Source organism: Rhodanobacter sp. OK091 (genome assembly GCF_900142825.1).
Taxonomy (GTDB): Bacteria; Pseudomonadota; Gammaproteobacteria; order Xanthomonadales; family Rhodanobacteraceae; genus Rhodanobacter.
In genome coordinates, this window is record NZ_FRCH01000001.1 from 678,538 (window position 1) to 733,945 (window position 55,408).

At 65.8% G+C, this 55,408-nt stretch carries 59 protein-coding genes (2 of these 59 running past the window's edge); 7 read left to right on the forward strand and 52 right to left on the reverse strand.

Features of this window, described 5'->3' with window-relative positions:
- The 5 genes from BUA26_RS03345 to BUA26_RS03365 all read right to left on the reverse strand — a co-directional run.
- Positions 1-411 carry the beginning of a methyl-accepting chemotaxis protein gene (locus BUA26_RS03345; RefSeq protein ID WP_072757851.1) on the reverse strand. It extends 1,332 nt beyond the left edge of the window, so the window shows 411 of its 1,743 coding nt (coding positions 1-411); its start codon is at positions 409-411; its stop codon lies off the left edge, out of view.
- Between the two features lie 13 nt (positions 412-424).
- Complete coding sequence (locus BUA26_RS03350) at positions 425-931, reverse strand: chemotaxis protein CheW (RefSeq protein ID WP_072757853.1); 507 nt, start codon at positions 929-931, stop codon at positions 425-427.
- Positions 932-1,069: 138 nt separating this feature from the next.
- Complete coding sequence (locus BUA26_RS03355) at positions 1,070-3,058, reverse strand: chemotaxis protein CheA (RefSeq protein ID WP_072757855.1); 1,989 nt, start codon at positions 3,056-3,058, stop codon at positions 1,070-1,072.
- A gap of 8 nt (positions 3,059-3,066) precedes the next feature.
- Positions 3,067-3,429 (reverse strand): response regulator, encoded by a 363-nt coding sequence (locus BUA26_RS03360; RefSeq protein ID WP_072757857.1) that lies wholly within the window; start codon positions 3,427-3,429, stop codon positions 3,067-3,069.
- Positions 3,430-3,442: 13 nt separating this feature from the next.
- Entirely contained in the window at positions 3,443-3,808 is a 366-nt protein-coding gene (locus tag BUA26_RS03365; protein WP_072757858.1) for an STAS domain-containing protein, read from the reverse strand.
- Positions 3,809-4,051: 243 nt separating this feature from the next.
- On the opposite strand from BUA26_RS03365, the gene BUA26_RS03370 reads away from it, so the two are divergent.
- Together BUA26_RS03370 and BUA26_RS03375 are read left to right on the forward strand one after the other, a co-directional pair.
- Positions 4,052-5,194 carry a flagellar hook-length control protein FliK gene (locus tag BUA26_RS03370; protein WP_072757860.1) on the forward strand — a complete coding sequence of 381 codons (1,143 nt, stop codon included), beginning with the start codon at positions 4,052-4,054 and terminating at the stop codon, positions 5,192-5,194.
- Entirely contained in the window at positions 5,191-5,445 is a 255-nt protein-coding gene (locus BUA26_RS03375) for a flagellar biosynthesis protein (RefSeq protein ID WP_072757862.1), read from the forward strand. The genes BUA26_RS03370 and BUA26_RS03375 overlap by 4 nt, the downstream gene beginning before the upstream one ends.
- Positions 5,446-5,453: 8 nt before the next feature.
- On the opposite strand, the gene BUA26_RS03380 is transcribed toward BUA26_RS03375, so the two are convergent.
- From BUA26_RS03380 to BUA26_RS03595, 44 genes are all read right to left on the reverse strand, one after another.
- Positions 5,454-5,807 carry a DUF2802 domain-containing protein gene (locus tag BUA26_RS03380; RefSeq protein ID WP_072759987.1) on the reverse strand — a complete coding sequence of 118 codons (354 nt, stop codon included), beginning with the start codon at positions 5,805-5,807 and terminating at the stop codon, positions 5,454-5,456.
- Positions 5,797-6,276, reverse strand: coding sequence for a chemotaxis protein CheW (locus BUA26_RS03385; RefSeq protein WP_072757864.1), 480 nt, complete (start codon positions 6,274-6,276; stop codon positions 5,797-5,799). The genes BUA26_RS03380 and BUA26_RS03385 overlap by 11 nt, the downstream gene beginning before the upstream one ends.
- Before the next feature lie 37 nt (positions 6,277-6,313).
- Positions 6,314-7,381 (reverse strand): flagellar motor protein MotD, encoded by a 1,068-nt coding sequence (gene motD, locus BUA26_RS03390; RefSeq protein WP_072757866.1) that lies wholly within the window; start codon positions 7,379-7,381, stop codon positions 6,314-6,316.
- A complete protein-coding gene (locus tag BUA26_RS03395) occupies positions 7,378-8,118 on the reverse strand; it encodes a flagellar motor protein (RefSeq protein WP_072757868.1) in 741 nt (246 codons plus the stop codon). Before BUA26_RS03395 ends, motD begins: the two co-directional genes overlap by 4 nt.
- A gap of 5 nt (positions 8,119-8,123) precedes the next feature.
- The gene (locus tag BUA26_RS03400) at positions 8,124-10,001 is read right to left on the reverse strand and encodes a chemotaxis protein CheA (RefSeq protein ID WP_072757870.1); all 1,878 of its coding nucleotides are present in this window, start codon (positions 9,999-10,001) and stop codon (positions 8,124-8,126) included.
- A 13-nt stretch (positions 10,002-10,014) separates the two neighbouring features.
- The gene (locus BUA26_RS03405) at positions 10,015-10,656 is read right to left on the reverse strand and encodes a protein phosphatase CheZ (protein WP_072757872.1); all 642 of its coding nucleotides are present in this window, start codon (positions 10,654-10,656) and stop codon (positions 10,015-10,017) included.
- Positions 10,653-11,060: a chemotaxis response regulator CheY gene (locus tag BUA26_RS03410; RefSeq protein WP_072757874.1), complete on the reverse strand. Its 408-nt coding sequence runs from the start codon at positions 11,058-11,060 to the stop codon at positions 10,653-10,655. The genes BUA26_RS03405 and BUA26_RS03410 overlap by 4 nt, the downstream gene beginning before the upstream one ends.
- 84 nt (positions 11,061-11,144) lie before the next feature.
- Positions 11,145-11,873 (reverse strand): RNA polymerase sigma factor FliA, encoded by a 729-nt coding sequence (locus BUA26_RS03415; protein WP_072757876.1) that lies wholly within the window; start codon positions 11,871-11,873, stop codon positions 11,145-11,147.
- Entirely contained in the window at positions 11,870-12,811 is a 942-nt protein-coding gene (locus BUA26_RS03420; RefSeq protein WP_083572854.1) for a MinD/ParA family ATP-binding protein, read from the reverse strand. Before BUA26_RS03420 ends, BUA26_RS03415 begins: the two co-directional genes overlap by 4 nt.
- A gap of 14 nt (positions 12,812-12,825) precedes the next feature.
- Positions 12,826-14,088 carry a flagellar biosynthesis GTPase FlhF gene (gene flhF, locus BUA26_RS03425; protein ID WP_072757878.1) on the reverse strand — a complete coding sequence of 421 codons (1,263 nt, stop codon included), beginning with the start codon at positions 14,086-14,088 and terminating at the stop codon, positions 12,826-12,828.
- A 45-nt stretch (positions 14,089-14,133) separates the two neighbouring features.
- Positions 14,134-16,227, reverse strand: coding sequence for a flagellar biosynthesis protein FlhA (flhA, locus tag BUA26_RS03430; RefSeq protein ID WP_072757880.1), 2,094 nt, complete (start codon positions 16,225-16,227; stop codon positions 14,134-14,136).
- Between the two features lie 12 nt (positions 16,228-16,239).
- Positions 16,240-17,379: a flagellar biosynthesis protein FlhB gene (flhB, locus tag BUA26_RS03435; protein WP_072757882.1), complete on the reverse strand. Its 1,140-nt coding sequence runs from the start codon at positions 17,377-17,379 to the stop codon at positions 16,240-16,242.
- Positions 17,380-17,384: 5 nt separating this feature from the next.
- Positions 17,385-18,155 carry a flagellar biosynthetic protein FliR gene (gene fliR / locus BUA26_RS03440; protein WP_072757884.1) on the reverse strand — a complete coding sequence of 257 codons (771 nt, stop codon included), beginning with the start codon at positions 18,153-18,155 and terminating at the stop codon, positions 17,385-17,387.
- Positions 18,152-18,421, reverse strand: coding sequence for a flagellar biosynthesis protein FliQ (gene fliQ / locus BUA26_RS03445; RefSeq protein WP_072757886.1), 270 nt, complete (start codon positions 18,419-18,421; stop codon positions 18,152-18,154). The genes fliR and fliQ overlap by 4 nt, the downstream gene beginning before the upstream one ends.
- Positions 18,422-19,319: 898 nt before the next feature.
- Positions 19,320-20,066 carry a flagellar type III secretion system pore protein FliP gene (gene fliP, locus BUA26_RS03450; protein WP_072757888.1) on the reverse strand — a complete coding sequence of 249 codons (747 nt, stop codon included), beginning with the start codon at positions 20,064-20,066 and terminating at the stop codon, positions 19,320-19,322.
- Positions 20,063-20,455 (reverse strand): FliO/MopB family protein, encoded by a 393-nt coding sequence (locus BUA26_RS03455; RefSeq protein ID WP_072757890.1) that lies wholly within the window; start codon positions 20,453-20,455, stop codon positions 20,063-20,065. The genes fliP and BUA26_RS03455 overlap by 4 nt, the downstream gene beginning before the upstream one ends.
- The gene (fliN, locus tag BUA26_RS03460; protein WP_072757892.1) at positions 20,455-20,802 is read right to left on the reverse strand and encodes a flagellar motor switch protein FliN; all 348 of its coding nucleotides are present in this window, start codon (positions 20,800-20,802) and stop codon (positions 20,455-20,457) included. The genes BUA26_RS03455 and fliN overlap by 1 nt, the downstream gene beginning before the upstream one ends.
- Positions 20,799-21,815, reverse strand: coding sequence for a flagellar motor switch protein FliM (gene fliM / locus BUA26_RS03465; RefSeq protein WP_072757894.1), 1,017 nt, complete (start codon positions 21,813-21,815; stop codon positions 20,799-20,801). The genes fliN and fliM overlap by 4 nt, the downstream gene beginning before the upstream one ends.
- A 16-nt stretch (positions 21,816-21,831) precedes the next feature.
- The gene (locus tag BUA26_RS03470) at positions 21,832-22,329 is read right to left on the reverse strand and encodes a flagellar basal body-associated FliL family protein (protein WP_072757896.1); all 498 of its coding nucleotides are present in this window, start codon (positions 22,327-22,329) and stop codon (positions 21,832-21,834) included.
- 317 nt (positions 22,330-22,646) lie between these two features.
- Positions 22,647-23,783 carry a flagellar hook-length control protein FliK gene (locus BUA26_RS03475; protein ID WP_083572855.1) on the reverse strand — a complete coding sequence of 379 codons (1,137 nt, stop codon included), beginning with the start codon at positions 23,781-23,783 and terminating at the stop codon, positions 22,647-22,649.
- A gap of 56 nt (positions 23,784-23,839) precedes the next feature.
- The gene (fliJ, locus tag BUA26_RS03480) at positions 23,840-24,265 is read right to left on the reverse strand and encodes a flagellar export protein FliJ (protein ID WP_072757900.1); all 426 of its coding nucleotides are present in this window, start codon (positions 24,263-24,265) and stop codon (positions 23,840-23,842) included.
- A complete protein-coding gene (fliI, locus tag BUA26_RS03485; RefSeq protein ID WP_072759990.1) occupies positions 24,262-25,629 on the reverse strand; it encodes a flagellar protein export ATPase FliI in 1,368 nt (455 codons plus the stop codon). The genes fliJ and fliI overlap by 4 nt, the downstream gene beginning before the upstream one ends.
- Positions 25,630-25,666: 37 nt before the next feature.
- Complete coding sequence (locus tag BUA26_RS03490; RefSeq protein ID WP_072757902.1) at positions 25,667-26,290, reverse strand: FliH/SctL family protein; 624 nt, start codon at positions 26,288-26,290, stop codon at positions 25,667-25,669.
- Complete coding sequence (fliG, locus tag BUA26_RS03495; RefSeq protein WP_072757904.1) at positions 26,290-27,306, reverse strand: flagellar motor switch protein FliG; 1,017 nt, start codon at positions 27,304-27,306, stop codon at positions 26,290-26,292. The genes BUA26_RS03490 and fliG overlap by 1 nt, the downstream gene beginning before the upstream one ends.
- On the reverse strand, positions 27,296-29,005 hold the full coding sequence (gene fliF / locus BUA26_RS03500; RefSeq protein ID WP_072757906.1) for a flagellar basal-body MS-ring/collar protein FliF: 1,710 nt from the start codon (positions 29,003-29,005) through the stop codon (positions 27,296-27,298). Before fliF ends, fliG begins: the two co-directional genes overlap by 11 nt.
- Before the next feature lie 46 nt (positions 29,006-29,051).
- Positions 29,052-29,378, reverse strand: a complete 327-nt coding sequence (fliE, locus tag BUA26_RS03505) for a flagellar hook-basal body complex protein FliE (protein ID WP_072757908.1) — start codon at positions 29,376-29,378, stop codon at positions 29,052-29,054.
- A 186-nt stretch (positions 29,379-29,564) separates the two neighbouring features.
- The gene (locus BUA26_RS03510; protein WP_072757910.1) at positions 29,565-30,989 is read right to left on the reverse strand and encodes a sigma-54 dependent transcriptional regulator; all 1,425 of its coding nucleotides are present in this window, start codon (positions 30,987-30,989) and stop codon (positions 29,565-29,567) included.
- A gap of 360 nt (positions 30,990-31,349) precedes the next feature.
- Complete coding sequence (locus BUA26_RS03515; RefSeq protein ID WP_072757912.1) at positions 31,350-31,910, reverse strand: PilZ domain-containing protein; 561 nt, start codon at positions 31,908-31,910, stop codon at positions 31,350-31,352.
- Between the two features lie 159 nt (positions 31,911-32,069).
- Entirely contained in the window at positions 32,070-32,372 is a 303-nt protein-coding gene (gene fliT / locus BUA26_RS03520) for a flagellar protein FliT (RefSeq protein WP_255368141.1), read from the reverse strand.
- A complete protein-coding gene (gene fliS, locus BUA26_RS03525) occupies positions 32,369-32,776 on the reverse strand; it encodes a flagellar export chaperone FliS (RefSeq protein ID WP_072757913.1) in 408 nt (135 codons plus the stop codon). Before fliS ends, fliT begins: the two co-directional genes overlap by 4 nt.
- A 32-nt stretch (positions 32,777-32,808) precedes the next feature.
- The gene (fliD, locus tag BUA26_RS03530) at positions 32,809-34,206 is read right to left on the reverse strand and encodes a flagellar filament capping protein FliD (protein ID WP_072757914.1); all 1,398 of its coding nucleotides are present in this window, start codon (positions 34,204-34,206) and stop codon (positions 32,809-32,811) included.
- 63 nt (positions 34,207-34,269) lie between these two features.
- Positions 34,270-35,697: a flagellin N-terminal helical domain-containing protein gene (locus tag BUA26_RS20810; RefSeq protein WP_072757916.1), complete on the reverse strand. Its 1,428-nt coding sequence runs from the start codon at positions 35,695-35,697 to the stop codon at positions 34,270-34,272.
- A gap of 125 nt (positions 35,698-35,822) precedes the next feature.
- Positions 35,823-37,025, reverse strand: a complete 1,203-nt coding sequence (flgL, locus tag BUA26_RS03540) for a flagellar hook-associated protein FlgL (RefSeq protein ID WP_072757918.1) — start codon at positions 37,023-37,025, stop codon at positions 35,823-35,825.
- 3 nt (positions 37,026-37,028) lie between these two features.
- Positions 37,029-38,903 carry a flagellar hook-associated protein FlgK gene (flgK, locus tag BUA26_RS03545; protein ID WP_072757920.1) on the reverse strand — a complete coding sequence of 625 codons (1,875 nt, stop codon included), beginning with the start codon at positions 38,901-38,903 and terminating at the stop codon, positions 37,029-37,031.
- 156 nt (positions 38,904-39,059) lie between these two features.
- Positions 39,060-40,145: a flagellar assembly peptidoglycan hydrolase FlgJ gene (gene flgJ / locus BUA26_RS03550; protein WP_072757922.1), complete on the reverse strand. Its 1,086-nt coding sequence runs from the start codon at positions 40,143-40,145 to the stop codon at positions 39,060-39,062.
- 15 nt (positions 40,146-40,160) lie between these two features.
- On the reverse strand, positions 40,161-41,453 hold the full coding sequence (locus BUA26_RS03555) for a flagellar basal body P-ring protein FlgI (RefSeq protein ID WP_255368142.1): 1,293 nt from the start codon (positions 41,451-41,453) through the stop codon (positions 40,161-40,163).
- The gene (flgH, locus tag BUA26_RS03560) at positions 41,453-42,133 is read right to left on the reverse strand and encodes a flagellar basal body L-ring protein FlgH (RefSeq protein WP_072759995.1); all 681 of its coding nucleotides are present in this window, start codon (positions 42,131-42,133) and stop codon (positions 41,453-41,455) included. Before flgH ends, BUA26_RS03555 begins: the two co-directional genes overlap by 1 nt.
- Before the next feature lie 14 nt (positions 42,134-42,147).
- The gene (gene flgG / locus BUA26_RS03565; protein ID WP_072757924.1) at positions 42,148-42,933 is read right to left on the reverse strand and encodes a flagellar basal-body rod protein FlgG; all 786 of its coding nucleotides are present in this window, start codon (positions 42,931-42,933) and stop codon (positions 42,148-42,150) included.
- A 92-nt stretch (positions 42,934-43,025) separates the two neighbouring features.
- The gene (flgF, locus tag BUA26_RS03570) at positions 43,026-43,766 is read right to left on the reverse strand and encodes a flagellar basal-body rod protein FlgF (protein ID WP_072757926.1); all 741 of its coding nucleotides are present in this window, start codon (positions 43,764-43,766) and stop codon (positions 43,026-43,028) included.
- A gap of 50 nt (positions 43,767-43,816) precedes the next feature.
- Positions 43,817-45,040, reverse strand: coding sequence for a flagellar hook protein FlgE (gene flgE, locus BUA26_RS03575; protein WP_072757927.1), 1,224 nt, complete (start codon positions 45,038-45,040; stop codon positions 43,817-43,819).
- A 37-nt stretch (positions 45,041-45,077) separates the two neighbouring features.
- Positions 45,078-45,728, reverse strand: a complete 651-nt coding sequence (locus BUA26_RS03580; RefSeq protein ID WP_072757929.1) for a flagellar hook assembly protein FlgD — start codon at positions 45,726-45,728, stop codon at positions 45,078-45,080.
- Between the two features lie 25 nt (positions 45,729-45,753).
- Entirely contained in the window at positions 45,754-46,173 is a 420-nt protein-coding gene (gene flgC / locus BUA26_RS03585; protein WP_072757931.1) for a flagellar basal body rod protein FlgC, read from the reverse strand.
- Complete coding sequence (gene flgB, locus BUA26_RS03590; RefSeq protein ID WP_072759997.1) at positions 46,173-46,577, reverse strand: flagellar basal body rod protein FlgB; 405 nt, start codon at positions 46,575-46,577, stop codon at positions 46,173-46,175. The genes flgC and flgB overlap by 1 nt, the downstream gene beginning before the upstream one ends.
- 167 nt (positions 46,578-46,744) lie before the next feature.
- Positions 46,745-47,695, reverse strand: coding sequence for a chemotaxis protein (locus BUA26_RS03595; protein WP_072757933.1), 951 nt, complete (start codon positions 47,693-47,695; stop codon positions 46,745-46,747).
- Positions 47,696-47,877: 182 nt separating this feature from the next.
- On the opposite strand from BUA26_RS03595, the gene BUA26_RS03600 reads away from it, so the two are divergent.
- The 5 genes from BUA26_RS03600 to BUA26_RS03620 all read left to right on the forward strand — a co-directional run bounded on the left by BUA26_RS03600 (position 47,878) and on the right by BUA26_RS03620 (position 52,182).
- Positions 47,878-49,182 (forward strand): methyl-accepting chemotaxis protein, encoded by a 1,305-nt coding sequence (locus BUA26_RS03600; protein ID WP_072757936.1) that lies wholly within the window; start codon positions 47,878-47,880, stop codon positions 49,180-49,182.
- The gene (flgA, locus tag BUA26_RS03605; RefSeq protein WP_083572856.1) at positions 49,179-49,889 is read left to right on the forward strand and encodes a flagellar basal body P-ring formation chaperone FlgA; all 711 of its coding nucleotides are present in this window, start codon (positions 49,179-49,181) and stop codon (positions 49,887-49,889) included. The genes BUA26_RS03600 and flgA overlap by 4 nt, the downstream gene beginning before the upstream one ends.
- Before the next feature lie 110 nt (positions 49,890-49,999).
- Complete coding sequence (gene flgM / locus BUA26_RS03610) at positions 50,000-50,323, forward strand: flagellar biosynthesis anti-sigma factor FlgM (RefSeq protein ID WP_072757938.1); 324 nt, start codon at positions 50,000-50,002, stop codon at positions 50,321-50,323.
- On the forward strand, positions 50,320-50,766 hold the full coding sequence (locus tag BUA26_RS03615; protein ID WP_072757940.1) for a flagella synthesis protein FlgN: 447 nt from the start codon (positions 50,320-50,322) through the stop codon (positions 50,764-50,766). The genes flgM and BUA26_RS03615 overlap by 4 nt, the downstream gene beginning before the upstream one ends.
- A 198-nt stretch (positions 50,767-50,964) precedes the next feature.
- The gene (locus BUA26_RS03620; RefSeq protein WP_143154160.1) at positions 50,965-52,182 is read left to right on the forward strand and encodes an EAL and HDOD domain-containing protein; all 1,218 of its coding nucleotides are present in this window, start codon (positions 50,965-50,967) and stop codon (positions 52,180-52,182) included.
- Positions 52,183-52,190: 8 nt separating this feature from the next.
- Here the strand turns inward: BUA26_RS03620 and BUA26_RS03625 are convergent, their stop codons facing one another.
- From BUA26_RS03625 to ggt, 3 genes are all read right to left on the reverse strand, one after another.
- Positions 52,191-53,222, reverse strand: a complete 1,032-nt coding sequence (locus BUA26_RS03625; protein ID WP_072757944.1) for a TMEM43 family protein — start codon at positions 53,220-53,222, stop codon at positions 52,191-52,193.
- Positions 53,222-54,094, reverse strand: coding sequence for an MBL fold metallo-hydrolase (locus BUA26_RS03630; protein WP_072757946.1), 873 nt, complete (start codon positions 54,092-54,094; stop codon positions 53,222-53,224). The genes BUA26_RS03625 and BUA26_RS03630 overlap by 1 nt, the downstream gene beginning before the upstream one ends.
- Before the next feature lie 112 nt (positions 54,095-54,206).
- Positions 54,207-55,408 carry the 3' portion of a gamma-glutamyltransferase gene (gene ggt / locus BUA26_RS03635; protein WP_072757948.1) on the reverse strand. It continues 523 nt past the right edge of the window, so only the last 1,202 of its 1,725 coding nucleotides appear in the window; the start codon falls outside the window, past its right edge; it ends in the stop codon at positions 54,207-54,209.

The window sequence follows — 55,408 nt, forward strand, 5'->3', positions numbered from 1 at the left end:
GGCCACGTCGCCGCGGGCGCTCTCGAACGCGCCCCATTGCTTCTTGACCGCCGGGGACATCACGGTCCCCCCCAGCTTTTTCAGCAGCGCCGCATCACCCGCCTGGGTCTTGGCGACTTCGTCGAGCTTCTGTTTGACGATCGCCTTGTCGTCCTTGTGGAAGGCCGCCTCGCTCAGCGAAATGAAGCTGTCCAGCGAGCCGCGCGCGACCTGGTTGATGTTGGTCAGCGGAATCAGTTCTTCCTGGTAGATCTGGCGCGCACTCTCGTTTGCCCTGGCCATGCCGCCAAGCCCGATCCAGGCGCCTACCAGCAACATGGCGCACAGCAGTCCAAGCACGCCGATAAGGCGAGCCTTGACGGTCAATGTGGTCAGGCGGGACAGGCGCGCCGTCAAATTCTTCATCTTCATCTCGATTCCCGGGTCAGGCGGCAACTTCAACTTCCTGGATGGCCGGCAGCGCCGCCTCCAGCGTTTCCACGTCCTCCGGACGCATCAGCTTTTCCACGTCCAGCAGCATCACCATGCGTTCGGCATAAGTGGCAAGCCCCTTCAGGTAACGCGTGTCCACCACCGCGCCCATGTCCGGCACCGGCTTGATCGCCGACGGTTCGATGTCGACCACGTCGGAAACAGCGTCCACCACGATGCCGAACAGGCGCTCGGTGATCGCCACGATGATCACTACGGTGTCGTCGCCGTAGCTTTCGCGCTGCAGGCCGAAGCGCAGGCGCAGATCCATGATCGGCACGATCGCGCCGCGCAGGTTCAGCACGCCCAGCACGTAATCCGGCGTCTGCGGAATGCGGGTGACGCGCGACCAGCTGCGGATCTCGCGTACGGCCAGGATGTCCACGCCGTACTCTTCGTCGGCCAGGCTGAAGGTGAGTTGCTGCAGCGGCGGTGCCGCGGACCGTCTGTCTTCGTGCATGGGGTCTTCGTACATGGGGCGTAACCTCGTGGCGGACGTCTGCGCGTCCTGCTTCCTTGACTGTGTCGGCGCAAGCGCCGGGAACTTGAGTGCAGTGCACGTTCGATCAAGACTTATCGAGCGTTCGATCGATCGTGATCAGGCCGCCCTGCTGCGCTGTCCCAGCCGCACCACGCCGCCCACGTCGACGATCAGCGCTACCGAGCCGTCGCTGAGGATGGTCGCGCCGGAAATGCCCTGCACGCGCCGGTAATGCGCCTCCAGCGATTTGACGACCGCCTGTTGCTGGCCGAGCAGGTCGTCGACCAGCAAGCCCACGCGCCGGCCGTCCTCCTCGATCACCACCACGATGCCGCGTTCGACCTCGGTGACCGCATCGGTGCAGGCGAAGGCGCGATGCAACCGCATGATCGGCAGGTATTCGTCGCGGAAGTGGAACACCTCACCGCCACCGGCGATCCGGCGCACCGCGTCGGCACGCAGCCGCAGCGATTCGACGATCGAGGTCAGCGGCACGATGTAGCGCTCGCTGCCTACCGCCGTGACCAGGCCATCGATGATCGCCAAGGTCAGCGGCAACGTGATCGTGAACGTGCTGCCCTTGCCGGATACGCTGCGTACGCCCACGCTGCCGCCCAGATCGCGCACGTTGCGGCGCACGACGTCCATGCCGACGCCACGCCCGGAAAGGTCGGTGGCCTGGGCCGCGGTGGAAAAGCCCGGCTGGAAGATCAGCTCGGCCACCTCGGCATCGTTGAGCTCCTGGCCCGCGGCGATCAGGCCGCGCTGCTGCGCCTTGGCCACGATCGCGGCATGGTTGAGCCCGGCGCCGTCGTCGCTGATCTGCACCACGATGTTGCCGCTCTCGTGGTACGCATTGAGTTTGAGCGTGCCGGTTTCGGACTTGCCGGCGGCCTTGCGTTGCGCGGGCGACTCCAGGCCGTGGTCGATCGCGTTGCGAACCAGGTGCACCAGCGGATCGCCGATTTTCTCCAGTACGGTCTTGTCCAGCTCGGTGTGTTCGCCTTGCAGCTCCAGCCTGACCCGCTTGTCGAGCTTGCGCTCCAGGTCATGCACCAGACGCGGAAAGCGATTGAACACGGAGCCGATCGGTAGCATGCGGATGCGCATGACGCTGTCCTGCAGCTCGCGCGTGGCGCGCTCGAGCTGGACCAGCCCGTCGCGCAAGCGGGGCAGCTGCGACAATTCGAATTTCTCGCCGATGTCGCTGAGCATCGACTGGGTGATCACCAGCTCGCCCATCATGTTGATCAGCGCGTCGACCTTGTCGATGCCCACGCGGATCGAGCTGCCCTCGCTGGAAGCGGCGGCTGTTTCGCGTACCGGCCGCGGCCCGGCCACCGGCTTCGGTACTGCCGTATCCGGTGCCGGCATCGCGACGGCCGCGACGGCCTCGACCAGCGGCGCGATGGTCAGCTCGCAATCGCCGTCCAGCCAGTCGAACACCGCATCGATGTCGCCGCGGGCGACGGCGCCATGCAGACGCAATTCCCAACCCAGATGGCACTGGCTGGGATCGAGCTCGCTCAGCTGCGCCGGCGCGCTGTCGGTGACGAATGCACGCACGACCTCCAAGCGGCCCAGCTGCTGCAGTTCGCGGAACAAACGCAGCGGATCGTTGCCGGTCTGCAGCAGATGCGGCAACGCGGTGAACGCGATGTTCCACCCGCTCACCGGTGCAGTCGCCGCCGCGGCTGCGGCCGGTTCGGCCACCTCGCCGCTGACCAGCCGCACCAGCTCGACGCGCAGTGCCTCGCTCTCGGCATCGGCTACCGGCTGGCCTTGGCTGGATCGCTCCAGCATCGCACGCATGCAGTCGACCGAGCGCAGCAACAGTTCGATCAGCCCGGAGTCCACCGCACGGCGCTCGCTGCGCACCTCTTCCAGCAGCGACTCGGCGACATGGGTGAACGCGGCCACGTCGACGAATCCGAATGTCGCGGCGCCACCTTTGATGGAGTGCGCGGCGCGAAAGATGGTGTGCACCAGCTCGTGGTCGGTCGAGCCCGAATCCAGCGCCAGCAGCGCCGCCTCCATGGCATCGAGGCCTTCCCGACTTTCCTCGAAGAAGGTCTTGTGGAATTGAGTCAGGTCGACCGCACTCATGGCATTCCTTAACCCAGTACGCGCTTGACGGTGGCCAGCAGCTGCTCCGGATCGAACGGCTTGACCAGCCAGCCGGTGGCACCGGCCGCCTTGCCTTCCATCTTTTTCTCGGTGTGCGACTCGGTGGTCAGCATCAGGATAGGCACGCCCTTGTAGCCGTCCATCGCACGCAGCTCGCGCACCATCGCGATGCCGTCCATCACCGGCATGTTGACGTCGGCCAGCACCAGCTCGAATGAACTGCCGCGCGCAACGTCCAATGCCAGCTGTCCGTTTTCCGCCTCGGTCACTTCATGGCCGGCGCCGCGCAAGGTGAAGGCCACCATGCCGCGCATCGAAGCCGAATCGTCTACCGCAAGAATCTTTGCCATGCTGCCACCTCGTTCAGGCCAGCGCTTCCGCTGGCAGGTTCAATAACTGCGCCAACCCGAGCAGGCCGGCTGCTTCGTTCAGAGCATCACTCGTGCCATGCCAGCGCAACGTGCCGCCTTGCGCGTCCAACTCGCGCCGGAACAGCACCAGCAACTGCAGCGCGGCGGTGTCGACGCGCTCTACCTGGGTGCCATCGAGCACGATGGCGCCGGCCTTCAGCACGCCCAACAATTCCGCCTTCAGAGCCGCTTGCGCGGCCATGCGGCAATCTGCCGGAAGCAGCACCGGTGCCGCTGCAGCGGTATCCGCCGACGATGCGGAAGACACTTCCGCGTCAGCTTCGCCGGTACCTTGTTGCCTCGCCCGTTTGCCGGCCATGCCTCGACTCCGCTCGCACTGTATGCACTGACGTAATGGCTATCGGCCAATCGGCGGATCGCTTTAGCGGCCGCTGGATCGACATGTCGATCGAGCATGTTGGTCGAGGAGTGCCGGGCATTTGGCGCCGGCGCTACGGCGCGGTGACGGTTTCTCGCTGCAAGAGCCTAAAGTTCGCGTGGGCCCGGCCGATGACCTCAGGGACGACCCCCTACCAGCGCCGCGTCCGGCGCAGGAATCGACTTGAATATCCAACCGATCAGCCTTGCTGCGCTCACCTGGGCCGGTGCCGCCTCCGGCACCACCGCCCAGAGCTGGCGTATTGGCACTGTGCTGTCGGCGCGGCCGCTGGGGGTGAACCCGCAGGGGCTGCTGATATTGCAGATCGGCGCCCTGACCGTCGAGGCTGACGTGCCCAACGCCCAGTTGCCGGCGCAGTTCCAGGTACGCGTGTTGACCCTGGGCGCGCAACCGCAACTGGAAGTGCTTTCCCATCCCGCCGACCCGACTTTCCAGCGCGTCCTGCGCGAACGCCTGCCGCAGCAGAACGGCTACGCGCCCCTGCTGGCCACTCTGGGTGCACTGGCCCAGCGGCCGGCCTTGCGCCAGCTGCCGCCGGAACTGCGCACTGCGCTGGCACTGCTTGAACAATCCCTGCGCACACCGGCGGAAATCACTCGTGGCGAGGGACTGCGCGAGGCGATCAGCCGCAGCGGCATGTTCTTCGAATCCAAACTGCTCAGCCCGCAGGGCAGCACACCGGCATTGGCCGGTGACGACTGGAAGGGCGCGCTGCTGCGTCTGGCCGCGCTGCTCGACCGGCGCTCATCAGCACCCCCGCCGCCAAGCCGCAGCGACACCGAACCACCGCTGTTGCAGCGTGGCCTGCAGGCGCAACCGCGGCTGCCGTTGCCGACGATGCTCGCCGAGGAGAGCGTGGATCCTCTGCTGGATCAGTTGCATGGCGATGTGAAGGCTGCGCTGGCACGGGTGGAAGTAGCCCAGCTGGACGCCAGCGCCAGCCAGTTGTCGGCCTGGATCATCGAGATCCCGCTGCAAGGTGATGGTGGCCGCGACGTGTTGCAGGTCCAACTGGAATACGTCAACGACGCGGCCGAAGGTGGCCATGGCTGGACGCTGGGTTTCGCGCTCGACCTGCCGGCGCTTGGACCGGTGCAAGGCGAATTGCAGCTGCGCGAACCGCGGCTGTCGGTACGCTTGTGGGCGGAACACGCGGATACCGCGCAGCGGCTGGAACGCCAGTTCATTCCGATGCGTCAGCGACTGGCTGCGTGCGGCGTGCTGCTCGATCAACTGACCTGTCAGGTCGGTCTGCCGCAAGCGCCGGGCCGGCACAGCGCCGTGCTGCTGCAGGCCACTGCATGAACACGCCACTGCCCGCTCAGCGCCGGGTCAGCCTGCGGCTGGCCAGCGGCGGCGCCGAAGTCGGCGCGATGCCGCCCGAATCGCTGGAGATCTTGCTGGCCCGCGCGCAGGCACTCGGCGTGCCTTTGCATCACGATCCCCAGATTGCCGCGCTGCTGGCCGCGCTGCGGCTACGCGATGACGTACCGGTATTGCTCTACGCGGCGGCAGCCTCGGTGCTGGCCGCGGTCTATGACGCGGCCGAAGAATAGCCGGCGCGCTACGTGCTCACCGGATGCATCTGCAGCACCAGTTTTGCCTCGTCGCGCGACAGGCCGCATTGGCTGATCAGCTGTTCCACATCGGCGCCTTCGCGCGCCAGCCGCTGGGCCAGTTCGTAGGACTGCCGCGCCGGCGGCGGCTGCTGTTCGATCAAACCCACCTGTCGCTCCAACCGCCCCAGCGCCGTCACCAGCATCGAGGTAGGCACGTCGGTCAGGCCGCGGACTGCACCGTGCGACAACGCATCGATGCGCTGCTGCAACTGGCGCGATTGCCGCCACAGATGGATCAGCAGGGCCGATTGCGCCAGCGCCAGCAGCAGCAAGACCGCCATTCCCGCTTCAAGCCACATGATCACCCTCTCCACTCAGCCGGCACAGTTGGCGGACATCGAGCAGTGCCACGAAGCCGCCTTGCCAGGAGAGTACGCTGCTGACCGGGTCGTCGGCGCGAGTGGCCCGACCCGGAGGTGGCGGTGCGATATCGATGCCGTCACTGCACAACAATTCTCCGACCGCGTCCACCAGCACGCCGACCAGTTGGCCGGCATGGGTCAGCATCACGATGCGCACGGTCGCCGGATCGGCTACCGGCAGCACCGGGAGCCCCAGCCGCTTGCGGCCGTCCATCACCGGCACGATGCGCCCGCGCAGATGGCGCACGCCCAGCAGGTCGGCGGCGGCGCCCGGTACCGGCGTGATGTCGCCGTCGCGGATGACCTCGCTCACCTCGACCAGGGGCGCCGCATACAGCTGCGTGCCGATCCGGAACGACAACCAGTGCTGACCGCCTTGATCAATCGCGGAGACGAGAGCGCTCATGCATGGACTCCACAATCAGCTGGCGAGGGCATCGGTTTCATCGGGTCGAAGTGGCGCGACGGGACATGCCGTCGGCTTGTCGGTCGGAGGGGGGCACGGATGCCGAGCGCTCCGGCTTGTCGGCCGCGTCTGGCAGCGTGGCGTCCGGCGCGGCACCGTTGCGAGTAACCGCATGTGGCACGCTGCCGGTGCCTTGCACGCGCACGGTGGGCAGCACGTCGGCCGCAGGTGTCGGCGGTTTCTCCAGCGCTGCGATTTCGGCGACACGCTGGGGGTCGCTCTGATCGCGTTTCGGTGCTGTGCGATTGCTCATCACCACCACCAATACCCGTCGATTCTGGTTGCGGCCTTCAACCGTCGCGTTGTCGGCTTTCGGCCGCACTTCACCCCAGCCGATGATGCCGAGCCGGTCCGCAACCACACCACTCAAGGCGAACAGGCGAGCCACGCTGGCTGCGCGCGCCGCCGACAGCTCCCAGTTCGACGGATAGAGCGCGGTATTGATCGGCACGTCGTCGGTAAAACCTTCTACCCGCAGCGGATTGGGGAACCGCGCCAGAATCGTCGCCAGATCATGCAGCACTGCATCGGCCGGCGCCGACAGCTGGGCCACGCCACTGGGGAACAGGATGTCGGTGCGGATCTCGATCTCCAGCCAGTCCGGCGTGAGTCGCACGATCACCTGCTTGTGGTCGATCAGCGGCTGCAACGCCTTGCGCACCTGATCCTCGATGCGCCCCAGGTTTTCCTGCTGGCTGACCGGATGGCCCGCTTCGCGCCCCTTGCCTCCCTGCATCGGCACGGGGTGCGGCGGAATCGGCAGTGCGATGGGCACGATGGACGAACCGGGCTGACCGGCCGGTGCGGCTATCGACGGGCTGACGTTGTGCGGCCGGACCTGCGTCGGCGGCAGCGGCGCGATCACGTGGCTGGAGCCGTTGAACGCCTCGATCAGGGATTCGGACATCACCCTGAACTTGCCTTCGTTGACTACCGAAACGGCGTACATCACCACGAAGAACGCCAGCAGCAAAGTCATCAAGTCGGCATAGGGGATGGCCCAGGCCTCGTGATTGGTGTGCTCCTCGTGTTTGTGCTTTCTCATGCGACGTAACCTTGCAGGCGCGACTCGATCTGCCGCGGGTTGTCGCCCTGGGCAATCGACACTAGGCCCTCGATCAGAATTTCGCGCATCTGCGTCTGCTTGCTGACTAACGCTTTGAGCCGTGCCGACATCGGCAGCATGAACATGTTGGCCAGCGCCACACCGTAGATGGTTGCCACGAAAGCCGCCGCGATACCGTGGCCGAGCTTGCTGGGATCGGCCAGATTCTGCATCACCGCCATCAGCCCCATCACCGCGCCGATGATGCCCAGCGTGGGTGCGTAGATGCCGGCGTTCTCGTATACCTTGGCGCCCGCCAGATCGATCGCTTCACGGGTGTCCAGATCCACTTCCAGCACGCTGCGGATGGCATCCGGCTCGCCGCCATCGACCAGCAGCTGCAACCCCTTGCTGATGAACGGATCGCTCTCCGCCTCGATCTGCGGCTCCAGCCCGAGCAGGCCCTGCCGGCGGGAGATCTCGCTCCAGCCGACGATGCGGCTGATCAGGTCGGTAGGCTGATGCTGCGGTGGCCGGTAGATCATCCGCATCATCGACAACGCATGCTTGAGCACCTTGCCCTGGTTCTGCACCAGCAAGGCGGCGAGCGTGCCGAAGAACACGATGACGAAGGCAGCGGGATTCCACAGCGCACCGACCGTGGAGCCCTTCAATATGGTGCCGACGATGATCACCACGAAGCCCAGAATCGTACCGATGATGCTTACCATGTCCATGACGATCAGCCGGCCAATTGCAGTGAAGTGAATAATTGCCCGGCACCGCCGGCCAGGCCCGCGAGATCCATCACCAGGGCCAGCCGGCCATCGCCGGTGACGGTGGCGCCGGCGATGCCCGAGACATCGGCGAACAGCGGGCCGAGCGGCTTGACGATGACGTCCTCGCGACCAAGCACTTCGTGCACCAGGCAGCCCAGCCGCTGGTGGCCGATGTGCAACACCACTACATGGCGACCCGCCCCCGTCGCGGCACCGGCCCAACCGGCCAGATCGGCCAGCGGCAGCGCGCGGCCGCGATGCTGGGCGACCAGACGGCCATCCAGCAGACGATCCTGCCCATCGATGAGTTCAAAAACCTCTTCGACATTGCTCAGCGGCAACGCCAGCAGGCGCGCTTCCACCCGCACCATCAGCACGCGCAGCACCGCCAAAGTCAGCGGCACGGTCAGTTCCAGGTCGCTGCCATGGCCCCAGCGGGAATGCACTTGCAAGGTGCCGCCAAGCTCGGCCACGCGCGTCTTCACCACGTCCATGCCGACGCCGCGGCCGGAGATATCGGAGACCGTCGCGGCGGTGCTGAAGCCGGGGCGGAAAATCAATTCGTAGCATTCGCTTTCGGTCAGCCGCGCGGCCTGCGCCGCATCGATCACGCCCTTCTCCACCGCCTTGCGGCGCAAGACCTCCGGATCCATGCCGCGGCCGTCGTCGGTCACCGAGATCACGATGCGCTCGCCGCGCTGGCTGGCCGACAGACAGATGCGACCCTTGCGCGGCTTGCCGCCGAGCTCGCGTTCGGCGGGCATTTCGACGCCGTGATCCAGTGCGTTGCGCAGCAGGTGGATCAACGGATCGGCCAGCGCCTCGACCAGGCTGCGATCGAGGTCGGTGCCCTCGCCTTCCAGCACCAGTTCCACGTCCTTGCCGAGCTGGCGTGCCAGATCACGCACGATCCGCGGAAAGCGCTGAAACAGGCGCCCCACCGGCTGCATGCGCATGCCCATCACGGCGGTCTGCAATGCATCGGCGATCCGATCCAGCTCGCCGGCGGCAGTGACCAGCGCCTCGCTGCCATCGCGCGCAGCCAGACTGAGCAGACGGTTGCGCACCAGCACCAGTTCGCCGGCGTGGTTGACCAGCACGTCGAGCCGGGCGGTATCCACCCGCACGGTGTTTTCGACCGGCGCCGCGTGACGCGCCGCGGCGGCGGCGGGCGTGCTTTCCGGTGCGGGCGCCATCGCTGCAGCAGGCGCCGCCGCGACAGATGCCTCGGCCGACTGGCCACCCTTGCCGTGCAGTGCATCCAGCAAGGCCTCGAACTCGTCGTCGTCGATTCCGGAACTCGCGCTCGGCGCGGCCACCGGCACCACCGGCGCCACGGTGCCCGGTGCGGCGGTGCCGTACATGCTGTCCAGCAAGGCCTCGAATTCGCTGTCGTCTATCGGTGCGCCGTCGGCTGCAGGCGCCACCGGCGTCGGCATCGCGGCGGCCACCGGCACGGGTGCTCGCGGCAGCAGCGAAGTCAGCAGGGCGGCCGGTGGCGTACTCAGCGGCGCATCCGCACTCACCGCCGCCATCATGTCGTTGAGCAAGTCGAGTGCTTCCAGCAGCGCGTCCATATGGCCGGTGCCGAGCACCACGCTGCCGTTGCGGGCCTCGTTGAGCAGATCTTCGGCGTGGTGGCACAGCACCACCATGGGGTCCAGCGCCAGGAAGCCGGCGCCGCCCTTGACGGTGTGGAATGCACGGAACACGGCATTCAGCAGCTCGCTATCGCCCGGTGCCGTTTCCAGCCCGACCAATTGCTCGCCCAGCCGCTGAAGCAGCTCGCCGGCCTCGACCAGAAAATCCTGGCGCAGCTCGAGATCGAATTCCGCATTCATCGCGGGCCTGCCTTCAAAACCCGAATTCGCTGAGCAGGCGGTCGGCGTCGTCCTGGCTGGACACCTTTTCCACACTGGCCGGCGCCTCGCTGCCGGCCAGCGCACCGGTCAGCCGCACCAGCTCCAGCAGCGACGATTCGACCGTGCCGATGAAGCTGGCGACCTTCTTGATGCGCTGGCCGGTGAGGTCCTGCCACGACTGCGCCAGCACCATGTCGGCGAGGCCGTCGCGGCAGTTGCCGGCGAACTCCACGGCTTCGCGCGCCAGCACGGCGGCAGCGTCGTTGCCGTTGGTCCACTCCAGAACCTCGCCCGCGTTGTGCGCCAGCGATTCGGCCTGGGGCCGCATGCGTTCGGCGAAATCGAGACTGCGGTGGGCAGCTTGCGCGCTCATTTCCAGCGCGTCCTGCAGATGCTGGCGCGCGTCGGCGACACTGCCTGGCAAGCCGTCCTGCGCCAGATCGCCGCCGAGCCTGCGCACGGCGTTGTGCAGGTCGCGCGCGAGCTGGCCGAGGGCGCGGAACAGGCGCTGCTCGCGCTGGCGCACCATCACGTCCAGCGCCTGTTCGAACGCGGGGCCATCGGGGCTGTTCAACAGGTCGCGCAGTTCGGCGGGCAGCGTGTCGTCGATGGCGAGGGGCGAAATGACGTTCATGCGCTGGCTCCGCTGGCGGCGATCCGCTCGAAGATCTTGGTGAGCTTTTCCTTGAGGGTGATCGCGGTGAATGGCTTGACGATGTAGCCATTCACGCCGGCCTGCGCCGCCGCGATGATCTGGTCGCGGTTGTTCTCGGCCGTGACCATCAGTACCGGCAAGCCTTTCAGCGCGCCTTCCGCTCGGATCGCGCGCAGCAGGTCGATGCCGGTCATGTTGGGCATGTTCCAGTCGGTCACGACCAGATCGAATGGCAGGCTGCGCAGCATCGCGATCGCGCTCTCGCCATCGTCGGCCTCCTGGATCAGCGGGTTGCTGAAACCCAGCTCGACCAGCAGGTTGCGGACGATTCGCCGCATGGTGGAAAAGTCATCCACCACCAGGATTTTCATGTTCTTGTCCAAACGCTCTCTCCACATGCAATGCAGGCAATTCAGGCCACTGCGCGGCCTCGGGATTTCTTTCCGGAATTTCCGGATGCCGCTCGATCAACCACGCCAGCCGGTGAGCCTCGAGCGAAGCCGGATGACTGCCTGGCCATGGATCTGGCACACGCGCGACTCGCTCACTCCCAGCACGGCGCCGATCTCTTTCAGGTTCAACTCCTGCTCGTAGTACAACGACATCACCAACTGCTCACGCTCCGGCAGGCCGCCGATCGCCTCGGCCAAAGCGTCGCGCATGCCGTCGCGCTCGATGTTCTCGTGGGGGCTCAGGCCGCTTTCGTCGGCCACGTCGAGCACCCCGCTCTCCTCGCTGTCGTCCGACGCGGTCAGGCTCAGCAAGCGCACGCAGGCCGCATCGGCGAGCACCTGGTGGTACTCCTCCGCGCTGATCCCGAGCCGCCGCATCACTTCCGCGTCGTCCGCCTCGGCACCCGTCTCGGTCTCGATCTGGCGGATCACCTCGGCCACCTCGCGAGCCTTGCGATGCACCGAACGCGGGGTCCAGTCGGTGCGGCGCAACTCGTCCAGCATGGCGCCACGTATGCGTATACCCGCATACGTCTCGAAGCTCGCCCCCCGATCGTGGGCAAAGTGGCGCGATGCCTCCAGCAAACCGATCATTCCCGCCTGAATGAGATCTCCCACGTCGACGCTGGCCGGCAACCGCCCCATCAGGTGATAGGCGATCCGCCGGACCAGCGGCGCGTGCCGACGTACCAGTTCGTCGGCGCTTTCGCGGGAGACTTGCAGATATTCCGAAGCGACACTCATCTCGAAACCCCACTGGCCGGTGCAGTCCGGCCACCAAAGAAGGCGATCCGGTCGAGACCTGCGCGGTCGGGTTCCGCCCATTTATCGACCGCACCAGCCAAATTCTTGAATGCCAGCGCCGACTGGCTCGATGGCCACAGATCGACGACCGCGCACTGCCTGCGAATGGCCTGGCGCAGACGTTCGTCATGCGGCACCCATCCACTGAAATCGATCACCACGTCGAGGAAGCGATCGCTGACCCGCGCGAGCTTCTGATGCAGCTGGCGCGCATCGCCCTCGTTGCGCACCATGTTGGCGACCATGCGTATGCGGCGCACGCCGAAATCGCGGCTGAGCACCTTGGTCAGCCCATACGCATCGGTCAGCGAAGCCGGTTCGTCGCACACCACCAGGATCACTTCGGAGGCCGCGGCGGCGAACATCGTCACGTTGTCGGAAAGACCGGCGGCGGTGTCCACCAGCAGGAATTCCGGCGGCCGCGCCAATTCGTCGAACGCGCGGATGATCGCCGCGTGCTCGCCGTTGTCCAGCTGTGCCAGGCGGCGCGTGCCGGAACCGGCCGGCACCACCTGCAGGCCGCGCGGCGCCGGCATCAGCAATTCTTCCAGCGTGCAGTCGCCGTCGAGCAGATGACCGATATGGCGCGACGGCGTGAGGCCCAGCATCACGTCGACATTGGCCAGCCCCATGTCGGCATCCAGCAGCATCACGTCGCGACCGGCCATCGACAACGACATGCCCAGGTTCACCGCCACGGTGCTCTTGCCGACGCCGCCCTTGCCGCCGGCCACGGCGATCGCGCGGCAATGCCGACGCGCGGCTGGCGCGGCGGCCAGCAGGCTGCTGGCCTGGTGGTCGCTGGTCACGGCCGATGGCGGCGTGGCGCGGCCGACCATGTTCGACAACATGTGCATCAGTCCCGAGGCCTGATCCATTGCAAGTACTCCGCTCATGCGCTTGCCACGGCAAGGCCGAAGCGTTCGGCCATCAGGCTATCGTCGGGCGCGTGGCTCCTCACCGACTGCGCCGCGCGGCAAACCAGTACACGCGCGTCCGCCGTGGCGATGTCCTCGGGCACACGCTGGCCGTCGGTGGTGTAGTCCAGCGGCAGCCGATGACGGATCAGCACCGACAGCGCGCCACCCAGGTTCGGTGCCTCGTCGAGCTTGGTCAGGATGCACGCGTGCGGCTTCAGCGGCAGATAGGCGCGCACCGCATCGTCCAGCGATTGCGATTGCGCATTGGCGGCCAGCGCCAGGCAGGCGCGCAGATCGCTGGCGTCGGCCAGAATCTCGAGTTGCTGGGTGAGACGCGGATCGCTGCCGGCCACACCGGCGGTATCGATCAGCACCGTGTGGCGGCTGCGCAGCATCTCCAGCACTTTGCGCAGGCTTTCCGCATCGTAGGCGGGATAGACGCGCACGCCGAGCAAGCGTCCGTAATGTTCCAGCTGGGCGGCAGCACCGATGCGGTAATGATCGGTGCTCACCAGCGCCACCTGGTCGGCGCCGTGACGCATCACCGCGCGGGCAGCGAGCTTGGCGATGGTGGTGGTCTTGCCCACGCCGGTGGGACCCACCAGCGCGGTGACGCCGCGGTCGTCGCCGTGCAGACCGCGTCCGCTCACCGCCAGATGACGGCTGAGCATGCCCAGCGGCAGGTAACGCGCCTGCTCGGCGTTGATCTGGTCGGGCAGTTCGTCGACCAGCGCGCGCGCCACATCCGCTTCGATGCCCAGACGGGTCATCTCGCGCAGCACACGCGCACGCAACGGCTGGCGCCGCTCCATGTCGTTCCAGGCGAGGCTCGACAGCTGCATCTCCAGCATCTCGCGCATGCTGCCCAGTTCGCTGCGCAGCTGCGCGGTGTCCTGCGCGGCACGCTCCATCAGCGGCCGCATGCCCGGCGGTTCGACCGCTGCCGGGACGGCCATGACCGAAGCCCGCGGCGTGCGCGCGACAGGCTCGGCCGCCGCGACGTGAAGCGTCGACGGCGCCGGCTCGTCTTTGTCGATCGGCCGCGTCTCCACCGCCGGCGCACCGTGGCGGGACGCTTCGCGCATCAACGCTTCGTCGTAGTCGATGGCGGCGATCACCTCGATGCCATCTTCCATGCGGCGGGTCGACAGGATCACCGCTTCGGGCCCCTGCTCCTCGCGGACTTCGCGCATCGCCTGACGCATATCGGCGGCGACAAATCGCTTGATCTTCATGCCTGCTTGCTCCAGCTCTTCATCGACTTAATTCTGTTGCTGGGTCTATCGACCTAGGGCCTGTACCAGTCGCACCCGACGGTTGTCGGGTACCTCGTTGTAAGCGAGTACGTGCAGGTTCTGTGCCACGTGGCGGGTGAACCGCGCGAGCCATGGCCGCAACAGCGGCGCGACCAGCAAAACCGCGGGTTCCCCGCTCAATTCCTGCCGGCGCGCGGCGTCGGCCACGCTCTGTTGCAGGCGGTCGGCCAGGCCCGGCTCCACCGCGGCGCCAGCCACTCCGCCGCCGCTGGACAGCGAGCCGAGCAGGATCTGTTCGAGCTCCGGCGCCAGCGTGATCACCGGCACCTCGGTGCCCAGCCCGGTGATCTCCTGCAGGATCTGCCGGCCCAACGCCACGCGCACGGCGGCGGTCAGAACGCCGGGATCCTGACTCTGCCCGGCATGCTCCGCCAAGGATTCGACGATGCTGCGCATGTTGCGGATCGGCACCCGCTCGGCCAGCAGGTTCTGCAGCACCTTGACCACCACGCCCAGCGACAGCCGCTTGGGCACCAGATCCTCGACCAGCTTCGGCGCCGTGGCGGCGAGCCGGTCCAGCAGCTGCTGCACGTCCTGATGGCTGAGCAGCTCGTGCGCGTGGCCTTGCAGGATGTGCGACAGGTGGGTCGCGATCACCGTGGCCGGGTCGACCACGGTGTAGCCGTAACTCTGCGCCAGCTCGCGCTGGCCCACCTCGATCCACACCGCTTCCAGACCGAACGCCGGGTCCTGCGTGGGGATGCCTTGCAAGCTGCCGTGCACCTGGCCGGGGTTGATCGCCATCAGGCGTTCGTTGTGCACGTCGGCCTCGCCCATCGGCACGCCCATCAAGGTGATCCGATAGGTGTTCGGGCCGAGGTCCAGGTTGTCGCGGATATGCACCGCCGGCACCAGAAAGCCCAGCTCCTGCGACAGCTTGCGGCGCACCGACTTGATCCGCCCCATCAGCTCGCCGCCCTGGTGCACGTCGACCAGCGGGATCAGCCGGTAGCCGACTTCCAGCCCCAGCGGATCGACGCTGGCGACGTCCTCCCAGCCCAGCTCCAGGCGCTCGGTCGGTGTGGTGGGTGCAGGCGCCACGGCGACAGACTCGGCCAGTTTGGTGCGGGTATCGCGCTCGCGCTTGAACAGCAGCCACGCGGCACCGGCGCAGGCCGCGCCGAGCAGCAGAAACGCCACGTTCGGCATGCCCGGGATCACGCCCATCACGATCAGCACCGCCGCCGCCACGCCAAGCGCGCGCGGCTGGCCGAACACCTGGCCGATCACCTGCTTGCCCATGTCTTGCGACTTGGACACGCGGGTGACGATGATCGCCGCGGCTACCGACAGCATCAGCGCCGGCACCTGCGCCACCAGGCCGTCGCCGATGGTGAGCAAGGTATAGGTCTTGGCCGCTTCGCCGGCCGACAGTCCGTGCTGCATCACGCCGACGAAGAAACCGCCGACGATGTTGATGATCAGGATCAGGATGCCGGCGGTGGCGTCGCCGCGAACGAACTTGGACGCACCGTCCATCGAGCCGTAGAAGTCGGCCTCCTCGCGCACTTCCTGGCGGCGCTCGCGCGCCTGCTCCTGGGTCAGCAGGCCGGCGTTGAGGTCGGCGTCGATCGCCATCTGCTTGCCGGGCATGGCGTCGAGGGTGAAGCGCGCGGTCACTTCGGACACACGGGTGGCACCCTTGGTGATCACCACGAAGTTGATGATGGTGATGATCGCGAACACCACCAGGCCGACCGCGAAATTGCCGCCGATCACGAACTCGCCGAATGCCTCGATCACCTTGCCGGCGGCGCCGGGGCCGTCATGCCCGTGCAGCAGCACCACGCGGGTGGAGGCGATGTTCAGCGCCAGCCGCAGCAAAGTGGCCATCAGCACCACGGTGGGGAACGCGGCGAACTCCAGCGGGCGCATCACGTAGACCACCGCCAGCAGGATCACCAGCGACAGCGCGATGTTGAAGCTGAACAGCATGTCGAGCAGAAACGGCGGCAGCGGCAACATCAACATCGCCAGCATCACCAGCAACATCACCGGCGCGCCAACGCCACGTCGCGCCAGGTATTTGAAGTTGCCCAGTACGTCTGTACCCGTCATGGATTTGACTCGTCATTGATCGCGGTAAGGCCCCATCAGGTCGGGGTTGACCTCAGGGGTTGGCACTGCCGGTGGCGTCTCGCCCTGCGCCACTGCTTGCTTCAGCTGGTAGACGTAGGCCAGGACCTGAGCCACCGCCACATACAGCGTGGCGGGGATTTCCCGACCCAGTTCAGTGGTTGCATACAAGGCGCGTGCCAACGGCGGCGACTCGACCATCGGGATGCGGTGACTGCCTGCCACGAGTCGGATCTGCTGGGCCAGCACGTCGACGCCCTTGGCGATCACCCGCGGTGCGCCCATGCGGCCGTCGTCGTAGCGCAAGGCCACGGCGAAGTGCGTGGGATTGACCACCACCACGTCGGCCTTGGGCAGCTCCTCCATCATGCGGCGGCGCGACTGCGCCTGCTGCACCTGGCGGATGCGCCCCTTCAATTCGGGATTGCCTTCGCTCTCCTTCATCTCGTCGCGGATCTCCTGCTTGGTCATGCGCAGGGTCTTGGCGTGGTCGAATTTCTGGTAGATGGCATCGATGCCGCCGATCAGTGCCAGCATCGAGCCGAACCACAACGCCGAGCGACCCAGCAAGCCGATCGACTGCGCAATGCCGGCCACCACCGAGCCGCGACCGGTGGCCTGCAACTCGTCCTGCCAGTGCCGCAGCAGCAGGCCCAGCACCGCGCCGATGAACAGCAATTTCAGCAGCGCCTTGCCCAGCTCGATCAGGCCGCGCATCGCGAAAATGCGGCCTAACCCCTTGATCGGATCGAGCCGGTCGAACTTCGGCTGCAATGCCTGCGCGCTGAAATTCAGCCCGCCCAGCAGCAGCGGCGCGGCCAGCGTGGCCAGCATCGTGGCCACCGCCACCGGCGCGAACAGGTTCAACGCCTCATGCACCGCCGCATGCAGGGTGCGCCCGGGCAACGCGTCGGAAAACAACGCTTCGCGCGAGTAGCCCAGGCCCAGCGCAAAGATGCGCCGGGCATGCAGGAACGCGCTCTGCCCGCCGTTCATCAACGCCGCCACGCCGGCCAGCACCACGATCGCGCCGGACAGGTCGCGCGATCGCGGAACCTCGCCTTTCTCGCGCGATTCGCGCAGCTTTTTTTCGCTGGGTTCTTCGGTTTTTTCCTGGTCGCTGTCGTCCGACATCGGCGTCAGCTCCCCAGCAGATGGCGCATCATCGACCAGGCGTCATTCTGCAGCGCCTCGAACGCACCCGGCAGGCTGCGCAGCGCCAGCCACAGCGCGATGAAGCCCAGCGAGACGGTGATCGGAAAACCCACCGCGAAAAGATTCATCGACGGCGCCGCACGGCTGATCGCGGCAAAGCCGATGTTCACCACCAGCAACGAGGTCATCGCGGGCAGCGCGACGCGGACCGCGCCGGAGAACAGCTCCCCGCCGAAACCGACCACGGCGTGCAAGGCGTTTGCATTGATCGCCGGCATCCCCGGCGGCAGACTGTGGAAGCTGTCGGCAAGCAGTGCGATCAGACGCAGATGGCCGTCCATCGAGAGGAACAGCAAAGTCACCAGCAGCAAATAAAACTGACTCAACACGGTGGAGCTGCCGCCGGCGTGCGGGTTGACCACCTCGGCAAAACCCAGGCTCATGCTCTGCGCCACCAGCTCGCCGCCGAAAGAGACGGCCTCGAACACCAGCTTCAGCACGAAACCCACCGCTGCGCCGACCAGCACCTGCCCCGCCATGGTCGCCACGCCGTCGCCGCTCAATGGATCGATCGTGGCCGGTGCCAGCGGAGCCAACACCAACGTCAGCACCACCACCAGGCCGATGCGGATCCGTGCCGAGAGCACCGTGGCGCTGAATACCGGCGCCACCAGGCACAGGCCGCTTACCCGGCCCATCGCCCAGAACAAGCTGCCCAGCCACATCGGCAACTGCGCCAGATCCAGCGCTGTCATCTCACCGCACCGGGCAGGCTCTCGATCAACTGGCTGGTGTATTGCACCAGCAGGCGCAACATCCACGGCCCGGTGATCAACGCCACCAATGCCATCGCGATCAGTTTCGGGATGAAGCTCAAAGTCATCTCGTTGATCTGCGTCGCCGCCTGTATCACGCCCACCAGCAAGCCCACCGCCAGCGCGGTCAGCAACAGCGGCGCAGCCACCAACATCGCCACATACAGCGCGTGCTGACCGATTTCCATGATGGATTCAGGGGTCATGGCGGACTCCCTGCAGGAGCCCGCTCGCGGGCGATGCCTTTGCTTGTTTGTGCATACAGAGCGAAGAGCTTTCGTCCTCCTGCGGAGGGCGAGTTACTTCTCTTTTGCTTGTCCAAAAGAGAAGTAACCAAGAGAAAACGACACCCCGCTTGGCGCTTGCCGGGCATCCTGCCCGGCAAGTCCGTGAGGTCCGGCCGGGTTTTTCGACCGGACTCCTGTCCGGGCGAAAAAGGATCGGCATCCCTGCCGATCCCCCTGCGGGCCTGTCGTCCGTTCCTCACCGCCGCACAGGGGCCCCGGTGGAGCGGCGCGCATCCTGCGCGCACTCCGGGAAGAGCTCGATCAAAAGCAAAGACGGAAACAGCAGAGTCAAGATCAGAAGCACAAACGAGCGAAAAGCTGGCGCGAACGGGATTTTGGGGAAACGACAAAACCATGTGCTCTTCCGCTTTCGCAGCGGCGCAGCCGTTGCGCACCGAGTGCGGGCCAGGATGGCCCGCTGCTCTACCCGGGGCCCCTGTGCGGCGGTGAGACGGGGACGACAGGCCGCGCAGCGGGAGTCGACAGGGAGGTCGACTCCTTTTCGCCAGGGCAGGATGCCCTGTCGAAAAGCCCGGCCCCGGCTCACGGACTTGCCGCCCACGGATGGGCGGCAAGCGCCAAGCGGGGTGGCCTTCTCTTTTGGTTACTTTTCTCTTGGCCACACAAGAGAAAAGTGACTCGGGCGCCAACGGCGCACGAAAGCTCTTCGCAGCTGACCAGCCTTCGACAAACGTCCCCGCGAGCACCCGCCCCTCATCCCAACCTTCTCCCCGACGGGGAGAAGGGGCGAAGGTGCCGTGCGGGTTCGCTAGTACGCACGGTGCGGCAAGCTTGCCCGGATCGCGATGCAGATGGCTCACGTGTAGAAACTCCCCGCCAACGTACCCAGCAGCAGCGTCCACCCATCCACCAGCACGAACAGCATGATCTTGAACGGCAGCGAGATGATCATCGGCGACACCATCATCATGCCCATCGACATCAGCACGCTGGCCACCACCAGATCGATGATCAGGAACGGGATGAACAGCAGGAAGCCCATCTGGAACGCGGTCTTCAACTCGCTGGTGAGGAACGCCGGCATCGCCACCTTGAACGGCACATCGGCCTTGCTGGCATAGGGCTTTTCCTTCGCCAGCCGGGTGAACAACTGCAGATCGGCTTCACGGGTCTGGTCGATCATGAAACGCTTGAACGGTGCGGACGCGGCCGGCAGCGCCTGCTCGGCGGTGATCTGGCCGTCCATATACGGTTTCACGCCGTCGTCGTAGGCGCGCGTAAGCACCGGCGACATCACGAACAGCGTGAGGAACAGCGCCAGCCCCAGCAGCACTTGGTTCGGCGGCGTCGATTGCGTGCCCAGCGCCTGGCGCAGGAAGCCGAGCACGATGATGATGCGAGTGAACGAGGTCATCATCAGCGCGATCGCCGGCAGCAGCGTCAGCGCCGTCATCAGCGCCAGCACCTGCAGCGACATCGTCCAGTTCTGGCCGCCCCCGGGCACGCTCTGCACGTTCACCAGCGGAATGCCCGGCGGCGCCGCCAGCGCTGCCAGCGGCAGCACTAGCAGCAGCACGGCAATGATCCAGCGCCAGGCCTTCATGAGCCGCGCTTCCAGCGGGCCAGCAGCTCGCCGAACGCCGGTATCGGCGCCGCGGCAGGCTGTTCCGCGGCAGCCGTTTCGACCAGCGCGCCATCGTAGACGTGCAGTGTGCGCATGCCGCCAGGGCCCATGCCGATCAGCAGGCGCTTGCCGTCGGCGTCCAGCAGCAGCAGACGATCGCGCGCGCCTACCGCAAATGTTTCCACGCAGCGGATGCGCCGCCCGGCTGCGCCAGGGCGCCGCTGCATGCGGCGAGTCAGCCAGCCGGCCGCCAGGATCAGGCCGATGATGCCGACCAGACTCAACACGACGCGCACCAGTTCGCCGGCCGCGTTGAACTCCGGCGCGGCCGCGGGCGCCGCGGCGAGCATGAAGGCCAGGGTGACCATCAGCGCAGCTTTCGCACACGTTCGGCCGGGCTGATCACGTCGGTCAGGCGGATGCCGAACTTCTCGTTGATCACCACCACTTCGCCATGCGCGACGAGCGTGCCGTTGACGAACACATCCAGCGGCTCGCCGGCGGCGCGATCCAGCTCCACCACCGAACCCTGGTTCAGCTGCAGCAGATTGCGGATGCTGATGCGGGTACGCCCGACCTCCATCGCCAGCGTCACCGGCACATCGAGGATCATGTCGAGGTTGACGTCACCGGCGTCCGCGACGGCACCATGCAGCGGGTCGAATTGAACGCGTTCGCCGGCGTCGGCGAAGGCACCATCAGTGGACTGGCTCATACGGGACTCTTCTCTCTGGAATGGTCGCCAGCCGTGCGCCTTTCGCGCCGGCCAGCCTGGACATGGAAACGTACGGCGTTGCGGCCGTTGGACTGGCCGTAGCGGCCGCGAAATACAGGTACATCCTCGGCGTAGACGGTGGCCAGCTCGGGCAGCTGAACCGGAATCACGTCGCCCGGGCGCAGATGCAGGAACTCGCCGAGACTCAGTTGCTTCTCCAGCAGCAGCGAGCTCAGGCCCACTTCTGCATCGAGCACTTCTTCATGCAGCATCTCGGCCCAGCGGTCGTCGCGGTCGACGCGGTCGCTCTGCACGCCGGCGTCGAGCAGGTTGCGGATCGGCTCGACCATCGCGTACGGCAAGGTCAGGTTGATGTCGCCGCCGCCGCCGTCGAGCTCGACATGGAAGCGCGAGACCACCACCGTCTCGGTCGGGCTGACGATGTTGGCGAACTGCGGGTTGATTTCCGAACTCAGGTATTCGAACTGCAGGTCCAGCACCGGCGCCCATGCCTCGGACATCGCGCCGAACAGTGCATCCAGCATGATCTGGATCACCCGGTTCTCGGTGGCGGTGAAATCACGGCCCTCGATACGCGCGTGGAAGCGGCCATCGCCGCCGAAGAAGTTGTCGATCACGGTAAACACCAGGCGCGGCTCGAACAGCACCAGCGCGGTGCCGCGCAGCGGCTTGATGCGCACCAGGTTGAGGTTGCTGGGCACCGCCAGGCCATGCACGTACTCGGCAAACTTCACCATCTTCACGCCAAGCACGGAGACCTCGCAGGTCTTGCGCAGCACGCTGAAGATGGCCGTGCGGAAGAATCGTGCGAAGCGGTCGTTGACCATTTCCAGCGTGGGCAGCCGGCCGCGCACGATGCGGTCCTGCTGGGTGAAGTCGTAGGAGATCACCGCATCGGCGGGCAACGGCTCGTCGTTGCCGGTGCTCACCGAGCCGCCGGCGACGCCATCGAGCAGTGCGTCGATCTCGTCCTGGGAAAGCAGGTCGCTCATGGGCGCGGCTTCCTCATCACTGCATCACGAAACTGGTGAAATACAGCGCATCGATGCCGGGGCGGCCGAGCCGTGCCTGGACAATCTTGCGCACCGTGGCAAGCGCCTGCTCCTGCAGTTTCTGGCGGCCGGCGGCGTCGCTGATGATCGAGAATTTCTGGTTGCTGAACAGCGCCACCAGACCGTCGCGCAACACCGGATCGGCGCCCTTGGCCACGTTGATCGCATCGGGGTCGTGCGACATCAAAGTGACCCCGACCTGCAGATAGCGCAGCGATTCGTCGTCGCGAAAATTCACCACGAAGGCGGGTTCGAGCGGCAGATAGAGTTCGGCCTTGCTGATGTCTACAGCGGCAGCCTTAGTATTGCCGGCGTGCGCGGTCCGATGTGACTGCCACAGATACCCGCCCGCACCCAGCGCCAACAACGCCACCACGCCGATCACCAGCGGCATGCGGCTGCGGCGCTCCACCGGCGCGTCCGATACCACCTCGGGCTGTTCTTCGTCGACCATGAAACTTCGTCCTTCATTGATGCGTAAGCGCGTCTGTCGACGTGCTCAGTTGTTGGGAGGCGCGTCTGATACCGCGCCAAGCAACAAATGCAATCCGCGTGCCATCGTTGAAATACGTTGCTGCTGCTGGATTTGCTGCCTTCGCGAGCGCATCGGACGGAAGCTCGCGGCGCTTTCTTGACGCCCGCCGGCGCGCCGTCGCGACGCGATCACGGCGACGCCGGCGAGTGCACGGATGCGCGCGGGGCATCGGCTTGCGGCTGGCCGTCTGAGAAATTCTTGCGTGGGTGGACCGGCGCGCCATGGCGCCGTAAGGATCAGGCGAACGCGTCGAGCAGACCGATCTGACCCAGTGCCGTGGTGCCGATGGTGTGGATCTCGCCCGGTTCGTCCAGCGTCGTGCTGCCCGCACCCGCGGCCTGGCCTTGGCGATCGCCCCTATCGTGCTGGCCGACTTCGGCGTGGCCCAGCGAAAGGCCGTGTTGCGCCAGCATGTGATCGAGCTGCGGCAGGCTCTGCTGCACCGCCGCCACTGCGCCGGGATGCTGCGCGCTGAACACCACGTCGACTCTGCCGTGCGTCACGCTGACCTGCACGTCGAGCGAGCCCAGCTCTTCAGGGTGCAACCGGATCCGCGCCTGCTTGATGTTCTGATTTCCCAGCCAGGCAATCTGCTGGCCCAGATCCTGGGCAAAGCCCTGGCTGCCCACCGGCGATGGCAGGTGCAATACCGGCGACGTCGCGGGAGCGGCAGGTGCCGGCGGGGCGGACAGCGCTATCGACGACGACGCATCAGTCGGAGAGACATCCTTTGCCGTCGTGGCGATCGGCGGCAGGTCGTTCGCCGCGATCAACATGCCGGGCACCGGATTGGCGGCTGCTGTCGTTGCGCCGGTGGCGTCGCCGAGCAGCAGCATCGCCGTCTGCGCATCCGTCGCCACGGTTTTGCCGGCCTGCCCGAGCACGTCGGTCGCGCCGACAGCGGCAGCGGCGGGCCGCAACGCGCCCGCGCCGATCAGGGCCAGCATGGCGCCGGCCAGCGCGGAAGCGGCATGGCCGTCCACTTCGGCGGTGTCGCTCGGCGCCTTTGCGTCCGCCGCACCGGCTTCGGCAACCTCGGCTACCTGCGCCATGGGCAACGCCGACGCGGTCGGCGCGGCTGCCGGCACGGTCGCCGGCGTTTTTGCCAAGGCTACCGTCGACGAGTCCTGCGGATCGGTCGACGACGATGCGTCTGTTCGATGGTTATTCGGTGTGTGCGGTTTCGAACCGGGCGCGCGAGCGTTCGACCCGGTCGAGGCGGGCTCGGAATCGCGCGGTGCGGTGCGCTGCCTGGCGGCATGCAGCTGGCGATCGAAATGCGCCGGCGCGGCCGGGTTTTGCGCACCGCCGGCGGGCGTGCTGCGCGGAGGCGGCACAGAGGCAGGGGTGGAACCAACGGCGTGGGCGGTCATGACGTGGTCGCTCCTTCAATGTATGGATGGGCGGCGTAGCAGCCGGCGCGAGGCATTCATCGCAACCGCCGGTGCTGCATGCGCTCGTCGACTTCGGCCTGTTCGTGCCGGTCTTCGGCACGGCGCTCGTGTTCGAGGTGTTGCGCGACGACGCTGTCGAGCGCGCTCTCGCGCGCATGGGAGCGCTTCCACTGATCCCGCACCTGTTCCAGCTGACGGGCCTGGCGGACGATCTCGGCAGTCTGCTGCACGATGGCCTGATCGATCCGTTCGATGAAGGTCTGCCGGTTGAGCAGCGCCGCCACGCTCAGGGCTCCCGCACCGCTTGTCGCGTACTCCTGCCGATAACGGCGCAACTCGCTCAGCTGGTGCTCGGCCTTGGCCAACAGCTGCTGCTGCGTGGCCAGCTTCAACAAGGCTTCCTCGCTGCGCTGGCGCGCCTGCTCCACCGCCGGTTGCAATTGCCTGGCGCGCGAATTCATCCGGCCACCTGCCCGGCCAGTTCGGCCAGATGGGCGATCGCCACCTCGAGCGTCATCGGTTCGTCCACTTCCTGCAGCAGGAACGCGCGCAGCTGCGGCCACATCTCGATCGCCTGATCCACCTGCGGATCGGAGCCTTTCTGGTACGCGCCCACCGCGATCAGGTCGCGCTGCTGGCGATACGCCGAATAGACCTGGCGAAAACGTTGCGCGGAACGCAGATGCTCGCGCGTCACTACCGCCGGCATCACGCGGCTGATCGACGCCTCGATGTCGATGGCCGGGTAATGGCCGGCCTCGGCCAGATCGCGCGACAACACGATATGGCCGTCCAGAATCGCCCGTGCCGCATCGGCGATCGGGTCGTGGCGATAATCGTCGCCTTCGGTCAGCACGGTGTAGAACGCGGTGATCGAACCGCGTCCCTCGGCATCGTTGCCGGCGCGCTCGACCAGTGCCGGCATCATCGCGAATACCGACGGCGGATAGCCCTTGGTCGCCGGCGGCTCACCGATCGCCAGCGCGATCTCGCGCTGCGCCTGGGCGTATCGGGTCAGCGAATCCATCAGCAGCAGCACACGCTGTCCGCGATCGCGAAACCACTCGGCGATGGCGGTGGCGTATTGCGCACCGCGCAGTCGCTTGAGCGGCGGCGCATCGGCCGGTGCGGCAACGATCACCGCGCGCCGGCGGCCCTCCTCGCCCAACGTGTGTTCGACAAATTCCTTCACTTCGCGGCCGCGCTCGCCGATCAATCCGACCACCACCACGTCGGCGTTGGTATAGCGGGTCATCATGCCCAGCAAGGTCGACTTGCCGACGCCGGAACCGGCGAACAGGCCCAGTCGCTGGCCGCGTCCCACGGTGAGCAGTGCATTGATCGCGCGCACGCCGACATCCAGCGGCGCGTCGATCGGCTTGCGTGCCATCGGGTTGATCGGCTCGCGCTTGAGCGCGGCATGCTCGTCCGAATCCAGCGGGCCCAGCCCATCCAGCGGCACGCCATCGGCGCCGATCACCCGGCCCAGCAAGCCCATGCCGACCGGCAGGCCGCCGCTGTGCACGCACGGGCGAACCCGTGCATTGGGCAGCACGCCATGCATGTCGCCCACCGGCATCAGCAGCAGGCGTTCGTCGGCAAAGCCGACTACTTCGGTTTCGAGTTTTGCGCCGTCAGCCGTATCGACCAGGCAACGCGCGCCGAGTGCGGCCTCGCAGCCTTCGGCTTCCAGGGTCAGGCCGACCACGCGGCGCAGGCTCCCCTCCACCGTCAGCGTGCGCGCCACCTCGGCCCGCGCACTGCGCCGTGCCAGCTGCTGCTGCCAACGCGCCTGCCGTGCGGCAAGAGTCGCCTCGGCGGTCATGCGCCACAGTCCGGTCGGGAAATGCGCGGGGTGTTGTTCATTCGTCGGATCCGCCGGCGTCGTCGCCGAGCACGGCATCGATGATCGCGGCCAGGCGGGTTTCCACCCGTCCATCGAGCCGCGAACGCGCGCTTTCCAGTTGGCAATCGCCGCGTGCCAGCGCGGGGTCGGCCAGCAGCTGCCAATGACTTTCCGCCGCGCCGAGTTCCTGCAACAAGGCCAGGTCATCCGGATGCACATGCACGCGCAGCTCGCGAGTGGCCGCGGGCAGCGCGCTGGCCGCCTGGCGTACGGCGTTCGCGATCAGTCCCGGCGCCAGCTTCAGCTCGTGCACGATCACCCGGCTGGCCACGATGGTCGCCAGCCGGGCCAGCTCCTGTCCGGTCTGTTCGTCGAGTATCTGCAGCGGCCGCGCGGCGGCCTCGTACAACGCATCGAGCTGGGCCATGCGCTGGCGCAACTGCACTTGCGCTGCGGCCATGCCCTCGGCCTGGCCGGCGGCATAGCCTTCGTCGCGCGCCTGCTGTTCCAGCGCGGCCAGTTCGTGCACGGTGGGTGGAGGCGGCGTATTGGCCGCTTTCGGTGCGATCGACTGGGTGCCCACGTTGGGCAGCTCCCAGCGCTGGAAATCCTGTGCCAAGGTGTGGCTCGCGGCAGCCATCAGACGAACTCATCCCCGCCGCTGGCGAGGCTGAGCTGGCCGGCGTCGGAAAGTTTGCGGGCGATCGCCAGCACCTCTTTCTGAGCGGCGTCGACCTCGCTCAGACGTACCGGCCCCTTCACTTCGAGATCGTCGCGCATCATGTCGGCGGCACGCTTGGACATGTTGGCGAAAATCTTTTCGCGGATCTCCGGCTCGGCGCCCTTCAGCGCCGTGATCAAGGTGCCCGAAGGCACTTCGCGCAGCAGCGTCTGCATGCCGCGGTCGTCCAGTTCGGCCAGGTCCTCGAACACGAACATCAGGTCCTCGATGCGCCCGCCCAAGGCATCGTCGTGACTGCGGATGGCGGTCATCAGCTCGGCTTCGCGGCTGCCTTCCATCGCGTTGAGGATGTCCGCGGCGGCCTTCAGGCCACCCACGTTGGCGGATTTGAGTTTCTTGTTGTTGCCCGAGAACTGGCGTTCCATGATTTCGTCCAGTTCGTTCAGCGCATGCGGCTGCACGCCGTCCAGCGTGGCGATGCGCATCACCGCATCGGAGCGCACGCGGGGCGGCAGGTAGCCGATCACCTCGGCCGCCTGGTCGGGCTCGAGGTGCGCCAGCACCAGCGCGATGATCTGCGGGTGTTCCTGGTTGATCATCTCGGCGATGGCGCGGCTCTCCATCCACTTCAGCGATTCCAGTCCCTTGCTGCTGCGCCCCAGCAGGATGCGGTCGATCAGGCCGCCGGCCTTGTTCTCGCCCAGCGCGTTGACCAGGATCTTGCGGATGTATTCCTCGGTGCCGACACCGAGCGAGGTCTGCCGACCCATGTCTTCGTTGAGCTTCTCCAGCGCGTGTTCGACGTGTTCTCGCGACACGCTGGAGAGAGCGGCCATCGCGGTGCCGACGGCCTGAACATCGCGTGCGCTGAGATGCTTCAGCACCTCGGCGGCGTCTTGCTCGCCCAGCGTGAGCAACAGGATCGCTGCGCGTTGTGCGCCGTTGATGGGCGCGTCGGACCGGTTAGTTGCCATCTTCGCTCACCCAGTTCTTCACGACCTGTGCCACCTGTTTGGAGTTTTCGCCCACCATCCGCCGGGCCTGGCCGATGCGTTGCTCGTACGCGAGCGTCGGCACGGCGCCGGCGAGCCGGGCCGGTTCGTTGGCGGCGGGTTCGTCATCGACTCTCACCGAGATCTTCGGCATCGGCGTGGGCAATGCACGCGCGGTTTCGCCCCGCGCCAGTCCCTTCAGCAGCGGACGCAGCAGGCCGAACGCCACCAGCAGCGCAATCAGCACACCGAGACCTTGCTTGATCAGATCCATCGCGCCGGGCCGATCCCACAGCGGCGTCTCCGGCAACGCATCGGGTACGGCGCCGTGATGGAAAGCCTGATTCACCACGCTGACGCTGTCGCCGCGGTCGGCATTGAAACCCACAGCGTTCTTGGTCAGCTCGGTCAGCCGCTGCAACTCCTGCGCACTGAACGGCACCGCCTTGTTCTCGGTCGCCGTCGACGAGCTGCCGGCCGGTGCGGCGGCGGGATTGACCAGTTTGTCGTCCAGCACGACCGCCACAGTGAGGCGGGCCAGCCGGCCGGCCGGATCGCTGACATGGCTGATGGTGCGATCAAGCTCGTAATTGCGTGTGGCGCTGCTGGAGCTGTCACCCGAATTGGTCGTGCCGGTGGCGGCCGTGCCGCTGGTTGCCGTCGCCTTGCCGGCGTCGGGCTTGGCTGCCGTCGGCTGCGCCACCAGGGAAGGCGGCTGGTTGCTCAGTGCGCCGGGCACGCCGCCGACAGCGGCCGCGCCGCCGCCGTGCTGATCGCTGCTGGTCTGCTCGCTGCGCAGCGAAGGATGATCGTGGCCGAAGGTCTCGGTGGCTTTCTCGCTCTGGCTGAAATCCAGATCCGCATATACCTGCGCGCGCACCCTGCCGGGACCGACCAGCGGCGTCAGCAGGTCTTCGATGCGCTGGGCATAGGTGTTCTCGATCCGCGTTGTCATGCGCAGGCGGTTGTCGTCCACCGCGCCCGGGCTGTCCGGATCGCTGGTGAGCAACTGGCCTTGCTGGTCGATCACGGAAACCTGGCGCGCGTCCAGGTCCGGCACGCTGGCGGACACCAGATGCACGATCGCCGCCACCTGGCCCGCATCGAGCTGGCGTCCCGGATACAGCGTGACCAGTACCGATGCGCTGGCCTCGCGGTTGTCGCGGACGAAGGCCGACGGCTTGGGCAATGCCAGATGCACTCGTGCGGCGCGCACCGATTGCAGCCCACCGATGGTAGTTCCCAGGTCGGTTTCGAGCAGCTGCTGATAGCGCGTGCGCTCGGCCAGATCGCTCATGCCGAACGGTGAATCGGCGGCTGGCAGCGTACTGCTGGCGGCACTGCCCTGGGGCAGTCCCTTGGCGGCCAGCTTCAGCCGCAGTGCTGCCAGGTCTGCGGCCGGCGCCATGATCGACGAGCCGTCGGCACTCAATTGGTAAGCGGTGTTGGTGGCCTGCAGCTCCTGCGCGATGGCCGCGGCATCCTTCTGTTCCAGGCCGGAATACAGCAGACCGTAGTTCGGTCCGCGCGACCACAGCACCACGGCCACACCTAGCGCCACTGCCGCGGCTATCGCCACCAGCAGCACGAGCTGGCGCATCGCCGGATTGCGGGCGATCTGCTTGAAGGGATCCAGGCGCGAACCGTTGTTGCCGGTCGTCGCGATGGCGTTGTCTGCCATGGTGCTGCTCGTTTGCTAAGGGCTGAGTCGAGGTCGACGCAAAGCGTCAGACCGGCATGTTCATGATGTCCTTGTACGCATCGACCAACTTGTTGCGTACCTCGACCATGGTGCGCAGCGAAAGATCGGCCTTCTGTATCGCGATCATCGTGCGGCCGAGATCCGCACCGGCATCGCCGCGCTCGAAACTCGCGGCCATGTTGCCCGCCTCCATCTGGCTGCGGCCCACGGCGGAAATCGATTGCTTGAGCACGGCAGAGAAATCCGGCTGCGCGCTGACCGGCGCTGCCTTGAACGCGGTTTCCGGCATGCGCACCTGCGCCGACATCTGGCGCATCTGGGAAAGCAGGTTGTTGACGTCGATCGTGCTCATGTCGATTGCCTCATGACGGAATCCCGGCGCGTGACGGGTTTACAGTGGTAAAAGCACGAGCCGTGCCAGCGGGATGCGGAGAAAAACAACGCGGCAAGACCATGAGCGAGGCGAACCGCGCCGTGCGTATCGCACCACCAGGGATTGCGGCGCCACTGAACCCGCATGTGAAAACTCGCATGTGGATCAGGCCGCGAGACCGTTCTGCAAACCGTACTTGCGCAGCTTTTCCACCAGGGTGGTGCGCTGCATGTGCAGCAGGCGCGCTGCATGCGCCACCACGCCGCCGGTGACATCCAGAGCCTGGCGGATCAAGCCCACCTCGATGTCGGCCAGGTGATCCTTCAGGTCCAGTCCGTTCTCAGGCAGCATGCGCTGCGATTCGGATACCGGATGCAGCGTGCACTCGCCCAGCTGCATCTCGTCTTCCATCAGCGCCAGCAGCGCCGCGCCATGCACCTCATCACCAGCATGCTGGCCACGATATTTTTCAGGCAAGTCGCTGCTGCGCACTTCACCGTGCGGAAACAGGATCGCCATGCGCTCGACCAGATTGGAAAGCTCGCGCACATTGCCCGGCCAGGCGTGGGCACGCAGCGATTGCATCGCGCCGGCGCTGAAACGCACCACCCCCAGTCCCCGGCGGGCCAGCCGCTGATTGAACTCGGTGATCAGCAGCGGCAGATCCTCCAGCCGCTCGCGCAGCGACGGCAACTCGAGCGGAAACACGCTGAGGCGGTAGAACAGATCTTCACGGAAGCGGTCGTTGGCGATCGATTGCTCCAGGTTGCGATGGGTCGCCGCGATGATGCGGACGTCGCAGCGCTGGGTCTTGTTGCCGCCAACCCGTTCGTAGGCGCGCTCCTGCAGCACGCGCAACAGCTTCACCTGCATCGGCAGGCTCATGTCGCCGATCTCGTCGAGGAACAAAGTGCCGCCCTCGGCCATTTCAAAGCGACCCTTGCGTGCCGTGATCGCACCCGTGAAGGCACCCTTTTCGTGGCCGAACAACTCGCTCTCCAGCAGCTCGGCCGGAATCGCACCGCAGTTGATCGCCACGAACGGCTTGTCCCGGCGCGGCGAAGCTTCATGGATGGCACGCGCCACCATCTCTTTGCCGGTGCCCGATTCGCCCAGCACCAGCACGCTGGAATCGAACGGCGCCACCTGGCGGATCAACGCATTGACGCGAACCATCGGCGCCGAGTTGCCGACAAAACGCAACCCGCTGGACTGATTGCCGAGCAGGCGCGCATAGATGTTGCGCATGGCCTCCACCATCTTTCCGTAGCTCAGTGGAAACGCCAGCATCGCCAGCCGTGCCGCAAATGGCGAGGTCGGCGCGCTGAAGCGTTCGGCCCACGGCGAATCCTCGGCCAGCAGTACCGGTACGTGGGCGGCCGTGGCGCCGAGCATCGAGAACTGGCGCTCTGCTTCGGCCGCATCGTCGATGCCGCCGATATAGACCGCACGCCATGCGTGGGTGGATTCATCGATCTCGCTGCAGGTCGCTCCGTGTTGCGGTCGGTAGCCCAGGAAATGGAGTGCCGAGAGCATGGAGCTCGCCCGCGCCTCGTCGGACTCGATCACAAGAAAGTCGAATTTCTGCATCACTCTCTCCGTATTGCACATTTGGCAAACCCCATGCTTCCAGCGGGACTGCCTTTTCATCGTCGCCGACTTTCCGTCGCCGGCCTGATGAACCATGAGCAATAAGAGGGCCAGTTTTTTGGGTGATCGTGCCGACAAAACGTCACGTGCCGGAAAACCGAGGGCAGCGACCACACCGTCCATGCGCAAGCCATGCACGGAAATTCATCGTAACCATATGAAACAAAGGATTTTTTGTCGGAACACGTAACGTGATTTCGCGCCGGTGCCATGCGTGACGAGCGTCAAAGGAATCGCACGTCGATGCCCATATTTGCGAACTGCATCACACGACGAATGTCAACTTGATTCGCGTTCGGATCACGTCACATGAGGCAGCTGGCGTGCCTCTGCCACTTTGCGTCGGTGATGGCGAAAAACCAAACGCTCAATTGCGTCACCCAGCACGTCACTCAGCAATGTGAAGACGACGAACGTATGACCATCGTCGAATCGACGGGCTACTTGCGCGGGAAGTTCCAGCGGCAAACTGCGGCACAGATCGAAACGCAGGCGCAATATCACGGCGTCGCCGGGCGGCACCATGCCGGCAGGCAGCAGCGCACCGACGGCGTTGAAACGCAGCAGTTGCCGCGGCGGCAAGGTGCTGGAAGGCACCAGCAGCTGGTTGACGATATCCACCAGCGCAGTGAGCTTGGCATCCATGCGAAGCATTTCCTGCATCAGCGGGCTGTCGTCTTCGGCCAGATCAGCGCGACGCTCTTCCAGCGCGGCGATCGCCGCCAGCGTGTTGGCGTTGCGTTCGGCCAGCCACAGCATCTGCGCGTGCGGCGGCGGCCAGGCAAGCGGCTCGCAATCGACGTGCATGCTCTCTTCGACGCTCACGCGCTGCTCGAACTCGTCCCACCGATCGGTATTCATCGTGCCGCTCCACGCTATCTGGGCTATCTGCGCTATCTGCGGAAAGGGTATCCGCTGAAGATTCCGGAACCCGCCGCGCTGGACAGTTTCCGATGCCATGCAGGACGGGCCCGGGACAGCGCAATCCGCGACTGTCTCCGGGGACGGTCGAGGCCAGACTTACGCCCGCGCGTAAGCGGCGATCGCCTGGGCCCGGCCGTTTTCGCGCTGCCATTGCCGGGCAATGGCGTCGCGTGCCCGGCCCACCAGCGCCTGCAGCTCGCGATCGTACGCCAGAACCTCGCCCAGCTGGGCCTGGCTGACCGCATCGGCCGAATGCTGGCGAAGCAGCAGCGGTTCGCGCGTGGCTTCCAGACCGGCCACGCGTTCCCAATCCCCGGCCTGAGCGGCGGACAGCATCGACTGCGTGATGGCAAGCGCCTGCGCCAACGGCGATTCCGTCGTGGCCGGTATCGTGCTCACGCACCCACCGCATGCGCTGTGGGCGACGGCGCGATCTGCACCCAGCTGTCGCGCAGCTGCTGCAGCAACCGGCTGACCTCATCGAGGATTTCGGCGTCGTCGCGCAGGTTGGCCTGCAGCAGGCGACGGCTCATGTATTCATACAGCGAGTCGAGACGCTCGACCATCGCCGTGTCGACCTTGGGATCGAGGCTGTCGCGAAGCCCGCCGATGATTTCGATGCAACGCGAAATGGTCTCGCCCTTGGCGGCCACCTCGCCGCGCAACATGTGCGCGCGAGCCTTCACCAGCCGCTCGAGTGCACCATCCATCAACAGCGTGATCAGGCCATGCGGATCGGCCGACTCCACGCCGCCGTGCGAACAAACTTGCTGGTAGGCGCCTGCGCCGTAGCCGAATCCCATGACCGTGATCTCCTGCCTCGAGGTTTTGCGGATTACTTGTTGTTGTTGGTGTTGTTGAGCGCGGCGAACTGCTGCGTGAGATAGCTGCTGGTGCTGTTGAGCTTGCTCATCAACGTATCGAGCGCGGTGAACTGCGCCTGGTAGCGCGCGGTGAGATCGTCCATGCGACTGTTCAGCGCGGTCTGCTGGCTCGACAGATCCGTCAGCTGCTGGCTGAGGCTGGTGGTACGCCCTGCCAGCAGGCCGGAGTCGCCGACCCACGTACTCAGCGGTGTATTCAGTTTGGCGGCGAAGCCACCGGTGCCGGCGAACAGGTTGCCGACGGTCTTGCCGCCATCGGATAGCGCCGTGGCGAGCGTGCCGCTGTCCAGCTTCAAGGTGCCATCCACCTGCAGCGAGATGCCGATGGACGACAGGGTCGCGCCGTTCGCGGTGCCGCCGACGATGCTCGACAAGGTGCTGTTGATGCTGTTCAGCGTTGCGTCGCCGATCATCGCGCCGGCGGTTCCGCTGGTGGCGTCGTACTTGGTGAGGTTCTGGTAGATGCCCACGAAGCTGTTGTAGGTGCTGACCAGGTTGGTCAGCGCATTGGTGGCCTTGGAGGAATCGTTCGACACGCTGAGCGTGCTGCTGCCGACCTTGATGAGATTGAGCGTAAGACCGTTGATCGCCGTACTGACGGTATTGCTCGCGCTATTGGCGGGCAGTCCATCGATGGTGTAGTTCGCATCGCTGGCCGGGTTGATCACGCTCAGCGCATTGCCGCTCGATGCCGCCACGTCGTAATTCAACGCCGCCAGGCCGCCGTCGCCGCCGCTGCTGCTCACTTTGAAACCATTGGCCGCACCGGTCTGCGTGCTGCTCAACACCAGATGCGCGCCGTCGCTGCCGGTGACGATGGTCGCCGACACACCGGGGTTGTTGCTGGCCTTGTTGATCGCATCGCGCACGGCCGCCAGCGAGTTGTTGGTGCTGCCGAGCGTGAGGCTCATCGACTTGCCCGCCACCGTGAGGGTGAGCGTGCCGGTGCCCACTGCGGTGCTGGAACTGGCGAATGCGCCGGAAGAGGCCTTCAGCGAACTGGCCAACTTGCTGATGACGATGTTGTAGTTGCCATTGACCGCGGTGCCGTCGCTGCCTGCGCCGAGCACGGTGGTGTCGCCGCTGGTCACGGTGCGGCTGGCAAACGCGCTGCCGTCGCTAAGCGGAGCCATCGCCGACTGCAGTGCTGAAAGTGCTGCGCTGATCTGGCCCAGCGCGGAAAGCTGAGTATTGGCGGCAGCCGCCTGGTTGGTGATCTGATCCTGCTGCGGCGCCTTCTTGGCGGCCACCAGCTTGTCGACCAGCGAGGCGACATCGAGCCCGGAACCCACACCCAGTGAAGTCAATAAACCCGAGGTTGGTGTAGTGGAGCCTACGGTGATCGACATGAGCCTGGGTTCCCTTGAATAAGTGGAACGGCCGCGCTAGTGCACGGCCGTTCCGGGTTGCAATTACTGCAGCAGCTTGAGCACAGCCTGCGTGGATGAGTTGGCCTGTGCCAGCACCGAGACACCGGCCTGTTGCAAGATGTTCGCGCTGGACATGTTCGCGGTTTCCGCGGCGAAGTCGGCATCCTGGATCTGGCTGCGAGACGCGCTCAGGTTCTGCGAAATGGTCTGCAGGTTGGCGATGGTGGAGCTGAAGCGGTTCTGCACCGCGCCGAGGTTGCTGCGCATGCCGCTGACCGTGGCCAGCGCCGCGTCGATGCGGTTGATCGTGGCGTTGGCGCCACTCACGGTCAGCACGTTCGCCGAAGCCAGGGTCTTGGTGGTGTCGAGCGCGATATTGGCCGAGAAGCCGATGTCGGCCGACTGCGAACCGGAGAACGTGATGGCGGAAGCGGCACTCAGCGTGAGCGTGCCATGAGTATTCGTGACCATGCCTGCGGCGAGGCCACCCGTAGCGCCGCCGCCCAGGGTCTGGGTGACGTTGATATCACGGCCGTCGACGGTCGACAGCGTCATGTTACCGCCCGCATCCACGGCGGCTGTCACACCCGTCTGGGTGGAGTAGGCGTTGATCTGCGCAACCACCTTGTCACCCGTCAACGCGCCGCCCGAGGTATCGGTACCCGCAGCGTAGATGTCCTGGCCGTTGATGTTCAACGCGTAAGTGTTGCCGGCGGCACCGCCGGTGCTGGTGAATGCGCCGCTGACCGAGCTGCTGGCCGTGGCGGTCAGACCGGAGACATTGGACGCGTTGATCGCCGCAGCTTTCGCGTAAGCACTACCGGCGCCCTGGCCGGCCGAGGGACCCGCCACCGAAGCGGCGATGTTGGTGACCGCACCGGTGCCGACCTGGACTTTCAGGTTGTTGGCGACCAGGGCGTTGGTGGTTACGGCAGTGCCGGTTCCGGTGGCCAGCGAACCCATCTGGTCGGCACGCGCACCCTGGCTGAGGTTCACCGAAATCGTTTCACCGACGTTGGCACCGACCTGGAACGCGGCGTTGCCGAAGCTGCCATCGAGCACATGACGGCCGTTGAAGCTGGTCTGGGTGGAAATACGGGTGATTTCCGCCAGACGCTGCTGCACTTCGGCATCGAGCGCGGCGCGATCGCTGTCGGAGTTGGTCGCATTCGCGGACTGCACCGCCAGCGTACGAATACGCTGCATGTTGTTGGTCACCTCGTTCAGCGCCGACTCGGTGGTCTGCGCCAGCGAGATGCCGTCGTTGGCATTGCTGACCGCCTGGTTCAGGCCATTGATCTGGGTGGTGAAGCGGGTCGAGATGGCGAGGCCGGCGGCATCGTCCTTCGCGCTGTTGATGCGCATACCGGACGACAGACGCTCGATGGCGGTTGCCAGTTTGCTCTGCGACTTGGCCAGATTGTTCTGGGCATTCAGCGAGCTGATGTTGGTGTTGACACTCATGACCATGGGAATTCTCCGAATCGGGGTGGTGTGCCGACAACGGTCGGCTCAGACAATCCGGCGGGGATTCACCATTGAATGCATCCGCCTTGTGAACTGTTTCGACCCCCACCACCGAAACTTGAGCCTTGTCAACGCAAATAATCGAACAATTTTGAACCCTGGATCTTGGTGAATGTCTGCTGCGCGGCCTGCAGTGCCGTGGTCTGCGCACCAAGCTGGCTGATCGCGTCGTAGTAGTTCACGTCCTGCACGTCCGACAGCGCGCTCTTGTATTGCAGGGTCAGATCGTCGTTGAGTCCGCTCTGCTGATCGAGCGCGTTCATACGCGCACCCACCATGCCGCGTGTGCGCGTGATGTTGCCGATCGCCTGATCGAGATTCGCGAACTGCGTGTTGATATTGTTCTGCATCGCCGCGCCGCCGCCGTTGGGCGCGCGCAGCGTGTTGATGATGTTGTCCAGTGTGGTGAACACATCCTGCTTGGTGGATGCTCCCAGCGCGAACTTGTCGCCCACCGCGGGCGTGCCGCTGAAGGCCACCTGGGCGCCGCGAAAAGTGATACTGCCGCCATTGCTCGCGTTGTAGCTGCCGCTGTCCAGCACCGCGCCGCCGCTATCGCGCACTTCGTATGCGTTGGCTGCGGTGAACACGATGGCGTAGCTGCCGCCATCCCACGCCGACGGGCTGGCATTGGGGTTGCTGACAGTGCTGGCGCCAGCCACGGCCGTGCCCGTATTCGCCGGGTCGGCGCTGATCGCGAAGGTGCCGTTTCCGGTGGGAATGTCGACGAACACGGCACTGCCCGGATCGCCGGTGGCCACCTGCAGGCCGGAGCCGGCCGCGACCATGCGTTGGCCGGCGTCGCCCACGTAGCTCACGCCGTTCTGCGAAGCGAACGGTTCGGTGCCGGTACGGTTGCCGGCAAAAATGTAGTCGCCCTGGCCGTCCTTGCTATTGGCCTGACCGAGCAATTGCTGGCGCAGCTGCACCATCTCTGCGGCGACGTCGCCGCGGGTCTCATCGGTCTGGCTGCCGTTGGCGGCTTGCAGCAGCAAGGTGCGCACGCGACCCAGCACGTCGCTGGTGTTGGACAGGCTCTGGTCTTCCAGGCCCAGCCGCGCGTTGGCGGAGGTGATGTTGCGCTGGTATTGCGCGGTGTCGGAGGTGAGATGCGAGAGGTCCAACGCGCGCGCCGCGCCGACCGGATCGTCGGACGGCTGGTTGATGCGCTTGCCGGTGCTCAGCTGTGTGTTGAGATCGGACAGGTCGCTCTGCCGATCCATCATGCTGCCGACGGATTGCTGCTGTGCCCAACTGGTGGAAACGCGCATGTGTTATCCCCGCACGGCGCTGAGCAGCGCGCCGAATATGCTGTTGGCCGTGCTGATGACCTGGGCCGAAGCCTGGTAGGCCTGCTGGTAACGCAACAGGTTGGCAGCCTCTTCGTCCAGATTTACGCCGGACACGCTTTGCTGCGAACTCATCGCCTGGCTGTACACCGCGGTCTGTGTGGTCAGATCGTCCTTGGCCAGCGAGCCGGCGCTGCCGACCTGGCTGACCAACTGGCTGTAGGCGCGGCCGGTGCTGGTGACGCCGCCGTCGAGCACGCCCAGATTCGCGACCTTGCCCAGCATCAGTGCATTGCTGTTGTCGCCTTGCGCATTGCTGTTGGCCTGCAGGCTGAAACTGTCGCCGGCCTGCGGCGCACCGCTGAGCTGCATGCTCCAGCCGTTGTGCACGATCGGCTGGCCGGGTGTGTAGGTTTGCGCCGCGCCACCATCGATGCTGTAGCTGGTGGGTGAGCTGAACACGATGGAGCTGGCGTTGAACAGATTGGCATTGCTGCCGTCGCTGATGCTGACGCTGGGTGATGCCGTACCGGTGTTGGCCGCGGCAGCGGTGACCGCGAACGGCGCGGCTGCGGCGATCTTGTCCGGGTCGGTGATCGCGACCGAAAAGCTGTCCGCGGCGTTGCGGCTGGGCTGCACGCGAAAGCTGTCGTCGGCGCTGGCGCTGCCGCCGACCACCAGGCTCAGGCCGGCAGCCTTGAAGGGGTCGGCGCTGGTGCCGGTACCGCTGAGCGGCACAGTGCTGCCATTGGTGTCGCGCATGCTCCAGTTGCTGCCGTCGTAGCTCAGCACGTAGTCCTTGCCGGTCAACGCACCGATGTCGCTGATGCTGGCATCCACGGTGCCGCTGCCGGTATTGATGGCGGCGCCCTGCACGGTAGGGCCGGCGACGTTGAAGAACGTGCCGCCGACATTGCCTTGCAAGTCCACGCCCTGCGCATGTTGTGCATTGAACGCGCTCGCCATCGCCTGCGCGGTGCGGCCCAGTTGGGCCTGTGCGGGGTCGAGCACGTTGCCGCGAAAATCCAGCAACGCGCCCAGCGTGCCGCCGCCGATGCGGCCGCTGAGCACATTGCCCGAGGCCGCGCCCACCACTTCCTGGCGGGTGGCGTCGTAGACATTCGGCGCAGTAGCCAGTGCGTGCGCTTCGGTACCGGTGACCAGTGCCTGGCCGTTGCCGACGAAGACGCTGATGGTGTTGTCGTTTTGCGGCACCACGCTCACGCCGACTTCGCCCGCCAGTTTTTTCACCAGCGCATCGCGCTGGTCGAGCAGGTCGGCCGGCGGCGTGCCGTCGGTCGCCGACGAGGAGCGGATCAATCCATTCAATTTGGCGATGGACTGGCTGTCGCTGTTGATCGAGTCGACGGCGTCGCCGATCTGCTGCTGCACCTGGCCGGACAGCGCGCTGAACTGGCCCGACAGCGCCCGAAACGTCGTGGCCAATCCGTTCGCGCGGGCCAGCAGCACCTGACGTGAGGCGGCATCCGACGGCGCATTGGCCATGTCCTGCACGGCGCCGTAGAAACTGTCCAGCGAGGTTTGCAGGTTGGTGCTGCCGGACAACTGATTGTTGATCTGGCCGGTGAGGCTGACCATGGTGGTGGCGCGCCCCTGCCCGGAACTGGCCGACCACAGCGAGCTGTTCAGGAACTGGCTGTAGGCCCGCTGCACTGCCACCGTGTTGACGCCGGTGCCGACGTAATAGCCGGACTGTCCCTCCGGCAGCCTGGCGCCGAACGACACCACCTGACGGCTGTAGCCGTCGGTGTTCACGTTGGCCACGTTGTGGCTGACCGTACTGAGCCCGATCTGCGAGGCAAGCAGCCCGGACACGCCGGTCGAAAGCATGTCAGCCATGGAACATCCTCAACACCTGGGGCACCGCCGGGATCGCACGGTACGTGGAAACGGTAACGGCCGCCGCAGCGCTCTCTTGAGCGAACCGTCCGGCAATGTGTCGGGGACGCCGATTCGAAGGGGCGAAGCCGCGGGTGGGAGATGGCGCCGGCGCGTTCATGGGACGCTGCCGTCCGCTTGCAGGCCGGCCAGCGCTTCGCGCATCTGCGCGCTGTTGGCGATCGCGGTGATCTTGGCGACGTACGACGGATCGGTCGCGTAGCCGCCGCGCACCAGCGCCCGCGCAAAGCCGGCGACGTTTTCGCCCTGGCCCAGTGCCTGCGCGTAGCGCGGGTTGTCGGTCAACAGGCGTGCGTAATCGGAGAATGATTCGGAGGGCGAGTCGTAGGCGCGGAACTGATCGCGCTTGCGTACCGCCACGCCATTTTCATATTCCAGCGTGGGTACGCTGACCTTGTCACCGGCCCAGCCGCCGCCGGCCTTGATGCCGAACAGATTGTTGCTGCTGTTGCCGTTGCCATGGCTGGGCAGATGTTTGCCCCAGCCGGTTTCCAGGGCCGCCTGCGCCAGCAGCGCACGCACCGACACGCCAAGCTGCTTCGCCGCCTCGGCCGCATGCGGTGCCAGCGCGCGAACGAAGTTCACCGGGTCGCCGCCCGGCAGCAGCTTCGCCGCCGTGCCGGCCACATCAAGCGCGCCTTGCGCCAGGCGACCCAGCGTATCGCGCCATGCCGAACCGGCGTCAGCCGTCGACGGCATGGCGGCGATGCCGATGCTGCCTGCCGCATCGGAAGTGCCTTCGCCGCCGGTCGAGTCGCCGCTAGCGCCCAGCTGCAGCAGGGCGCGCACGTTGGCGTTGAGTACGCCAGCGGTGGATCCCGGCAAGGCATGCGCGGCGCCGGCATCGGTAGCTGCGTCCGGCTTGCCGCCGAGCTGGTGCACCAGCATCTTCGCGATGCCCAGGCCGTTGTGGCCGTTCGCCAGGGTCAGCGACAGTTGTTGATCGAACATGTCGCGATAGGAATTGACCTGCTCGCTACCGGCGAGGTCGCTGCCCACGCTGGCGTTCGCATCGCGCATCGACTTCAACATCATCTGGGTGAAGATCGCCTCGAACTGCTTGGCCACCGCCGGCAGCGCACCCTTGCCGCCATCGCTGCGCGCCTGCGCACGCAACTGCTGGAAACCGGACAGTTCGGTCCAGGTATCGAGTGCGGGCGAGGTGCTGTTGATGGGCGTCATGTTTACGTCACCGGATCAGATCACGACCAGATCTGCATGAAGCGCGCCAGCCTGCTTCAGCGCCTGCAGAATCGAGATCAGATCACTCGGTGTCGCGCCGACCTGGTTCACGGCGCGGACGATGGCGTCCAGGCTCACGCCGGGGCCGAACTTGAACATGTGCCCGCCGTCCTCGCTGACCTGCACGCTGCTGCTCGGCACGATCGCGGTCTGCCCCTGGCTGAACGGTGCCGGCTGACTGACTTGCGCCTGCTCGCCGATGGTGACCTGGATGGCGCCATGCGCCACCGCGGCCGCGCTGACGCGCACATCCGAGCCGATCACCACGGTGCCGGTGCGCGAGTTCACCACGATCCGGGCCGGCGCATCGCCCGGCTGCACATCGAGATTCTGGATCGCGCCCAGCCACTCTACTTTCTGCGCGGGATCCTGCGGCCCGCGTACCGAAACCGAACCGCCATCGAGCGGCTGCGCGGTGCCCGCACCGTAAACCCGGTTGATCGCCGTGGCGATCCGCGCTGCGGTGATGAAATCGGCGGTATTGAGATTCAGCATGAGATCGCCGCCGCCGGCGAATGACGATGCCACGGTGCGCTCCACCGAGGCGCCATTGGGGATGCGCCCGCTGGCGGAAATATTGACCTGCACGCTGGAGCCGCTCTTGCCCTGCGCGCTGACGCCACCGACCACCACGCTGCCTTGCGCCACCGCGTACACATTGCCATCGGCGCCACGCAGCGGCGCCATCAGCAACTGGCCGCCACGGATGCTCTTGGCGTTGCCGATCGAGGCGACGGTAACGTCGATCACCTGGCCGGGCTTGGCGAATGGCGGCAGCTCGGCCGTTACCATCACGGCCGCGGCATTCTTCAGCTGTGGCCGTGCGCTGGCCGGCACCGTGATGCCGAACTGCTGCAGCATGTTCTCCAGGCTCTGTGTGGTGAACGGTGCCTGCGTGGTCTGGTCGCCGGAGCCATCCAGGCCCACTACCAGTCCGTAGCCGATCAACTGGTTGCTGCGTACGCCGGCCACCTGCACCAGGTCGCGAATCTTGTCCGCGCGCGCCGATGTGGGCACCAGCAGCAGCGCGAGCGAGCACAAGACCGCGATGGAACCGAATGCATGCCAGCGCCGCACCGCGGCGCGGATCTGTGCGCCGCGGCTCTGTGCCAATGAGCGCGGATCGAGTGGATCCACCCTCGTCGTGACACTGGTCAGCGTGTTCACGCGGATCGGTGCCGGTTCGCGGGCCGGGTCTGGCTCGATCGCAGCAGGCTGACGCGCCTGCCTGCTGTGCTGCGTCTTCATCAGAACGGCATCCACTTGGAATTGAAGAAGCGCGACAGCCAGCCGCGCGTGTTCGCGTCAGCCAGGGTGCCGCGACCGGTGTAGCTGATGCGCGCGTCTGCCACGCGGGTGGATGGCACGACGTTGTCCTGGCCGATGTCCTGCGGGCGCACGATGCCTGAGATGCGCACCAGCTCCTGGCCCTGGTTGATGGTCAGCCATTTTTCGCCGCGTACCAGCAGGTTGCCGTTGGTCAGGCGCTGCGCCACGGTGACGGTGATCTGGCCGGTGAGCTGGTTGCTCTGGCTGCTGGAGCCGGCGCCATCGAAACTGCGCTCGCCATCCAGCCCGATGTCGGCCACCTTGCCGCCGATCGACAGGTTCTGACCGAGAATCGTCGGCGAGGCGATCTTGGCCTTGTCGGTCTTGCTGGTGCTGGTAGTGGCCTTCTTGCTGGCCTGCGTGCTTTCCACCAGCGCCACGGTGAGGATGTCGCCCACTCTGTGGGCGCGAGGATCGGAAAACAGCTCCATGTTCTGCGAGTCGTGATAGATCGAGCCGTCGGCCTGCGTGGGTGCCACCTGCTGCACAGGTGGCGGCGTCGGCGCCCACTCGGCATCGTCGTGTGCACGCGGCACGCCGGCGCAGCCGGCCAGCACGGTGAGCGCACACAGCATCAGGGGGAAACGGCGATTCAGCATCATCACGGCGTATCTCAGGTCTTGTTGGTGAGGAACTGCAGCATCGTGTCGGCGGCAGTCACCGCCTTGGAGTTCATCTCGTAGGTGCGCTGGGTTTCGATCATGTCGACCATCTGCTCGACCACATTGACGTTGGAGCTTTCCAGCTGCCCCTGCGACAGCGTGCCCAGACCATTCAGGCCCGGCTGACCGATCTGCGGCGAACCGCTGGAGGCGGTCTCGAGGTAAAGGTTGTTGCCGTTGGGCTGCAGGCCGGCGGGGTTGATGAAATCGGCCAACTGCACCGTGCCGATCTGCTGTGTCGCCGCCTGCCCCGGCAGGCTCACGCTGACCGTACCGTCGCTGCCGATGGTGATGCTCTGCGCGTTGGCCGGAACGCTCACGGCCGGGTCCACCGCGTAACCATTGGCGGTGACGATCTGGCCGTTCTGATCCAGATGCAGCGAGCCGTCGCGCGTGTAGGCGATGGTGCCGTCGGGCATCGTCACCTGCAGAAAGCCGCGGCCCTGCACGGCCACGTCCAGCGAGTTGCCGGTCTGTTCGGGGTTGCCCTGGGTAAACAGCTTCTCGCTGCCCACCACGCGCACGCCGGTGCCCAGCATCAGGCCCGATGGCGACTGGGTCTGTTCGGTGGTCTGGCCACCGGGCTGGCGCAGGTTCTGGTAGACCAGATCCTGGAACGCCGCCCGCGCGCTCTTGTAGCCGGTGGTGTTGGCATTGGCCAGATTGTTCGAAATCACGTCCATGCGCATTTGCTGCGCATCGAGGCCGGTCTTGGCTACCCACAGGGATGAAAACATGTCGATGGACTCCGCTTTTACGTATGTACGTTTGGACGTCTGGATGTCTTTATGAAATATCGTGCTTGACTGGCTTGTCAGGGCCGGGCCAGTCAGGTCATCTGCAGCAGCCGCGAGGCTGACTGCGCGTTCTCGTCGGCGCTGTGGATGGAGCGGATCTGCAATTCGTATTGGCGCGACAGCTGGATCATCTGCACCAAGGTCTGGGAGGGATTGACGTTGCTGGACTCCAGCACGCCGGATTTCAGCGTGACCGCCGGATCGGCATCCGCGGTGCCGCCGTTGCTCAGGTGCATCAGCCCGTCGCTGCCCAGCGAAAGCTGGTCGACGCCAGGGTTGACCAGCTTGATGCGGCCGACTGCGGCGATGGTCGCGGGGGCCTGCCCCATCGGCACGACTGACACGGTACCGTCGGCTCCGATATTCATCTGGCTGCTCTGCGGCACGCTGATCGGGCCGCCGTCGCCCAGCACCAGGTTGCCGCGGGAATCGGTGAGCAGGCCGTCCGACGTGAGCCGCAATTCACCGGCGCGGGTGTATCCCTCGCTGCCGTCGGCGCCCTGCACCGCGATCCAGCCTGCGCCCTGCACCGCCACATCCATTTCGCGCCCGGTCTCGACCTGGCCACCCTCGCGCATGTCCACGCCCAGGCCTTGCGCCACGCCGTTGATGCGCGTGGGCATGCCCGTACCCTGCACCGGCAGCGGCTGGAACGCCGACAGCTGCGCCTTGAAGCCGACGGTGTCGGCATTGGCCAGGTTGTGCGCCACTTCCGACTGCTCGCGCATCATCTGCGTGGCACCGGTCATGGCTACATAGAGCGAATGGTCCATGGGAATACCTCAATAGCGAGGATCCCGGCATGCCGGGATCACGCGTTGCGTCAGTTGCGGATGTTGATGATGGTCTGGGTCAGCTGGTTGTCGGTCGAAATCACCTGCGCATTCGCCTGGTAGTTGCGCTGCGCCTTGATCATGTTGACCAGCTGCGCGGTGAGGTCGGCCGTGTTGGATGCCTCCAGCGCGCCGGCCTGCACACTGCCGAACGTGCCGTTGCCGGCAGCACCCATGATCGGCGTGCCCGAGTCGTAGGATGCGGCCCAGTTGGTGTTGTCCAGCTGGCGCAGGCCTTGCTCGTTGGAAAATTGCGCCATCGCCAGCTGACCCAGCGAGGTGGTCTGGCCATTCGAATACTTGGCCTGCACTACACCTTCGCGCGACACATCGATGCTGGCCAGGACACCGGTCGGATAGCCATCCGGATTGATCGCCGTGGCTGCGTAGGTATTGCCGAACTGGGTCGCCTTGCTCATGTCCAAGGTGAGCTGCATGGGGTTGGCGCCGGGGCTGACCGAGACGGCGGGAAATGCCAGCTTGCCGTTCGCCGGTGCGATCAGTGCGCCGCTGCTGTTGAAGGTGAGCTGCTGTGCCGCACCGGTCGAGCTGCCGTCGATGTACAAGTGCGCGTCCCACACATTGGCGGCCGCATCCTTGACGAAATACACCGTGCCGCTGTGGGTGGCGCCCAGCGAGTCGTAGGCAGTGAACGGCGTCGACTGGTTGTAGCTGGTCGGGTCGTTGACCGGATCGAACGCCGTGGCCGGTGCTACCGCATCGGAAGGCAGGTTCAGCGACATCTGCACATTGCCGGTGGCCTTCGCCGCGTTTTGCGAGGTGACCAGCTGCAGGTCGTTCAGCGTGCTGTTGTCGAACGTGCCGTTGGAAAGGGCCGGAAACACCTGCAGGCGCTGGCCGTTGGCATTCGTCACGAACCCGTTCTGATCCTTCTGGAATGCACCGGCGCGGGTATAGGAGTAACCCTTGCCGTCATGCAAGGTGAAAAAGCCCTCGCCGCTGATGGCGAAATCCAGGCTGTTGTTGGTGGTCTCCACGCTGCCGGCGGTGAACTGCTGGGCCACATTGGTCAGGCGCACGCCACTGCCGATCTGGGTGGCGCTGAGGTTGGGGCCGGCGGCGTTGAACAGCTCGGCGAACTGCGCACGCGAGCCCTTGAAACCGGTGGTGCCGGTGTTGGCGATGTTGTTGGCGGTGACCTCGAGATCCGAGGAAGCCGCGTTGAGACCGCTCAATGCAATGTTGAAAGGCATCCGAGTAATTCCTCTGTATTGAAGCCCCGCAGGGCTATCAGTTGATCTGCGCGACCTGGCTGAGCAGGACGCCACCAAAACCATTCACATCCAGGTAGGCGCCGTCGCTGCCGGTCATGCCCACGCCGGTGACCTTGCCGCTGACGTAGGTCGCCACGGCGGTGTTGCCGGCCTGTGCCTTGAGGCCATAGCTGCCTGGCGGCAGTGCCGTGCCGCCCTCGTCCTTGCCATCCCAGTGGAACGTCGCCAGGCCTGCCCCGGGCGTACCCAGGTTGAGCGTGCGCAGCACGTTCCCGCTGGCGTCGGTGACCTGTACCAGTACCGTGCCGCCGCCATCGGGCACATTCACCGCACCGTCCAGCCCGGTGGCCTGCAGCTGGCCTGCCGCCGACGGCACGGTCACGCTGCGCCCGACCATGCTGCTTGCCTGCAACATCTGATTGCCCTGCAGCGACTGGCTGAGGGTGTCGAACGACGTCTGCAGCGACTGCGTGGCCGAGACCTGGCTGATCTGCGCGAGCTGGCTGACCATCTGCGATGAATCCATCGGCTTGGTCGGATCCTGGTTGCGCATCTGCTGCACCAGCAGGCTCAGGAAATCCGCCTGGTTCATGGTTTTATCCTTGCTCGCGCTGGTCGCCGCTGCCGCTGTGTTCGAAGCGGGACCACCCACTGCCATGTCGCTCATGCTGCGTTCCTCATTTGTGCGGGCCTCACTTGCCGAGATCCAGCGTCTTCTGCATCAGCTGGCGCGTCGAATTCATCACCTCGACGTTGTTCTGATACGAGCGCGAAGCCGAAATCATGTTGACCAGTTCATCGACCGGATTGACGTTGCTGCTGTAGACGTAGCCGTCCGCGTCAGCCAGCGGGTTGCCCGGTTCGTAGCGGCTGGGGATGGCGGCCCGGCTCTCGGTGACGCCGAGCACCTGCACGCCTTCGCCCACGGCATTGCTGCCGCCGTCTTGTTGATTCTTCACGGCGGCAAACAGCGGCTCGTGCGCGCGGTAGGCGCCCTCGGGGGTACTGGCCACGCTGTCGGCGTTGGCGAGATTGCTGGCCACCGTATTCAGCCGCAGCGACTGCGCGGCCATGCCGGAACCGGCCACGTTGAAAATCGAGAAAAGAGACATCAGCTCTGTCCTCCAGTGATCGCCGTGCGCAACATGCGGATCTGCGCGGTGATGAAGGAGAGGCTGGCCTGGTAATGCACGCCGTTGGCGGCGAAGGCGGCCTGTTCGGTCTGCTCGTCGACGGTGTTGCCGTCCATGCTCGGCTGGGTCGGCACGCGATAGGCCAGTCCATCCGCGGCCTGGCCAGCGATACCGACCTGGCCGGGCGTGCTTGCCTGCAACGGCAGGTTGTTGTCCTGGCCGCCGCTAGCGGCGGCCAGCACCTTGCGAAAATCCACGTCGCGAGCCAGATAGCCCGGGGTGTCGGCGTTGGCCAGGTTGTTGGCCAGCACTTCGGTGCGGCGTTGCCACAAGTCCAGAGCCCGGGTGTGGATGCCGAATAGGTTGTCAGGGGTCAGGGTCATCGCTTCGCTCCGCATGCAGTTGCCGCACGGAGCTGGAGGCAAATTGCATGCCACCCTGGAAAAACCCTTGCTATGGCTAGGCTGGCGCGGTAATGCGCGATGCCCTCACCGCGTCGCGGCGATCGAAAGACGGTTTGTTGACGCCCGCCGCGTTGGGCGCCGGAGAATCAATCCGCCGACGCCGGAATCGGAGCTGGCACCGGCTCCGGCAGCAACTCCAGCACCGCCTGCGCCAGCAGGTCCGGCTGGAACTTGGCGACGAAGCAATCGGCCTTGACCTCCTTCACCATCGCCTCGTTGAACATGCCGCTGAGCGAGCTGTGCAGCAGGATCTTGAGCTGGCGCAAGCTCGGCGTCTCGCGGATGGCACGGGTGAGCGCATAGCCATCCAGCCGCGGCATCTCGATGTCGGACACCACCAGCTTGACCCCTTCGGCAGGATCGGCTGTCGCCATCTCGATCAACCGATCGAGCGCCTCGCGGCCGTCCTTCGCCACCACGCACTCGATATTCATCTGTTTGAACAGGCTGACCAGGCGGCGACGGGCGATGACCGAATCGTCCACCACCATCACCCGGCGAGGTGCCAGCGAGCGAGCGCCGGCAACCCGCTGCATGTGCGCCGACAGCTTGGCCGGCGTGCTGTCGAGGCTGGCCAGCACGTGCTCCACGTCGACCACCGCCAGCAGGGCGCCATCGACCCGCGTCACCGCGTTGACCCGCGCGCCGAAGCCCAGCGCGCTGGATGGCGCCACCAGCGCCTCGCCTTCGCACTGCACCATCCGCTGCAGGTCCGCCACCAGAAAACCCTGCAGCGAACGGCTGAACTCGGTCACCATCAGATGGGCCGAATCCACGTCGCGCAACGGCGCATAACCAAGCGCGGCCGCCAGATCGATCACCGGAATGGTCTGTCCGCGATAGTCGCAACTGCCGGCCAGCAATTCGTGCACGCCCGGCATCCGCTCCAGCGGCGGACGCCGCAGAACCTCGCGCACCTTGAATACATTGATGCCGAACAATTGCTCGTCGCCGAGCCGGAACAACAGCATCGCCACCCGGTTGTGGCCGGCCAACCGTGTGTGCCGTTCCACCTTTTCCAGCAATGTGCCGCCCATGCGGACTCCTGAGGATGCGTGCCGTCGCAGCGACTGTCTGCGGAACTATCGGCCGCGGGGCCGCGGGCTTTAGGGCGCCCCGATGCCGCGACGCTGGCATGCGACTTGCTTCCTCAAGTTTTGGAAGGTTTTGACGATGCAGCAGTTGCGCCCCCGCACTCCACAGAGATGATGCCCGCCCCATGAGCTTGATCTGGAATCAGCATATCGTCGCCCTGGTCGAGGCCGCCATCAGCGGCAACGACGCACAGGTCGCCGTATTGCGACGCAGGTATCCGCGTGCAGCGCTGGCACTGGCCCCCTTGCTTGCCCGCGTCGCCAGCCGGCCGCCGTCCTCGGTGGCGCTGCAGACTGTGGAACAGCAGAGCCTGGTGCTGGGCGCGGTACAGCAGTTGTCGCGCGAACAGACCGCACTGGACAAGGCCGCCGGCGACAGCCGGGGCAGTGTCGATCGTTTGACGGATGGCAGCGCCGGTATCTCGACGGCCTTGCACGAAGTCGGCGCCGATCTGAAGCAGGCCAGCCAGGCCGGACTGGCCGGCGCCGGCACCGTCAGCGAACTCGATGGCCAGCTGCGGCTGCTGCGCAGCACGCTGTCGGCGATGAACCGCAAGCAGAGCAAGCTGGCCGAACAGGTCGCCCAGATCCGCAAGCTCACCGGAACGGTGCAGGAGATCGCCCACCAGACCAATCTGGTGGCGCTGAACGCGGCGATCGAAGCGGCGCGCGCCGGAGAGGCAGGCCGCGGCTTCGCGGTGGTCGCCGATGAGGTCAAGCAGCTGGCCGAGAAGACCGCGCTCACCACGACTGAAATAGAAACTGTCACCGGCTCGATCGGCGACTTCTCGCTGCAGCTCGACGGCGACGTACAACATGGACTGCAGCAACTCGAACGCGCGCAGGCCGGCGTGGGCCAGTCCGGCGCCACCCTGGGCGAAGGCAGCGATGCGCTGCGCACTGCCAGCGAACGCATCGACAAATTGCAGCAGACCCACGACATCCAGCACGCCCGCGCCACCGCAGCGCAGGCCGCGCTGGGCGCGCTGCAGCGACGCGGCGTCGAGGCGCGCCGCCAGGCCGAATCGCTCCATCGCGCCGCATTGCTGGCGCACAGGCTGGGCTTGGACTGGCTGGAAGGCGTCAGCGGCAACGATCCGGCCAGTCTCAGCCTCACCGTACGGGAGGGCGCGCTGAATCTGCGCAAGGCGATGGAACTGGCGCTGCTGGAACCCGGCGCGCTGGATCGGCGCTGGTTCGATACACATACGATCAGCCGCAGCATCGGTCGACTGGCCGCCCTGCATCAGAACGGGCGTGACGTCAGCGGCCTCACCGACGCCGGTGCGCAGCTGAGCGAACGCGGCAGCCGCTTCGTCACCTTGCTGTGCGACGGCCAGCTCGATCAGGCCGTCGCGCTCTCGCAGCAGCTCGAGACCGGCCGCGAAGCCCTGCTCGGGCAGCTCGGCGCCTTGCTGGCGGACGCGTGAGAGCCTGGCGATCGCCCATCGCCGGCCTGGGCATCGCCGCGCTTTGGCTTGGCGGTGCGACCGCGGGCGCGAGCGCCATCCAGTCGCTGGACAGCGTGCGGGCTACGGCCGAGCAGGCCGTGCGCCAGCAATACGCCCTGCCCGGCAGCCGCATCGAAGTCACTGCCGGCTCGCTCGACTTGCGCCTGCAGCTGGCCGAGTGCCGGCTGCCCCTGCGTGCCGTGGTCGCCCGTGATGCCCAGCTCGCATCGCGCATCACCGTGCCGGTGCAGTGTCCGCAGGAAGGCGGCTGGACCGTCCGCGTACCGCTGCAGGTGCAGCTGTTCCGCCAGACACTGGTGACCAGCCGGCTACTGCTGCGCGGCGACGGCGTCAGCGCGGCGGACGTGCATGTCGAGGAACGCGACGTCACCCGGCTGGGCTATGGCTACATCGAAAACATGGAACAGGTCGCGGGCCGGTCGCTGGCCCGCGCTGTGGCCAGCGGCAGCGTGCTCAGTCCCGGCATGCTGGGCGGCCGGCGCATGGTGCGCGCGGGCGATCACGTTGAAATGGTGGCCCGGCTGGATGGCATCGAGGTACGTGCCGACGGTGTGGCGCTGGGCAGCGGCGACAACGGTGCCCGTCTGCGAGTGCGCAACGAGAGCTCGGGCAAGGTGGTCGACGCGATGGTCAGCGCGCCTGGCGTGGTGTTGGCGTTGCCATGAACCCGGCGAATCGAGGCCGGCTGCATTAGTCTTTCCGTTTTGCCCCTAAAGTTTCTGCGTAACCGGCCGATTTTACAGTTACAGGGCCACACCCCAGCGAGAAGGGACCCATGAATACGACCATTTCCAACAACGGCTTGCCGAAGTTTCCACAGGCCACCAGCAACACGGGCACTGGCTCGGCAGCGACAGCGGCCGCTGCAACGGGCTCTACCACCGCCGCGTCGACGTCCGACGATCAGCTCAAGCTGACTGATTCGGCGCTGGCCCTGCAGGAGGCCGCGCGTCCAGGAGACACGGCCTCGATCGACCCGCAGCGGGTGGAACAGGTGCGCAAGGCGCTGGCCGACGGCAGCTACAAGATCGATGCCGGGCGCATCGCCGATCGCATGCTCGTGCTCGAGGCGCAACTCGGCGGTGCGGGCAAGCCATGAATATCCAGCTGCAGCACGAACTGAATGACGCGCTCACGGCCGTTCTGGGCGACATGCAACAAGCTGTCGACCAACTCGTGCGAGTGCTCGAAGCCGAGCGTGCTGCACTGGATACCGCCAACAATGAGGCGCTCGATCACGCTGGCGCGCGCAAGCAGGCGCTCATGCAGCGACTGGAACAGCTCGATGCCGAACGTCAGCTGTTGTCACGTGAACAACCTGCCCTGGCCGATGCACTGGAGCCGGTCTGGGCCCGGATCGTCCAGTCGTTGCGCCACAGCCACCTGCTCAACCAGCGCAACGGCAGCGCAGTCAACCAGCGCCTGAGCCAAGTGCGCCAGGCACTGGCCGTGCTGACCGGGCATGCCGGCGAAAGCGAACTGTACGGCCGCTCCGGCGAGCTGCATGCCAGCTTGCGTTCGCAAGTGCTGGCGGCGGCATGACATCGATGGAACAAGACGGCACCCCCGCCTGCCCGAGCAGACGGTCCTCTCACTGACTGCGAGGCAGCCTCCGGCATGCTCTTGCGTTAATCGCGATGACTGATCATGAGCAATATCAACGCCTCCCCCGCTGCCTCCCCTGCCGCTTCACCCGCTGTCTCCCCCAAAGCCGGTACACAAGGCAACCCTGGAGCGCTCATGTCGATATCGATCCCGCTGCCGGTATTGCGCGTGCCGATGCTCGACCGCGAACGACAGCTGTTTGCCTACGAGATCGTCTTTCATCGCGAACCCGGTGACGAGCAGCACTTGCTGGAGAGCGTGCTCTCGACCATCACCGATGGCGCATTGACCCGGCTGGTACGCGGCAACCGCGCGTTCCTGAACATGCCCGCCGAATTGCTGCCGGAAGACTCCGACGTATTGCTTCATCAGCCGCGGCTTGGCGTGGTGCTGCAGCCAGGCGTGGCCACCGACCCGGCGTTGATGAAACGCCTGCAGCAGATGGCGCAGCGCGGCTGCCAGTTCATGCTGGACGCCAACGATGTCGACCTGGAAAGCAGCCTGCCGCTGCAGACCCTGCTGCAGATGGTGCAGATGGTGCGGCTGGACGCCGGCCGCATGACCATGGAAACCATGAAGGAGCGCGCCGAATACCTGCACACGCGTGGCATCAGGGTAGTCGCCGGCCAGGTCAATGATCATCAAACCTACGAGCGCTGTCTCGAACTGCCGCTGCAGGCGATCCAGGGACGCTACCTTCTGATCCCACAGCCGGTGGCCGTACCCGTGCTTACCGCCAACCGGCTGAGCATGCTGCGACTGATGCGCGTGCTGCAGGAAAGCAACCCCGGCCCGGTCGAGCTGGGCAACATCATCCGTGACGATGCGGTGCTCAGCTACAAGCTGCTCAGCTGCGTCAACTCGGCCTATTTCGCCTTGCCACGGCAACTGAAATCGGTACAGCAGGCAGCGATCTTCTTTGGCGTCACGCGCATGCGCAACTGGATCGACACGATGGCGATGTGCAGCATGGATGATCGCCCGCCCGAGCTGCTGCGCGCCGCGCTGATCCGCGCGCACATGTGCGAGAAACTGGCCAGCGGCATGCCCAATGGCCATTCGGAAATGGCGTTCACCGTGGGCTTGTTCTCGCTGCTGGACACCTTGATGTGCGCGCCGATGGAGTTCCTGCTGACCCATCTGCGCCTGGTGCCGGAAATCAGCGAGGCCTTGACCCGTCGCGGCGGTCCGTTCGGCCCGTTGCTGGAACAGATCATCGCCTGGGAAGTGGGCGAGCTCACCAGCGAACATGTGCTACCCCAGCGTATCCGCCGGATGGCCGGCATCTACCTGGAAGCCACGCAGTGGGCGGATCAGGTCTATACCACGGCAAACGAAAAGCAGACGAACTGATCCGCCGCTCAGCGGCGGCGCAGCCGCCAGACGATGAGCCCGATGCCGATCAGGGCGACCGCGAGCCAGCCGTACATGGCGGGCGAGTCGGCCCCGATCCACATCACGCAAGCCACGATTCCCACCGCAAGTCCGCCCAACCCCAGCGCCAGCAGGACATCGCGCTGGCGGCGCTGCGCGCAGAGCAACAGAAACGCACCCAGCGCAGCCAGCAGCACGGCGAATATCTGCCGGATCAGTACCAGCTCCGGCGGCACCGGCAGATCCGGAAACATGTCGAGCAGCGGCACGTCGCCGAGCTGCACGTCATAACCCTTCCCGTCGGCGGCGTCGGCGGCGGCAAGTATCCGGTCGCCATCGAGGCGCCCAACGATGGTCAGTTGCTGCAGCGGCACTTCATCCCAGCTCACCCGCACATCGCCCAGCCGCGGATCATCCGGATGGGCACTGGTCACCAGATGATTCTGGTAGAGAGTGAAACTCGCGGCGAGATTTTCCGGCAGCGATTTCATATCCGGCGTGACCGGCTGCGAACCCGGCAATGCGTGCAACAGCACCGGATCCAGCTTGAACCCGCCCATTTGCACCAGGCTGGCGTCGAACTGTTTGCCGCTGATCGGGAAGCTGGCCGGGTTGGCGTGTCCCGCCGGCTCCTTGAAGTGACTGGCATCGAGCGGCCGATCGACCCAGTCCATTTCGTAGTGCACTCCATTGCCGATGCGCACTTCGCGCCACTGGAACATCTCCACGTGACGCAGCAGCACGGGCGTGTTCGCGCGCAGGTTGAACTCCGGATCGCGCGGCGCCTCCACTACAGTCGGCGTGCCGACCAGCCGCACCATGTGACCGTGCTGGCCGGCCTGCGGCCGCATGTCGCTGTCCAGGTTGATCACCTCGCCGCCATGCCGGCTGGCCGCCGCCCGATAATTGAGCAGGCCGCGTGCCGTCGTCGCCATCAGTCCGACCCCGGCCAGCACCAGCAAGGCGCCGACCATGTTCAGGACCAGCGCACGCATCGAGGTGTCCTTGCGAAAGTCCATCAAGCCGCTCCACCGAAAGCGGGCGGCGGCGCGCCACGCAGCGTGCGCTGCTCGCCGGCGGTACCGAAGCGGCCACGTTCGTCGCGGGTCACCCGTGCCAGCGCGCAATCGTGATCGTGCGTGAAGAACAGCCGCACGTCACGCGCCAGCTTGTCTTCCAGAAACACGCGTTTCTCGTCGATGAGCTTCTCCGGCCAGCGGTCGTAACCCATGGTGATCGGCAGATGCACCCAGAACCGGCCGGGTATGAGGTCGGCACAGAACACCACGCCGCCGACTTCGGCCAGCATCAGGCCCGGCGTATGGCCATCCGAAAAACTGAAGCGTACCGCCTTGCCCAGCGTTTGCGAATACTCGCCCTCGACCAGCTCCAGCCGCCCGCTTGCCTGCAGCAGCGGCTGCAGTTCGGGCACGAACGAGGCGCGATCGCGCGGATGCGGCTGCAAGGCACGACGCCAATGTTCGGCGCCGACCACGAAGCGCGCGTTGGGAAACAGCAGCCGCAGCGGCTGATCCTTTTCCCATGCCGCCAGCAGGCCGCCGGCATGATCGAAATGCAGGTGCGACAGCACCACCACATCGATGTCCGCATCGCCCAGGCCAACCTCGGCCAGCGAATCCAGCAGCACGTGCCGCGACTCGACCACACCATAACGCTCGCGCAGCGCCGGCTCGAAGAACGCGCCGATGCCGGTCTCGAACAACACGTTGCGCCCGTCCAGGTCCTTCACCAGCAAACAGCGGCAGGCCAGCGGAATCCGGTTCTCGGCATCCGGCTCGATCCAGCGCGACCACAGCGCCTTCGGCGCATTGCCGAACATGGCGCCGCCGTCGAGTTGCTGTGAGTTGCCTAGGGTGGAGAACAGTTCCATGGTTTGGCCTTGCCGGGGACCTCGAAAAAAATGTGATTTGGACCGTCGTCCCAGCAAAAGCTGGGATGACGAGCAATGGCCAGTTTTTCGAGGCCCCTTACTCTTACCGCACCTATTGCACCTTGCCCAGTCCCGATGGCCGGCGCGGATCGCTGGCCGCGTCGAGCTTGTTGGTCTTGCGATCCCAGGTCACTACGTTCATGAATCCCCACGATTCGCGCTGTTTCAGCGTGTAGCCCATCCTGGTCAGCGCATCGCTGGTGGCCGCATCGAACGTTCCATCCTCCACCATCACCTCGTCCGGCATGTACTGATGATGGAAGCGCTTGTGCGCGGCGATCTGCTGCGCGCTCTCGCCGTCGATGAAATGCAGGATGCCTTCGAGCACCTGGGTAATGATGGTCGAGCCGCCGGGCGAACCGATCACCGCGGTGCGGTCGGCACCTATCACGATGCTCGGCGACATCGACGACAACATGCGCTTGCCGGGCTCCGGCGCATTCGCCGTGCTGCCGAGCAGACCGTAGACATTCGGCTTGTTCGGCACCAGCGCGAAGTCGTCCATCTCGTCGTTGAGAAGCACGCCGGTGCCTTCGGCGACGAAGGTGGAGCCCATCGTGTAGTTCACCGTCGAGGTCACCGCCGCCATGTTGCCGTCGGCATCGATGATCGAGAAATGCGTGGTATGCATGCCTGGCTCGCTCGCCTCGGCGCGGGGCAGCATCGACGACGGCGTGGCCTTGTCCGGCAGGATGCCCTGGCGCAGGCCGTCGGCGTAGTACGGCGACAGCAGCATGTCCAGCGGCATCTTCACGAAATCCGGATCGCCCAGATAATCGTTGTGGTCGCGGAACGCACGGCGCATCGCCTCGACGATGGTGTGCACGCGCTGCACCTGATCCATCTTCGACAGATCGAAACCGGACAGGATATTGAGGATCTCGGCGATCGCCACGCCGCCGGAGGACGGCGGCGGTGCCGTGACGATGCGGTAGCCGCGATAGTTCAGAACGATGGGCGTGCGTTCCTTGGCCCGGTAGTTGGCCAGATCGGCCAGCGTCCAGTTGCCGCCGGCCGCACGTACCGCGGCGACCAGCTTCTGTGCCGTCTCACCGCTATAGAAGCCGTCGTCGCCGTGCGCGGCGATCAGCTCCCATGTGCGCGCCTGATCCGGATCGCGCCAGATCGCACCTTCCGCCGGCGGCTTGCCGTTCGGCAGGTATTTCGCCACCGAGGCCGGCCAGCGCTGCAGATCTTTCTGCACTCCTGCGATCGCGCCACGCAGGCGCGCATCCGGTTTGAAACCGTCGCGAG

Bases quoted from the DNA above. Each gene is read 5' to 3' on its own strand.
- BUA26_RS03350 (WP_072757853.1), bottom strand. From the start codon at position 931: ATGCACGAAGACAGACGGTCCGCGGCACCGCCGCTGCAGCAACTCACC.
- BUA26_RS03355 (WP_072757855.1), bottom strand. From the start codon at position 3,058: ATGAGTGCGGTCGACCTGACTCAATTCCACAAGACCTTCTTCGAGGAA.
- BUA26_RS03360 (WP_072757857.1), bottom strand. From the start codon at position 3,429: ATGGCAAAGATTCTTGCGGTAGACGATTCGGCTTCGATGCGCGGCATG.
- BUA26_RS03365 (WP_072757858.1), bottom strand. From the start codon at position 3,808: ATGGCCGGCAAACGGGCGAGGCAACAAGGTACCGGCGAAGCTGACGCG.
- BUA26_RS03375 (WP_072757862.1), top strand. From the start codon at position 5,191: ATGAACACGCCACTGCCCGCTCAGCGCCGGGTCAGCCTGCGGCTGGCC.
- BUA26_RS03380 (WP_072759987.1), bottom strand. From the start codon at position 5,807: ATGTGGCTTGAAGCGGGAATGGCGGTCTTGCTGCTGCTGGCGCTGGCG.
- BUA26_RS03385 (WP_072757864.1), bottom strand. From the start codon at position 6,276: ATGAGCGCTCTCGTCTCCGCGATTGATCAAGGCGGTCAGCACTGGTTG.
- motD (WP_072757866.1), bottom strand. From the start codon at position 7,381: ATGAGAAAGCACAAACACGAGGAGCACACCAATCACGAGGCCTGGGCC.
- BUA26_RS03395 (WP_072757868.1), bottom strand. From the start codon at position 8,118: ATGGACATGGTAAGCATCATCGGTACGATTCTGGGCTTCGTGGTGATC.
- BUA26_RS03400 (WP_072757870.1), bottom strand. From the start codon at position 10,001: ATGAATGCGGAATTCGATCTCGAGCTGCGCCAGGATTTTCTGGTCGAG.
- BUA26_RS03405 (WP_072757872.1), bottom strand. From the start codon at position 10,656: ATGAACGTCATTTCGCCCCTCGCCATCGACGACACGCTGCCCGCCGAA.
- BUA26_RS03415 (WP_072757876.1), bottom strand. From the start codon at position 11,873: ATGAGTGTCGCTTCGGAATATCTGCAAGTCTCCCGCGAAAGCGCCGAC.
- BUA26_RS03420 (WP_083572854.1), bottom strand. From the start codon at position 12,811: ATGGATCAGGCCTCGGGACTGATGCACATGTTGTCGAACATGGTCGGC.
- flhF (WP_072757878.1), bottom strand. From the start codon at position 14,088: ATGAAGATCAAGCGATTTGTCGCCGCCGATATGCGTCAGGCGATGCGC.
- flhA (WP_072757880.1), bottom strand. From the start codon at position 16,227: ATGACGGGTACAGACGTACTGGGCAACTTCAAATACCTGGCGCGACGT.
- flhB (WP_072757882.1), bottom strand. From the start codon at position 17,379: ATGTCGGACGACAGCGACCAGGAAAAAACCGAAGAACCCAGCGAAAAA.
- fliR (WP_072757884.1), bottom strand. From the start codon at position 18,155: ATGACAGCGCTGGATCTGGCGCAGTTGCCGATGTGGCTGGGCAGCTTG.
- fliQ (WP_072757886.1), bottom strand. From the start codon at position 18,421: ATGACCCCTGAATCCATCATGGAAATCGGTCAGCACGCGCTGTATGTG.
- fliP (WP_072757888.1), bottom strand. From the start codon at position 20,066: ATGAAGGCCTGGCGCTGGATCATTGCCGTGCTGCTGCTAGTGCTGCCG.
- BUA26_RS03455 (WP_072757890.1), bottom strand. From the start codon at position 20,455: ATGGTCACCCTGGCCTTCATGCTCGCCGCGGCGCCCGCGGCCGCGCCG.
- fliN (WP_072757892.1), bottom strand. From the start codon at position 20,802: ATGAGCCAGTCCACTGATGGTGCCTTCGCCGACGCCGGCGAACGCGTT.
- fliM (WP_072757894.1), bottom strand. From the start codon at position 21,815: ATGAGCGACCTGCTTTCCCAGGACGAGATCGACGCACTGCTCGATGGC.
- BUA26_RS03470 (WP_072757896.1), bottom strand. From the start codon at position 22,329: ATGGTCGACGAAGAACAGCCCGAGGTGGTATCGGACGCGCCGGTGGAG.
- BUA26_RS03475 (WP_083572855.1), bottom strand. From the start codon at position 23,783: ATGACCGCCCACGCCGTTGGTTCCACCCCTGCCTCTGTGCCGCCTCCG.
- fliJ (WP_072757900.1), bottom strand. From the start codon at position 24,265: ATGAATTCGCGCGCCAGGCAATTGCAACCGGCGGTGGAGCAGGCGCGC.
- fliI (WP_072759990.1), bottom strand. From the start codon at position 25,629: ATGACCGCCGAGGCGACTCTTGCCGCACGGCAGGCGCGTTGGCAGCAG.
- BUA26_RS03490 (WP_072757902.1), bottom strand. From the start codon at position 26,290: ATGGCTGCCGCGAGCCACACCTTGGCACAGGATTTCCAGCGCTGGGAG.
- fliG (WP_072757904.1), bottom strand. From the start codon at position 27,306: ATGGCAACTAACCGGTCCGACGCGCCCATCAACGGCGCACAACGCGCA.
- fliF (WP_072757906.1), bottom strand. From the start codon at position 29,005: ATGGCAGACAACGCCATCGCGACGACCGGCAACAACGGTTCGCGCCTG.
- fliE (WP_072757908.1), bottom strand. From the start codon at position 29,378: ATGAGCACGATCGACGTCAACAACCTGCTTTCCCAGATGCGCCAGATG.
- BUA26_RS03510 (WP_072757910.1), bottom strand. From the start codon at position 30,989: ATGCAGAAATTCGACTTTCTTGTGATCGAGTCCGACGAGGCGCGGGCG.
- BUA26_RS03515 (WP_072757912.1), bottom strand. From the start codon at position 31,910: ATGAATACCGATCGGTGGGACGAGTTCGAGCAGCGCGTGAGCGTCGAA.
- fliS (WP_072757913.1), bottom strand. From the start codon at position 32,776: ATGGGATTCGGCTACGGCGCAGGCGCCTACCAGCAAGTTTGTTCGCAC.
- fliD (WP_072757914.1), bottom strand. From the start codon at position 34,206: ATGTCGATCACCGTAGGCTCCACTACACCAACCTCGGGTTTATTGACT.
- BUA26_RS20810 (WP_072757916.1), bottom strand. From the start codon at position 35,697: ATGGTCATGAGTGTCAACACCAACATCAGCTCGCTGAATGCCCAGAAC.
- flgL (WP_072757918.1), bottom strand. From the start codon at position 37,025: ATGCGCGTTTCCACCAGTTGGGCACAGCAGCAATCCGTCGGCAGCATG.
- flgK (WP_072757920.1), bottom strand. From the start codon at position 38,903: ATGGCTGACATGCTTTCGACCGGCGTGTCCGGGCTGCTTGCCTCGCAG.
- flgJ (WP_072757922.1), bottom strand. From the start codon at position 40,145: ATGACGCCCATCAACAGCACCTCGCCCGCACTCGATACCTGGACCGAA.
- BUA26_RS03555 (WP_255368142.1), bottom strand. From the start codon at position 41,453: ATGAAGACGCAGCACAGCAGGCAGGCGCGTCAGCCTGCTGCGATCGAG.
- flgH (WP_072759995.1), bottom strand. From the start codon at position 42,133: ATGCTGAATCGCCGTTTCCCCCTGATGCTGTGTGCGCTCACCGTGCTG.
- flgG (WP_072757924.1), bottom strand. From the start codon at position 42,933: ATGTTTTCATCCCTGTGGGTAGCCAAGACCGGCCTCGATGCGCAGCAA.
- flgF (WP_072757926.1), bottom strand. From the start codon at position 43,766: ATGGACCATTCGCTCTATGTAGCCATGACCGGTGCCACGCAGATGATG.
- flgE (WP_072757927.1), bottom strand. From the start codon at position 45,040: ATGCCTTTCAACATTGCATTGAGCGGTCTCAACGCGGCTTCCTCGGAT.
- BUA26_RS03580 (WP_072757929.1), bottom strand. From the start codon at position 45,728: ATGAGCGACATGGCAGTGGGTGGTCCCGCTTCGAACACAGCGGCAGCG.
- flgC (WP_072757931.1), bottom strand. From the start codon at position 46,173: ATGTCTCTTTTCTCGATTTTCAACGTGGCCGGTTCCGGCATGGCCGCG.
- flgB (WP_072759997.1), bottom strand. From the start codon at position 46,577: ATGACCCTGACCCCTGACAACCTATTCGGCATCCACACCCGGGCTCTG.
- BUA26_RS03595 (WP_072757933.1), bottom strand. From the start codon at position 47,695: ATGGGCGGCACATTGCTGGAAAAGGTGGAACGGCACACACGGTTGGCC.
- BUA26_RS03600 (WP_072757936.1), top strand. From the start codon at position 47,878: ATGAGCTTGATCTGGAATCAGCATATCGTCGCCCTGGTCGAGGCCGCC.
- flgM (WP_072757938.1), top strand. From the start codon at position 50,000: ATGAATACGACCATTTCCAACAACGGCTTGCCGAAGTTTCCACAGGCC.
- BUA26_RS03615 (WP_072757940.1), top strand. From the start codon at position 50,320: ATGAATATCCAGCTGCAGCACGAACTGAATGACGCGCTCACGGCCGTT.
- BUA26_RS03620 (WP_143154160.1), top strand. From the start codon at position 50,965: ATGTCGATATCGATCCCGCTGCCGGTATTGCGCGTGCCGATGCTCGAC.
- BUA26_RS03625 (WP_072757944.1), bottom strand. From the start codon at position 53,222: ATGGACTTTCGCAAGGACACCTCGATGCGTGCGCTGGTCCTGAACATG.
- BUA26_RS03630 (WP_072757946.1), bottom strand. From the start codon at position 54,094: ATGGAACTGTTCTCCACCCTAGGCAACTCACAGCAACTCGACGGCGGC.